The sequence below is a fragment of the Paraburkholderia unamae genome, from assembly GCF_003268775.1.
In the GTDB taxonomy this organism is placed as follows: domain Bacteria; phylum Pseudomonadota; class Gammaproteobacteria; order Burkholderiales; family Burkholderiaceae; genus Paraburkholderia; species Paraburkholderia unamae.
In genome coordinates this window covers 112,871-168,815 of the sequence record NZ_QLSU01000018.1, presented here as the reverse complement: position 1 = coordinate 168,815, position 55,945 = coordinate 112,871, and the positions used below count along the sequence as shown (strand labels likewise).

The window sequence follows — 55,945 nt, the reverse complement described above, 5'->3', positions numbered from 1 at the left end:
CGCGAAGCAGATTGCCTATCTCTCCACGTTCACGCCGCTGTTCCCCGGCGACGTGATCGTGACCGGCACGCCGGGCGGCGTGGGCGCGAAGCGCAATCCGCCGCTCTTCATGAAGCACGGCGACGTGGTGGAAGTGGAGGTGGATCGCATCGGCACGCTGACGAATCCGGTTGCGGACGAAGCGTAAGAAGCGTCAGTCCGGGCGCGCCGCGCGCAGGCAGCGTGCGGCGCAGTCAACCCTGAACCAGGTGAACGGGATGAAGGATATCGTAAACAATTCGGTATGCCAGACAAGGCAGGACAGCCAGGCGCCCGAATATGACGTCGCGATCGTGGGCTTCGGGCCCACCGGCGCGACGCTTGCCAATCTGCTCACGCTGCGCGGCCTGAAGGTGGTGGTGTTCGAGCGCGACAAGGACGTGTTCCAGCTTCCTCGCGCCGTGCATTTCGACGGCGAATGCATGCGCGTGTTCCAGGCGGTGGGCATTGCGCAAACGCTGCTGCCCGACCTCTTCGTCGGGCCGGGCATGAAGTTCGTGAACGCGCGCGGCGAACTGATGATCGACTGGAGCCGCCCCGGCGGCATCGGTCCGCAGGGCTGGTGCGCGAGCTACAAGTTTCACCAGCCGGATCTGGAGCGAGCGTTGCGCGCACAACTATTGGCACGCGGCGGCGCGGACGTGCGCCTGCGCCACGAAGTCTTCGCCATCGACGAACGCGACGACCATGTGCGCATCCGTTACGAAGATACGGGGCGCGGGCGTCTCGCTCACACCACGGCGCGCTATGTGGTGGGCTGCGATGGCGCGCGCTCGATGGTGCGCCGCTTCATCGGCACGGAACTGGCCGACCTGAAGTCGCATGAACGCTGGGTCGTGGTGGACGTGCTGCTGGAGCGCGAGCGGCCCGACCTCGGCGACTATTCCATTCAGTATTGCGACCCGGCGCGACCGACCACCTACACGCGCGGGCCGCACAATCGCCGCCGCTGGGAAATCATGGTGATGCCGGGCGACGACGAGCGCCGCATCGGCACGGCCGAGTGGATCTGGGAGCGCCTCTCGCGCTGGATCACGCCGCAGGATGCGCACCTGGAACGCTCCGCGATCTACACGTTCCATTCGGTGATCGCGCAGGGCTGGCGGCGCGGCCGGCTGCTCATCGCGGGCGACGCCGCGCATCAGACGCCGCCGTTCATGGGGCAGGGCATGGCGGCGGGCATACGCGACGCTTCGAATCTCGCATGGAAGCTCGCCGACGTGATCGACGGCGCGCTGCCCGACACGCTGCTCGACACCTACGAGAGCGAGCGCGAACCGCATGTGCGCACGTTCATCGAAACGGCGGTGCAACTGGGCGGCGTGATCCAGGCGCGCGATAGCGACGCCGTTGCCGCACGCGATCGCGAGATGACCGCGGCGATCCGCGAGTTCCGCACACCGCAACCGCGGCTCGGTCCGGGCTGGCATGCGGGCGTGACGGGTGGCCAGGTGGGACCGCAGCCCGTATTCGAAGACGGCGCGCGCTTCGACGACGCGGTGGGCTATCGCTTCGCGCTGGTCGCCGACGACATGCTGGCGCGCCGCGCACAAGACGCGCTCACGCAGGACGAGCGCGAGCGCGTGGCGATCGTGCCCGCAACGAGCGATGCGCTGCGCGACTGGCTGGCACAAGCGGGCGCGCGCGCCGTGTTGCTGCGGCCCGATCGTTACGTTGGCGGCGTGGCGCACGACGCCGACGATCTGGATGCGTTGCTCGTACGTGCGGGCGTCGCTCGCGCGGGGGAGCGACGCGAGGCCGTGGCGGCCTGAACCTCGATGCAAGAAGCTTGACCGTTGACCCGAATCCCGGCGGGCGCTCGCCAAACAACGAGCGCCCGCCGGGGCATGAAGCAGGCGCAGGACGCAGATCCGCAGGCAAAACACCACGCGCGCCGCACCCAACATCCAAGGAGAGCAAATGGAGACGACACCTTCGCGCCCGGCGGCAATCACCGCCGCGCCCGGCCTGACCCGCGCCCAGTGGCGCATGATCCTGATCGCGAGCTTGGGCGGCTCGCTCGAATTCTATGACTTCGTGATCTACGGGTTTTTCGCCCACTCGATCGCCGCGCGCTTCTTTCCGGCCAGCGACCCGCTCGTGAGCATGCTGCTCACTTTTTCGGTGCTCGCCATCGGCTATATCATCCGCCCGCTCGGCGGCATCGTGCTCAGCAGCCTGGGCGATCGCATGGGGCGGCGACCTGTGTTCGTGGGCTCGATCGTGGTCGTCACGCTCGCCACCATCTGCATCGGCTTGTTGCCCGACTACTCGCAATGGGGCGTGGCCGCACCGCTCCTGCTCATCGGCTTGCGCGTATTGCAGGGCTTTTGCGTGGGCGGCGAGATGCCGGGCGCGATCACCTATGCGGTGGAAGCGGCGCCGCGCCGCGCGGGGCTTGCGGCTGGCGTGATCGTCTGCGCGGTCAATACGGGCGTGATGCTCGCGACCATCGTGAACCTCGTGGTGCAGTCCGCACTGTCGCCGGCCAATGCCGCGAACTACGGCTGGCGCATTGCGTTTCTCGTGGGCGGCGCGTGCGGAATCGTTTCATACCTGCTGCGCCGCAATCTCGACGAGTCGCCCGAGTTCAAGGAGATGCAGGGCGCCGTAGTGAAGCAGCCGTTTCGCGAAACGCTGCGCCATCATCGCGGGGCGGTAGTGGGCGGCGCGCTTTCGGTCGCGGTGATGGCGGGCTTCAACGGCGTGCTTTATGGGCACATGCCCGCGTATCTGATCGAAACGCTGCACTATGCGCCGCGCGACGCCGCGCTCGCGCAGAACGCGTACTTGCTCGTGAGTTCCGTGGGTCTGCTGGCGGCGGCCTGGGCCGGCGACTTCGTGCCGCGCCGCTATCTGCTGCGCCTTTCCTGCGTGCTGCTCGCCGCGCTTGCGTGGCCGTTCTATGCGGCGCTTGCCGCGCACAGCGTGAACGTGGTCGTGCTGTTCGTGCTCGCCGCGCTGGTGTTTTCGCTGGCAAGCGGGACGTGGGCCGCGGTGCTCGCCGATCTGTTTCCCGTGCAGGTGCGCTTTAGCGGCATTGCGCTCGCGTACAACGTTTCGGTGGTGCTGTTCAGCGGCTTCGCGCCGCTCCTGTGCGCGACCTTCGTGCGCATGAGCGGGTCGCCCGCCGCGCCCGCGTGGTATGTGATCGGCTCGGCGCTGGTGGCGCTGCTCGCGAATCTGGGCTTGCATGCGTCGTCGCGCGCAAGGGTGGAGCGCTCCGCCGCTGCGGTGGATTTCACGTAACGCCCGCATCACACGGGGCGCGGCGACCATGTCGATCGATCGCCGCGCTCCATGCAATCCCCACATCCCTCACTTCGCTTGTCGCAACGCCTGTTCGATCACGAGGGCCTCGCGGCGCAACGCCACGGCGAGCGCTTCCTCGCGTTCGAGCACGCGGTCCGATAGCGCGGAGATGGCGAGCGCCGCGCACACCTCCCCATCGCGCGCGCGGATCGGCACGGCAATGCCGCCCATGCGCTGCACGACGGCGTCGATCATGACCGCGTAACCGTTGCGCTGCGCGCGTGCAATCGAGTCGCGCAGGAATTCGCCGGTGAGCATCGGGTAGCGCGTGACGCGCGGCGCGATTTGCGGCAACAGCGCCTCGCGTTCGGCGTCGCGCATCACGGCGAGCACCGCAAGACCGCTGGAGCCGACGCCGAGCGTGCGGCGGCTGCCGATCGCCTGAAAATTGGCGCGCACCGGATAGTCGCCCATTTGCAGGTCGACACACACCATCTCCAGGCCACTGAGCACCGACATCAACGTGGTGTCCTCGAACTCGCCGCTCAGGCGCAGCAGGCTCGGCCGCGAGATATGGCGCCAGTCCACTTCCTCCATCACGCCGTTGGCGATGCGTGAAATCTCCGCGCCCAGCCGGTAATGCTTGGTTTCGGCGTCGCGCGCGACCATGCCTTCGCGCATCAGGATGTCGAGCACCCGCATGGTGGTGGAGCGGTCGAGGCCGCAATAGTCCGCAATGTCGATCAGCCGGATATTGCGGCCGTCGCTCATCGCCTTCAATACGCGGCACGCTTTTTCGATTGCACCTGTCGAACTCGCCGAGGTCGTCTTCATGCTGGTTTAAATTTGCATTAGATGAAAATATATTATGGGTAATGGGCCATTTGGTTAGGTGTTAACCCGCCAATAAGCCGATTAATACTTTGAAAATAACGTGCTCTGTGTAGAATCAATTTCATATTCAGCGTAACGCGTATTTGCATCTGATGCAAATGAAAAACGGATCATTTTCTCTCTGTTAATCGTCATGCCTGTCATTGAGTCCCATCTTTCGCCCTCCGGCGAAAGCTTCATTCGAAACCGCGCGGCGATGAGCGAGCGCCTCGAACGCCTGCGCGCCATCGAGGCAGCCACGCGCGAGGCTTCGGCTCAGGCCGCGCCGCGTTTTGCCAAACGCGGCCAGTTGCTTCCCGTGGAGCGCTTGCAGTTGCTGCTCGATCGCGGCACGCCGTTTCTCGAACTCTGCTCCATTGCGGGCTACGGAATCGGCGCGCCGCGCGCCGACGGGCGTCTGCTTGCGGGTGGCGGCCTGATTGCCGGCATCGGTTGGGTGTCGGGCGCGCGCTGCATGATCAGCGTGAGCGACTCGGGTATCGATGCGGGAGCGTTTCAGCCCAAAGGCCTCGAGAAGCTGCTGCGCATTCAGGAGATCGCGCTCGACAACAAGTTGCCGTTTATTCAACTCGTGGAAAGCGCGGGTGCCAATCTGCTTGCGTATCGCGTGGAAAGCTTCGTGAACGGCGGCCAGAAGTTTCGCAATCTCGCGCGACTGTCCGCCGCCGGCATTCCGGTGATCACCGTCACGCATGGCGCATCGACTGCGGGTGGCGCGTATCAAACCGGGTTGTCCGATTACATCGTGATGGTGCGCGGCAAGTCGCGCGCATTTCTCGCCGGGCCCGCGCTGCTGAAAGCGGCCACCGGCGAAGTCGCCACCGAGGAAGAACTGGGCGGCGCGGACATGCACACGTCCGTCTCGGGACTCGGCGACTATCTCGCCGAAGACGACCGCGACGCGCTGCGCATCGCGCGCGAAATCGTCGACTCGCTGCACTGGCCCGAAGCGCCGCATGCGCCGCGCGATTACCGCGAGCCGCGCTACGGCCACGAGGAACTGCTCGGCGTGATGCCGCACGATCACCGCCTGCCGGTGGACATGCGCGAGGTGATCGCGCGCGTGGTGGACGACTCCGTGTTTCGCGAGTTCGGCGCGCGCTACGGCGCGGCCACGGTGTGCGGTCACGCCACGGTGCAAGGGTGGCCCGTGGGCATCATCACCAACAACGGCCCGATCGAGCCTGCCGGAGCGGCGAAGGCCACGCACTTCATTCAGGCCTGCTGCCAGTCGCGCACGCCACTGCTGTATCTGAACAATACGACCGGCTTCATGGTGGGCCGCGCATTCGAAGAAGCCGGCAGCATCAAGCACGGCTCGAAAATGATCCAGGCGATCACCAACGCGAGCGTTCCGCAAATCACGATCTATTGCGGCGCGTCGTTCGGCGCGGGGCACTATGCGATGTGCGGCAAAGGCTTCCAGCCGCGCTTCAGCTTTTCGTGGCCGAACGCGAAAACGGCCGTGATGGGACCGGAGCAGGCGGCGCAAACCATGGTGACGGTGAGCCGCGCGGCCATGCTGCGCAAGCACGGGGAAGCCGACGAGGCGAAGCTCGATGCGCTCGCGAAAAAGGTCGTGCAGAACTTCGAAAGCCAGATGGACGTGTTCGCGACCAGCGCCCACGTGCTTGACGACGGCGTGATCGATCCGCGCGACACGCGGCGCGTGCTCGCCACGGCGCTGGAGCTTTGCCACGCGGCGGCGGCGCGCACGCTCGCGCCGGTGCAGTTCGGCGTGGCGCGGCCCTGAGGCGCTTTACGTGCCATAGGCGCCGGAAAAAGCGCGTAATTCAGTTTGGATACCTAATGATATGAAGGAAGCATGAAGCGATGAATTGCATGCAGAGACTGCTGGTGGCCAATCGCGGCGAGATCGCCTTGCGCGTGATGCGCACGGCGCACGCGCTGGGCATCGAAACCGTCGCTGTCTACTCCGATGCCGACGCGCTCTCGCCCCACGTGAGCGCGGCCACGCGCGCCGTGCGCATCGGCCCCGCGCCGGCTTCGGCGTCGTACCTCGACATCGACGCCGTGATTCGCGCCGCGCGCCTCGCCGGCGCGGACGCGGTGCACCCGGGCTACGGCTTTCTTTCCGAGAACGCCGCGTTTGCGCAGGCGTGTCTCGATGCGGGGCTGAACTTCGTGGGGCCGTCGCCGCAGGCCATTGCGGCCATGGGCGACAAGGCGCAGGCAAAACGCTTCATGGCGGAAGCGGGCCTGCCGTGCGTGCCGGGCTACGACGGCGAGGCGCAGGACGACGCCTCGCTCGAAGCGGCGGCGGCACGCATCGGCTATCCCGTCATCATCAAGGCGACGGCGGGCGGCGGCGGGCGCGGCATGCGCGTCGTCGACCATGCGCAAGGCTTTGCCCGTGCGCTCGAATCGGCGCGTTCGGAGGCGCGTTCGGCTTTCGGCAGCGACCGCATGCTCGTGGAGCGCGTGGTGCGCGACCCGCGCCACATCGAAATCCAGGTGCTGACCGACCGGCACGGCAATGGCGTGTATCTCGGGGAGCGCGACTGCTCCGTGCAACGCCGTCACCAGAAGCTGATCGAGGAAGCGCCTGCCCCGTTGCTGGGCGCCGGCGTACGTGAGCAAATGGGCCGCGCGGCGGTGGCGGCGGCGCTCGCGCTCGGCTACGAAGGCGTGGGCACCTTCGAGTTCCTGCTCGACGGCGCGGGCGCGTTCTATTTCATGGAAATGAATACGCGCCTCCAGGTGGAGCACCCGGTGACGGAGTGCATTGCGGGCATCGATCTCGTCGAATGGCAATTGCGCGTGGCAATGGGCGAGCCGCTCGGGTTCGCGCAGGAAGATGTCGAACTGGCGGGCCATGCGATCGAAGTGAGGCTTTGCGCCGAGGACGAGCACGCGGGTTTCATGCCGCAAAGCGGCACGATTGCGCGCTGGCGCGCGCCGCAGGGTATTCGGGTCGAGCATGCGGTGGCGAGCGGAGCGGAAATTTCGCCTTACTACGATTCGATGTTCGCCAAGCTGATCGCTTCGGGTCGCAACCGCGAGGACGCGCGCCGCAAGCTCATCAAGGCGTTGCGCGAGACGGTGGTGTTCGGCATCAGGACGAACCGGCAGGCGCTCATACGGTGCCTCGCGCATCCGGCGTTCGTGGCGGGTGGCGTGAGCACGGCTTTCCTGCGTGAGCACGAGTCGGCCTTGCTGCCGCCGCCCGAGGCCGGTGCGGAACTGGCGCGCGCACTCGCGGCGGCACTGCTTTGTCACGGCGAAGCGGGAGCCACGGCGGGCGGCACGGCGCGCGGCGCGATCGTCGATCTCGCGCTCGAAGGCGGCGCGACGCATCGATTGACGGTGTCAGCGGGCACGCAAGGCGAAGCCTGTGTCACGGGCGGCGAGACGCCGCTCGCGCTGCGCTTGCACAGCGTTTCGCCGGAGCGCGTGTGCTTCGGCTTCGACGGGGTGGAGCGCGAGGCGCAATGGCTCAAGGATGGCGAACGCCTGCATCTCCAGTTCGAAGGCGACGCGTGGACCTTCATCGACCGGACCTACGCGCAGGCGCAGGCCAGCGACGAAGCCGAAGACGGACGGCTGCGCGCGCCCTCCAACGGACGCATCGTCGCGCTCTACGTGAGCACGGGAGAGGCGGTGAGCGAAGGGCAGGCGCTGCTCGTGATCGAGGCCATGAAGATGGAACACACGGTCACGGCGCGCGCCCCCGGCACGGTCGCCAATATTCACGCGAGCGCGGGCGACTCGGTCACGACCGGCAAGCTGCTGATCGAAATGGCAAGCGCGGCCTGACGCTTATCTCCCCGGAATTTGAAAAGGATAACTGACCATCATGCGGAACCAGACTGGCGGTGCACTGGCGGGACTGAAGGTGATCGACCTCTCGCGCGTGCTGGCGGGCCCGGCCTGCGCCCAGACGCTTGCCGACCACGGCGCGGATGTCATCAAGGTCGAAGCCCCCGCAGGCGACGACACGCGCCTGTGGGGCCCCCCGTTTCGTGACGGCGCGGCCTCGTACTATATGGGCGTGAACCGCAACAAGCGCGGTATCTGCCTTGACTTGACCCTGCCGCGCGCGCGGGAGATTCTCTTCGAACTGCTCGCCGACGCCGACGTGCTGCTGGAAAACTTCAAGACCGGCACGATGGAGCGCTGGGGCCTCGGTTATCGCGAGGTGCTGGCCGAGCGTTTTCCGCGTCTCATCCATTGCCGCATCAGCGGCTTCGGCGAGACCGGGCCGATGGGCGGCATGCCCGGTTACGACGCTGTGGTGCAGGCGATGTCGGGGCTCATGAGCATCAACGGCGACCCGGCGAGCGGCGCCACGCGCATCGGCGTGCCCATCGTCGATCTCGCCACGGGGCAGGCGAGCGTCAACGGCATCCTGCTCGCGTTGCTGGAGCGCGCGCGCTCGGGCCTCGGGCAGTCCATCGACATCGCGCTCTATGACGTCGCGCTCACACTGCTGCATCCACCCGCCGCCAACTGGTTTCTCTCCGGCAAGCCGCAGCCGCTGCTCGGCAACGGCCATCCGAATATCGTGCCGTACGACAAGTTCGCCACGGCGAGCGTCGACGTATTCGTCGGCGTGGGCAACGACCGCCAGTTCGCCGCGTTCGTTTGCGCGATCGGATTGCCGGAGCTGGCGCGCGACGAGCGCTATCGCACCAATCCCGCGCGTATCGACAATCGCGCGGCGTTGCGCGCGCTGATCGACGCACGTTTGCGCGAGTGCGAGGGCGAGGCGCTGTGTCGCGAGCTGACGCTTGCTGGCGTGCCCGCCGGGCCGGTGCGCGATGTCGGCGCGGCGCTGGAAGACGCCCATACGCAGCACCGCGAGATGCGCGTGGCGATCGACGGTTACGAAGGCGTGGGCATCCCAGCGAAGCTCTCGCGCACGCCGGGCGCGGTGCACAGGCGCCCGCCACGCTTCGCCGAGCACACGCGCGAAGTGCTGCACGAACTGGGCTACACGGATGAGCGCATCGAGGCCCTCGCGCGCGAAGGCGTGGTGCGCGCCGCAGGCGAAGGGGTTTGCGCATGAGCGCCGCGAGCCATTCTCCGCGCTTGCCTTGTTTGCCCTACGCGGGCATTCGCGTGGTCGACATGAGCCAGGGAATCGCCGGGCCGTCGTGCGGTTCGCTGCTCGCGCGCCAGGGCGCGGACGTCATCAAGATCGAGCCGCCCAATGGCGATTGGGGGCGCCTCATGGGGCGAGGCGAAAACGGGCTCACGGCGATCAGCATCGGCACGAATGCGGGCAAGCGGGCGCTCTGCGTCGATGCGAGCGGGCCGCAGGGCCAGGCGTTGCTGCGCCGCCTGATCGACGGCGCCGACGTGCTGCTCGACAGCTTTCGCCCCGGCGTGATGGCAAGTCTCGGGCTCGGCTACGAAGCGCTCGCGGCGCGCAATCCCGGCCTCGTCCACCTCTCGATCACGGGCTATGGATCGAGCGGGCCATACCGCGAGAAGCCGGGTTCGGATTCGGTGCTCCAGGCGTTGAGCGGCATGATGGCGATGAATGCGGGCGAGGACGGCGCGCCGCGCCGCATCGGCATGCTGATGATCGATGCGGCGAGCGGCGTCTATGCGGCACAAAGCGTGGGCGCGGCGCTGGTCGGACGCAGCGTGACGGGCCAGGGCGCGCGCGTGGAGGTGTCCTTGCTGGAGGTCGCCGCCTCGCTCCAGACCATTCCGATCCTCGATCACTACATGGGCCGCGGCGAGCCGCGCGTGCCGGTCACGGTGCCCTCCGGCACGTTCGCCACGCTCGATGGCTTCATCAACGTGGTGACGCTGCGCAACGAGATGTTCTTTCGCCTGGGCAACGCGGTCGGCCACCCGGAGTGGACGACGCGCAAGGCCTGGTCGACCAACGAGAAGCGCCTCAAGCACGCCGTGGCGATCAACGCGGAGATCCGTGCGGCGCTCGCGACGCGCGAGACCGCGTACTGGGTCGAGCGGCTCGCGGCGCACGACGTGCTGTGCGCTGCGGTCAACGGTTACGAGGACTTTGTCGAGGACGAGCAGGTGCGGCATGCGGGCGTGTTCCGCTGGTGGCAGGCGGGTTCGGATTCGGGCGCGCCGCTGCCGGTGGCGGGCGTGCCCGGCGTGCCGGGCGGCGGCGAACTGGGCCGCGTGCCGCGCCATGCCGAGCACAGCCGCGAGGTGTTGCGCGACTGGTGCATTCCAGAGGCCGAAATCGAGGCGCTGCTTGCGCAAGGTGTGGTACAGCAAGCCGAATGCACGACCGCGCAGCATGAGCGCGTGTGAAACCCCGAACGGAGCAGTGAATATGATTCAGGAATCCGAAGTATTGAAAGTGGGGCAGGTCGGCATGGTGCGTGTGCTGACGATGAACCGCCCGCACAAGCACAACGCACTCGACACGGCGCTCACGCACGCGCTGCTGCAAGCGCTCGACGCGGCACGCGACGACGAAGGCTGTCGCGCCATCGTGCTGTGCGGCGCGGGCAAGTCGTTTTGCGCGGGCGCCGACGTGAGCGAGTTCGCGTCGCTCTCGGACGACGACACGACGCGCGCGACACAGCGCGCCGATCTCACCGCGTCGCTGCACCGCGCGTTCCACGACATTCCCAAGCCGATCGTCGCGGCCGTTTGCGGCAATGCGCTGGGCGGCGGAGCGGGGCTCGCGCTGGCATGCGACCTCGTGGTCGCCGCGCACGACATGCGCTTCGGCTATCCCGAACTCAACCACGGCATCGTGGCGGCGATCGTGATGGCCAATCTCGTGCGCCAGGTCGGCATCAAATGCGCATTCCGGCTCGTTTCCACCGGCGAGATTCTCGATGGCGAGGCCGCTGCCGCGCTAGGTATCGCCGTTGAAAGTGCGGCCGCCGCGCAGGTGCTGCCGCACGCGCTCGCGCTGGCCGAGCGTCTCGCGGAGCGCCGGCCGCAGGCCATGGCGGCCACCAAGAGCCTGCTCTACCGGGTTGCGGACCTGCCGTTCGCGCAGGCGCTTCAGGCGGGCCGCGACACGAACATCATGATGCGGCAGTTCCGTGCGCCGCAGACCCCGGCTACGGGAAGGCGGCAAGGCGAATGAGCATCCCTTCAATGAATGTCCGCGACGAACGCGACGATCGCGACAATCGCGACGTCGTGATCTGCGAATGCTTCGCGCGCGATGGCCTGCAACACGAACCCGCCGTCGTGGGCGTCGAGCAAAAGGTGCGCTTGATCGACGCTTTCGCACAGGCGGGCTTCGCGCGGGTCGAGGCCACTTCGTATTCGAATCCGGCCGTGGTGCCGCAGTTCGCGGACGCGAGCGCCGTGCTCGAAGCGCTGCCGCGCCGCGCGGGCGTGCACTACAAGGCGACCTGCGCGAACGTGCGCGCCGTCGAGCGGGCGGTGGCGGACGCCGAAGCGGGCTTCGGGGCGAACGAGATCAGCCTGCTGGTGTCGGCTTCGGAATCGCATTCGCAAAAGAACCTCAGGCGCACGCGCGCGCAGCAGTGGGAGAACATCGCGGAGATGGCGCAGTGCGCGGGCGAGCGCTTTCGCGTGGTCGGGACGATTTCAGTCGCCTTCGGTTGTCCGTTCGAGGGCGACGTGCCGGCCGCCGAGGTCGTGCGCGACGTCGAGCGTTATCTCTCGCACGGCGTGCGCCTCATCTCGCTCGGCGACACCACGGGCATGGCCACGCCCCGCAGCGTGGCCGCGCTGGCGGGACAACTCGCACGTGAATGCCCCGAGGCGGTGCTGATCGGCCACTTCCACGATTCGCGCGGCACGGCGCTCGTGAATTGTCTTGCGGCTTATGAGGCCGGCGTGCGCTGGTTCGATGCTTCGTTCGGCGGCGTGGGCGGCCATCCCGCGAAGGTGCAATACGGGCAGGGCTACACCGGCAACGCCTGCACCGAAGACCTCGTGAGCCTGTTCGAGTCGATGGGCGTGCGCACGGGGCTGGATCTCGACCGCATGATGGACTGCGCACGGGAGTGCGAGACCGTGCTTGGAAGATCGCTGCTCGGGCGTGTCACGCGCTCGGGGCTGCATCCCCGCGCACGCTCGCGCGCCGTGCGGGAAGCGGTGGTGCGCTGAGCAGTGGAACGCGGCCCTCCAGCGCTTTGGGCCGTCATCGCGATCAAACGAAAACGACATGGAGACAACGATGCAAACCGAAATCTACGCCCCGGCCGAGGCGGTCTACGATGGGGCAAACCGGCTCTACGGCAAGGTCACCTGGCGCATCATTCCCCTGCTGTTTCTATGCTACATCGCCGCCTATATGGACCGCATCAACATCGGGTTCGCGCAGGCGGCGATCCGGCAGGATCTGGCGTTCTCGGGCTCGGCCTTCAGCTTCGGCGCAAGTGTGTTCTTCGTGAGCTACCTTCTGTTCGAAGTGCCAAGCAATATCATGCTTGAGCGCATCGGCACGCGGCGCACGCTCGCGCGCATCATGATCCTTTGGGGGCTCATCTCCGCTGCCACGATGTTCGTGCGCACACCAACCCAGTTTTATTTCGTGCGCTTCCTGCTGGGCGCGGCCGAGGCGGGCTTCTTTCCTGGCGTTGTGCTCTACCTCACGTACTGGTTTCCGCCGAAACGGCGCGCCAGGATCGTCGCCCTCTTCATGCTGCCCGTTGCGTTCGCGGGCCTGCTTGGCGGTCCGCTTTCCGGCTTTATCATGCAGTCGCTGGATGGCGTGAACCGCTGGCACGGCTGGCAATGGATGTTCCTGCTCGAAGCGCTGCCTTCGGTGCTGCTCGGCGTGATTGCGCTGAAATTTCTCGACGACCGGCCGCGCGATGCGCACCGCTGGCTCACGCAAACGGAGATCGCGCAGATCGAGGCCGATATCGCGGCGAGCGCCGCGCCCGCGCATGAACAGGGCGTATGGCGCTCGATTCTCGGCGACTGGCGCGTCTATGTGCTGCTGCTCGGCTATTGCGGTCTGAACGCTTCGGTGATCGGCATCGGCATCTGGATGCCGCAAATCTTGCGCGAGGCGTCGCACGACACCTCGCCGCTGTTCCTCGGCCTGATCACCGCCATTCCGTATGGCATGGGCGGGATTGCCATGGTGCTGCTGGGCTCGCTCTCGGACCGCTTTGCGGAGCGCCGCCGGTCGTGCGCGACGCTGCTCGCATTCACGGGACTCGGCTTTGTGTTCGCGGGGCTGACCGTCCACAGCCTCGCGTTGCTGATTGCCGCGTTCTCGGTCGTGATGGTCGGCACGCTCTCGGGCTACCCGATCTTCTGGGCGCTGACGAGCCACTATTTCCGTGCCCGCACCGCAGCGATCGGGCTCGCCTTCGTGAGTTCGATCGGGCAACTCGGCGCGTTCGCGAGCCCGCTCATCATCAACGCTTCGAAGACGGCGACGGGCAGCGTGAGCACCGGTTTCGGCGTGCTCGCCTGCCTGCTGTTCGTGGCGGCGGTCGCGATCCTGCTGTCGTTCCGCCCGCGCGGTTCGGTTTCCTGAGCATCCGGAGGAAAGGATTCATGCATCGTATCAATCTTGCGCCGGATGTGATCGATCGCGCGGTGGCGCGCCGTGGCCGTCTGCACGTCTACGAGACGCTGGACCCCGCGAGAACCGCGCTGCTCGTGGTCGATCTGCAAAACGGCTTCGTGGCGCCGGGCTTTCCGGCGGAATTGCCGTCGGCGCGCGCGATCGTCGGCAACGTCAACCGGCTGGCCCGCGCGCTGCGTCGCGCGGGCGGACACGTCTGCTGGATCCAGCACACCGCGCAGCCCGATGCGCCTTGGGCGCGCTTCGGCGAGTTCGCGGCCGGCTGGGGGCGGCGGCTCGACGAAGTGTTGCGTCCCGGCGAGGCGGGGCACGCGCTGTACCCGGAACTGGAGTGCGCGGCGGGCGATGAATACGTGCGGAAAACACGCTTTTCCGCGTTCATCCAGGGATCGTCCGACTTGCACGAACGGCTCGCGGCGCGCGGTGTCGACACGGTGATCGTGACCGGTACGGTGACGAACGTGTGCTGCGAATCGACCGCGCGCGACGCGATGATGCTCGACTACAAGGTTCATTTCGTGGCCGACGCGAATGCGGCGCGCACGGACGAGGAGCACAACACCACGCTCGCCAACATGCTGCTCTGGTTTGCGGACGTGCGCTCGACGCAGGAACTGATGACGTTGATCGAAGCCGCGCCTGTGTCCCACGTGGTCTCCGGGCGCGGCGCTTGAAGTGCGGATCCGCTCGCGCCTGTCCCGCTTGAAGCGCCAGGAAGCCCTTCAGGCGTGCGGCACGTCGCGTCGTCCACTTCGATATCCGCCGCGCGCTCTCCTTCGAGCACTCGCGGCGTGGCCTCAGAAACGATGGCGAATGCCGGCCTGCGCGCCGAACTGATCCTTGCCGGCGAGCGTGGTCGAGCCCGCGTCCACCGAAAGATTGCTCAGGCGCGTATTGAACGCATAGCTCGTGTTGAGGTACAGGTCCGTGCGCTTCGAGAGCAGATAGTCGAAGTCGACCACGAGCGTCGTGGGCCGCACGTCCAAGCCTGAAACGCGCGAGTGGTACACGGTTGCATCCGCAACGAAGGTGGGCGTGAACTGGTACTCGTCGCCGAGGTAGGCCATGTTCACGTCGTGCGTGACGCCCGCGACCGTCGTTTTCAGGAAGCGGTAGCCGACAAAGGCCGAGTTCTTGCCCTGGTCCCAGCGCAGCGCGGCGAGGTAGCGCTCGGCGCGATCCGCGCTCGACGTCGTTTTGGGCACGAGCGCCGTCGACATCATGCCGATGCCGTAGGCCGTGGAGGTGAGGGGGCCGTGCACCTTGTCATAGGCGAGCGCCGCGCGCCAGCTGCCGCCCTTGTAGACCAGCGACGCGCCGAGGTTCTTCGCATTCGATGCGTCTCCGGCGGCGCCGCCATAAGGCTTGCCCGCGGTGTCATAGCCGAAGCTGTACATCACCTGGCCCGTGAAGCCGCCAATCGTCTTCTTGAATTTCACGGCATTGTCCGCGCGCGCCACGAGGCCGATGTCGTGCGAGTCGGCGGCATACACGCCCACTTCGTTCGGGTCGAACGCGGCCATGGTTTCGTAGATCGGCGTCTGCATGCGGCCGAGCTGGATTTCGTTGCCGTCCCGGCGCAACCCCACATAGGCGCGACGGCCGAACATACGGCCCGACTGCCCTAGTGTGCCGTCATTCACGTTGAAGCCGTTTTCGAGCAGGAAGAACGCCGTGAGGCCACCGCCCAGATCCTCCTCGCCCTTGATGCCCCAGCGGCTGCCGTAAAGATTGCCCGACTGCATGCGCACGAGCGACTGGCTGCTCGCGTTCGCATTGTTCACGTACTCGATGCCGACGTCGATGATGCCGTATAGCGTGACGCTGGACTGGGCATGCGCCGCCATCGGAGCACATGCTGTGACTGCTGCTGCCGCCAAACCCCAAGTTTTTGCTTTCATTGATGTTCCCTGGTTGTGTAGTCTTAGTGGTTAGTAGTACGTAAATAGATACGCAGGGAAAGGCGATCTCCCCACCTGTCTCCTGCGTTAGCGTGTGTGCTTTCTTTGTGTTCCGCCGGATCTCAGCGTTGGGCCCACATCGCCACGCGATGCGTGGCGCGCGCCTTCGCGCAATGCTGCAAGGAAGCCGGGCCGTGCTGCTCGCGCAAGTCCGGGTCGAAATAGTGGGCGGCGGGCGCGGCGAGCGGCGGCACTTCGCGAAGCTGCACGGCGAAGCCGTGCTCGCGCGTGCCGCGCAATTCGGGCACCGCTTGCAGCAGGCGCTGCGTGTAGGGGTGCGACGGCGTGTCGAACACTTCGTCGCGCGAGCCTTCCTCCACCACGTGCCCCCGGTACATCACGATCACGCGGTCGGCGACCTGCTCGACCACGCCGAGATCGTGCGAGATGATGAGGCAGGCAAAACCGTAGCGCGCCTGTAGCGCCGTGAGCATGTCGAGCACCTGCTTTTGCACGGTGACATCGAGCGCCGACACCGGTTCGTCGGCGATGATCACCGCCGGGCGGCTCACGAGCGCGCGCGCGATGGCGACGCGCTGGCGCTGGCCGCCCGAGAGTTCGTGCACGAGCCGCTCGTCATAGCCCGCGAGACCGACGTCGGCGAGGGCGGCTTCGACGCGCGTGCGACGTTGCGCGGCCGTGAGCGTAGCATCGGGCCGCAGGCCTTCGCGCACGATCGCGGCGACCTTCATGCGTGGGTCGAGCGACGAATACGGGTCCTGAAACACCACCTGAATCGCGCGGCGCGCTTCGCGCAAGCGCTTGCTGCCGGCGTTCAGGAACGGCGCGCCATTGAGCAGCACTTCGCCTTGCGCGGTGCCCACGAGTCCGATCACGGCGTTCGTGATGCTCGTTTTGCCGCTGCCCGATTCGCCGACGATAGCGAGCGTTTCGCCCGCTTGCAGCGTGAACGACATCGGATGCACGGCGCGCACGCGCTCGTTGCCGAACCAGCCGCGCTTGCGGCTGTAGTCGACGGCGACTTCGCGGACTTCGAGCACGGGCGCGGCACCCTTGCCGTGCACGGCCTCGCCGTCCTTGCGTCCGTTTTCGCGGCGCGGCAGCGCGTCGAGCAGGTTCAGCGTGTAGTCGTGGTCGGGGCGCGAGAGCACGCGTGCCACGGGCCCCGTTTCCACGGCGTCGCCGCGCCGCATGACGAGCACGTTTTGCGTGTAGGCGGCCACCAGCGCGAGGTTATGGCTGATGAAGATGAGCGACGTGCCTTCTTCGCGCGTGAGCTCGGTCATCACGTCGAGCACTTCCTTTTGCACGACGCAGTCGAGCGCGGTGGTCGGCTCGTCTGCGATCAGCAGTTGCGGGCGCAACAACATCACGGCCGCGAGAATGAGACGCTGGCGCATGCCGCCCGAAAATTCGTGCGGGAAGCGCTGCATGCATCCCTCCGGGTCGCGCACCCGCACGCGTTCCAGCATTGCGACGGCCTGCGCCCAGGCCTTGGCGGGCGCGACGCCACGGCGGCGGATCAACGCTTCGGTAAGCTGCTCGCCCACGCGAAACGCCGGATTGAGCGACACCATCGGTTCCTGGAACACCATGCCGATGCCCGTGCCGCGCACCTCGCGCCATTGCGCGGGCGTCTGGGCCAGCAGTTCGCGCCCGCTGAAAGCGATGTTGCCTTGCATGACGCGCGCCGCGTCGGGCAGCAGGCCGAGCAGCGCCTTGCCGATCAGCGTCTTGCCGCTGCCTGACTCGCCCACCACGGCGAGCGATTCGCCCGCGCGCAGTTCGAAGCCGATATCGCGCACGACGGACTGTACGTTGCCGCTTCGGTCCGGAAAGCCGATCGAAAGATTGCGCACCGAGAGCAGCGGCGCATCATGTTTGCCGTTCGCGCCGTATTCGATACCGCGCGCCGTTTGCTGGATTTCGCTCATGCCTTCACTCCTTTCATGCGCGGATCGAGCACGTCGCGCAGTCCGTCGCCGAACAAGTTGATGCCGAGCAGCGCAAGCGAGATGGCGAGACCCGGGAAGATCGCGAGCCAGATGGCGTGGTCCATCGCCGTGCGGCTGTCCGCGAGCATGCCGCCCCACGTGGGCGCGGGCGGTTGCACGCCGAGGCCGAGAAAGCTCAGCGCGCTTTCGGCGAGAATGGCCGAGCCGAACAGCGTGGTCGAGAACACGAGCAGCGGCGGCACGCAGTTGGGCGCGATATGGCGCAGCACGGTCCACGCGCCGCCATTGCCCATGGCCCGCGAAGCGACCACGAACTCGCGCTGGCGCAGCGCGAGCGTGCTGCCGCGCGCAATGCGCATCACGGCAGGCGTATAGGCGAGGCCGAGCGCGAGGATCACGCCGCCGCGCGATGGCCCGAGCACGGTCATGATGCCGAGCGCGAGCAGCAGGCCCGGAAACGCCATCAGCGCTTCGACGATCATCATGAGCAGGCGGTCGGTCCAACTGCCCGCGTAGCCGGAGATCACGCCGAGCGTGGTTCCGCAAAGGAGCGCGAGCAGCACGGAAAGCGCGCTGATCGTGAGGCTTTGCGTGGCGCCCGCCATGATGCGCGAGAGCACGTCGCGGCCGAATTCATCGGTGCCGAACCAGTGGGCGGAGCCGGGCGCGCTGTAGCGCGCGAGCAGGTCGACGGCGGTCGGGTCGTAGGGCGTGTGCACGGCGCCCGCCACCGCGGTGAGGACCAGCGGCACGATGAGCACCGCGCCGACGATCAGATTGGTGCGTTTGAATGCGTTCATAAGTGAGGGCGAGAGGCAGCGAGGGTCAGTACTTGATGCGCGGATCGAAGAGGGGCTGAATCAGGTCCACGAGCAGATTCACGAACACATAGATGAGCGCGGTGAGCAGCAGACAGCCTTGCACGACCGGATAATCGCGCGCATAGATGCTCTCCACGAGCAGCCGGCCAAGGCCCGGCAACGTGAACACGGTTTCGATCACGGCCGCGCCCGAGAGCAGGTGGCCGAGAATCAGGCCGATTACCGTGAGCGCGGGACCGAACGCGTTGGGCAGGACATGGCGCAGCAGCACGCGCGTTTCGCTCAAGCCCTTGGCGCGCGCATGGGCCACGTATTCGAGGCGCAGCACTTCGATGCTGCTGGCGCGCATCATCCGCGTGACGGCGGCGACTTCGGTCAGCACGATCGCGATGACGGGCAGCACGAGGTAGCGCAGCGATCCCCAGCCGGCTTGCGCCATGCTTTCGTAACCGAAGGTCGGCAGCCAGTGCAGTTGCACACCGAACAGCCAGATCAGCACGATGCCCACCCAGAAGCTCGGCATGGAGACGAGCAGGATCATGGTGAAGACGATCGCGAAGTCGGTTTTGCGGTTCTGCGCCCAGGCCGCCACGAGGCCCGCTGGAATGGCGATGAGGCAGGCGAGCGCGGTGGCCGCGAGCACGATTTGCGCCGTGACGGGAAACGCGTTGCGGATCAGGTCGAGCACCGGCTGGTGGCGCACGATGGAGGTGCCCAGGTCGCCGTGCAGCAGATGCGACACCCAGATCGCAAACTGTTCGAACACCGAACGATCGAGCCCGAGCTGATGGCGCATGCGTGCGAGCAGCGCGGGGTCGTCCACGTCGCCCAGCATGAGCGTGGCGGGGTCGCCCGGAATCGCGCGGATCATGCCGAACACGAGCAGCGCGACGATCAGCACGGTCGGCACCGCGAGAGCGCAGCGCCTGAAAACGTATTGGATCATCGCGCGGCCTCGTTCGTTTGTGCCGCCGTGGCCGGGAGTTTCTTCACGTTGAAGAAGCGCACGCGGTTGAGCGGGAACGACTCGAAGCCTTCGAGCCGCACGCTCACGAGGTGCAGGTCGGGCAGGTCGTACATGGGCAGCATGGGCGTGTCGGCGAGCATCATGTCATGCAGCTTGCCGAGTGCGTCCTTGCGCGCGGCCGGGTCGCTCACGCCCGCGAGCGATTTGAGCAGGCGGCTCGCGTCGCGGTTCTCCCACTGGAGCATGGGCCGCTTCGACTTGTCGCCGAGCACGTCGGCATACATCTGCGCGGGATCGAGCCGCGAGGAATAGATCATCGTCATCATCTGGTAATGGCCGGAGCGGAAGTCGTCGAGCTGGCGCGCCCACTCCACCACGTTGAGCTCGGCGTGGATGCCCGCTTTTTTGAGCAGCGACTGCATGTAGATCGCGAGTCGAAACAGCGCCGGAAACTGCTGGCTCGCTTCGATCGTGATCGTTTCGCCGCGGTAGCCAGCCGCCGCGAGCAGGCGCTTCGTCTCGGCCGGGTCGTAGCGATAGCCGCTTGCTTCCTGATCGTCGTACTCGCTGTCCGAGTCGGGCATGAGCGAGGGGTTGTATTTCGCCCGGCCGTTGCTCGTGGCGGCGACCACGCCGCGCAGGTCCACGGCGTGTGCAATCGCGCGGCGCATCAACGGATTCGACAGCAGCGGGTCGCGCGTTTGCATGAGGACGCCCGTGACCTGCATGCCGGGGCCGTCCACGATGCGCCAGCCCGGATCGGGCGGGGGCAGGTTGCCGTCGTCGGCGGCAATCGCGTCGACCTGGCCCGACTGGAGCGCCGACTTCTGCGCGGCCTTGTCGGGAATGACGACGAAGCGCACGGGTGCCCACGCGACTTTCGCGCCCGCCATGCCATCGGGCTTCTCGGGGCGCGGCTTGTAGTCCTTGAACGGTTCGAGCAGCACGTACTGGCCTTTGCGCCATTCGGAGAACACATAAGGGCCGGTGCCGATGGGGCGCGCCCAGTGGCCTTGCGCATCGACGCTGGCGGGGTGCAGCACCGCGAGCGGGCAGCGCGTGTTGGCCAATTCCTTGAGGAACAGCGCATACGGCTGCTTGAGTTCGAACACGACCGTATGCGGGTCCGGCGTGCGCACGGCGAGCACGTGCGCGCCACGGCTGCCCTCGAACACGCCGCGGCAGACGAAGTTCGAGCGCGGGTCCATGAGGTAGTCGAAGCTCCATTTCACTTCGGCCGACGTGACGGGTGCGCCGTTGTGGAACTTCACACCCTCGCGCAGGCGGAACGTGTACACGGTGCCGTCGGGCGAGATCGTCCAGCTATCGGCCAGCATGGGTGCGACCGACATGTCGCTGCGCAGCGCGACGAGCGATTCCACCACGTGACCGAGTATGTCGTCGGTGCTCGTGTTGCGCGCGACGTTGCCGGGCATCGAGGTGGGCGTGTCGATCGGCTCGGCGTAGCGGATTTCGGGCATGGCGCCCGTGCTTGCCGGAGCCGGAGCCGGAGCCGCAGCGGCGGCAGGGGCGCTTTGCGCGGTGTTCAGGAGCAGCAGCGAGAGCGCGAGGGGGCGAAGGACAAAACGCATCATGACGCCGCCACGCACTGCACGCCCGGACGCACGCGCGCGCCGCTGTTGGTATTGACGCCGCGCTCGAAGCGCAGCGCGCCGTTTTCGAACGTGCAGGCCACGCGGTCGCAGAACGTCGTCTCGTCGAAGCACCAGCGCATTTCGAAGCGCTCCGCTGTTGTCCATACGCCTTGCGCCACGACGCTTAGCGTGTCCGGCTGATATTCGTGGTGCAGCTTGTTGCCCGTCATCGTTGTGGTGCCGCGAATCTGCTGGCCGATACCCGCGACGATCGTGTGTTCGCCGCGCGCATCGACATAGTTGAAAGTGCAACGATCGTGTTCGAACGCGAGTGCGATCGAAACGATGCCGTCGTCGTTCGGCTCGGCGAGCCAGAGGCGGCCGTTCACCGCCTGGGCGAGGGCCGATGTGGGCAGGCCCGCGGGCAGGCCGGGCAGCGAGAGGGCGGTCAGGCGCGTGCAGAGGGCGTCGTCGGCCCGGCCATCATGGACGATGTCGTCCACGGCGGGCAGCAGGTGCTCCCAGATGAGCGGCTTGAGCGCCTTGTCGTCGATGGAAAGCGCGGCGTTGAACACGAGCACGAGGTCGAGCGCAGGAAACACATAGCAGCGCTGGCCAAAAAAGCCGGAAGCGAGAAAGCCGCCGTCTTCGGTCATCCACCACTGGTAGCCGTAGCCGGGGCGGCGCTGGCTCGCATCGGGTTCGGCGCGGCCGTCGCGGCTAAAGCGCATGCCCGCGAGCGAGCCGATCCACGCCACGTCCACCTGGTTGCGCGTGGCGTCGCGCACCCAGGCTTCGGGCAGCACGCGCTGGCCTTGCCAGAGGCCGCCGCGCAGATGCAGCAGGCCGAACTTTGCCATGTCCTCGGGCGAGCACGACAGGCCGTTGCCGCCCGTGTTGTAGCCCTCGGGCGACACGTCCCACGTGACCGAATGCATGCCGAGCGGCGCGAATACGCGCGCGTCGAGCAGTTCGTGCGCGGTCTTGCCGCTCGCCTTGCTCACGATGGCCGAGAGCATGTAGCTGGTGCCGCTGCAATACATGAAGTTGCCGCCGGGCGCGTCTTCCACGGGCACTTCAAGAAAGAGGCGCACCCAGCTTTCGTTGCGCCCGCGCCATTCGCCGCCCGAGATGCCCACGCGATGGCCCGTGCGCATGGTCAGCAGATCGCGCACGGTCATGGCCGCGAGGTTCGCGCTCACGGTGGCCGGCAGATGCTCGGGGAAGTAGTCGATCACGCGGTCGTCGAGGGCGACGAGACCATCGCCCACGGCCACGCCCATGGCGGCGGCGGTCCAGCTTTTCGTGGCGGAGTGCTGCATATGGCGGGTGCCGCGCGTATAGGGTCGCCACGCGCCTTCGGCGATCACGGCGTCGCGGCGCACCATCATGAAGTGGTGCAGTTCCAGCCCGGCTGCCGCCGCCGCGTCGAGGAACCGCTCGACGCGCGCCGCATTCACGCCCGCTTCGGAAGGACGCCGTCGCTCCAGCGCGCCCTTCACGGTGTCTTGATTCATTGCCTGCTCCATTGAACGAACGGGTCTCGCGCCCATCGTGGTCTTCTTTGCTTGCCCGCGTTGTGTGCCGTCGGGTAAGTGGGATGCGGCGAAGTGTGGACTAAAAAAATAAAAAAAACAATAAATCCGGAGATGAAAATGTAAGAAACGAGGGGCTAGAAGGTTTTGTATCCCTTCTGTGAAGCAGGGGTGTCGGCATAAATTGCCGTGTTTATTGGGTTTTGTGTGATCTCGGCATGTCGTGAAGACAATCTTAAGCCCTGTTTTGCCTGTATCGCGAAGTTGTATTTTTTCGTTGTTTAGATCAGAATGCGCTCAGGCAAAACCCGAGGACCCTCTATGCATTCCCCGTCTCAACTCTCCGCTGCACCCGCCACGGGCCGCGACGCCTTCTGGATGCCGTTCACCGCCAACCGTCGCTTCAAGTCCGCGTCGCAGCCACTGTTCGTCGAAGCGGACGGCATGTATTACGTGCGCGACGACGGCAAACGCGTGCTGGACGGCATCGCCGGGCTGTGGTGCGTGAACGCGGGCCACCGGCGCACGGAAATCGTCGACGCCATCGCGCACGCGGCGTACCGCCTCGACTACGCCTCGTCGTTCCAGATGGGCCATCCGCTCGCCTTCGAATACGCCGAGGCGCTGCTCGACACCGCGCCCGCCGGCTTCGGCCAGGTGTTCTTTTCCAACTCCGGCTCGGAGGCCGTGGACACCGCGCTCAAGATCGCGCTCGCCTATCACCGCGCGCGCGGCGAGGGCCAGCGCGTGAGACTCATCGGCCGCGAGCGCAGCTATCACGGCGTGGGCTTCGGCGGCCTGTCGGTCGCGGGCATCGGCGGGCAGCGCAAGGCGTTCGGCAACCTGCTGCCGTTCGTCGATCACCTGCCGAGCACGTACGACCGCTCGCAGATGGCGTTTTCGCGCGGCCAGCCCGCATGGGGCGCGCATCTCGCCGAAGACCTGGTGCGCCGCATCGCGCTGCACGATCCTTCGACCATCGCGGCGGTGATCGTCGAGCCGATCGCGGGTTCGACGGGCGTGCTCGTGCCGCCCGTGGGCTATCTGGAGCGCCTGCGCGAAATCTGCGACGCGCACGGCATCCTGCTGATCTTCGACGAGGTCATCAGCGGTTTCGGGCGCGTGGGCGACACGTTCGCGGCCACGCGCCTGAACGTCACGCCTGACCTCATCACGAGCGCGAAGGGCCTCACCAACGGCGCCGTGCCGATGGGCGCGACCTTCGTGCGCACGCCGGTGTACGAAGCGCTGATGCAAGGCTCGATCGACAGCATCGAGTTCTCGCACGGCTATACCTATTCGGGCCACCCGCTCGCCTGTGCGGCGGGTCTCGCGGCGCTTCAGATCTATCGGCGCGAAAATCTGTTCGAGCGCGCACGCGGGCTCGAAGCGCACTGGGAGAAGGCCGCGCATGAACTGGCTTCGCGCCGGGGCGTGCTCGACATCCGTAATTTCGGACTGCTTGCGGCTATCGATCTCGCGCCGTGGCCCGGCGCGCCGGGCAAGCGCGGCTACGACGCGCACCGGCGCTGCCTCGAAGCGGGCGTGCTGATACGCGCGGCGGGCGACACGATGCTGCTTTCGCCGCCGCTCATCATCACGCCGGAGCAGATCGACACGCTGTTCGCAACGCTCGCCGACGCGCTCGACGCGAATGCCGACGGAGCGAGCGCATGACCCTGGACGCACAACAGCCGCTCATGTTCATCGGCGGCGCATGGACGGCGGGCGAGGGGCAGCCGCTCGTGCTGCGCGACCCGGCCACGGCGCAGCCGTTCGCCGAGTATCGCGGCGCGTCGCCCGCACAGGTTGCGCAGGCCCTCGACCGCGCGGACGCTGCGTTCCCGCGCTGGGCGGCCACGCCCGCGCGCGAGCGGCGCGCGCTGCTGCGCGACGCCGCGGCGCGGCTCGTGGAGCGCATGACGCCGCTCGCGGCGCAGCTCACGCGCGAGCAGGGCAAGCCGCTCGCCGAAGCGGTGGGCGAATGGCAGGCCGCCGTCGATACGCTGATCTGGTACGCGGACGAAGCGGTGCGCGCGTATGGCCGCCTGGTGCCCGCCCGCCAGGACGGCGTGCAGCAGGGCGTGCAGCACGAGCCGATCGGCCCGGTCGCGGCCTTCGCGCCGTGGAACTTTCCTGCGCTCACGCCCATGCGCAAGATCGGCGCGGCGCTCGCGGCGGGCTGCACCTGCATCATCAAGCCCGCCGAGGAAACGCCGCTCAGCACGCTCGCCATCGCGCAGGCGCTGCGCGAAGCGGGATTGCCGGACGGCGTGCTCAACGTCGTGTATGGCGACGCGCCCGCCATCGCGGCGGCGCTGATCGAGAGCCCCGTCATCCGCAAGATTTCGTTTACCGGGTCGACGCCGGTGGGCAAGGCGCTCGCCGCGCGCGCGGGCGCGCATGCGAAGCCGCTCACGCTGGAGCTGGGCGGCCACGCGCCGGTGGTGGTGTTCGACGACGCCGATCTCGACCTCGTGGTGCGCCAGGCCGGTGCGGGCAAGTTCCGCAATGCGGGGCAGATTTGCGTGGCGCCGACGCGCTTTATCGTCCACGAGGCCGTGCACGATGCGTTCGTCGCGAAGCTCGGCGCTTACGCGCAGGCCTTGCAGACCGGCGCGGGCGCACACGCGGGCACGCAGATGGGGCCGCTTGCGAACGCGCGGCGCGTCGCCCATATGGCGGCGCTCGTGGAGGACGCGCGCGCGGGCGGCGCCGTGGTCACGACGGGGCGCACGCATGACGGCCCGGGCTTTTTCTGGCCCGCGACCGTCCTGCACGATCTCGCGCCCGACGCGCGCATCCTGCACGACGAGCCGTTCGGCCCGCTCGCGCCATGCGTGCGCTTCGGCCGCTTCGACGAGGCGATGCGCATCGCCAACGGCGTGCCGTTCGGGCTCGCCGCCTATTGCTTCACGCGCTCGCTCGACACGGCGCACCGCGCGGGCAACACCTTGCGCGCGGGCATGGTGGGCGTGAACACGACGCGCGTTTCCCTGCCCGAGCTGCCGTTCGGCGGCGTGGGCGAAAGCGGTTATGGGCGCGAGGGCGGCGTGGAGGGGCTGGAGCCGTATCGGGTCACGAAGTCGGTGAGTCTTGCGTGGGGCGCGGCATGAGCGGCGCGCCGGGGTCCGGTAGAATCCGCGAGTATCTTCTTTCGACCGGATTGCCCGCATGAGCCGTTCCGCCGCCACGCCCGATGCCGCCGAGCACTTCAGCCCGCTCCAGATCGATCTCGCTCGCCGCCTCACGCAGCAGATCGTGAGCGGCGATCTCGCGCCGGGCCGCCATCTCTCCGAAAACAGTCTCGCGGCGGAGTTCCAGGTCTCGCGCACGCCGGTGCGCAGGGCGTTGCAGTTGCTCGTCGAACACGGGCTCGCGGAATTTCGCGCGCAGGAGGGCACGTTCGTGGCCGCCGCGCCGCCGCGCGTGGCCCCCGATATTGGCGGCAGCATGACGAGCGACGAGCTGTGCCACCGGCTGCTCGACGACTACGCACACGGCCGGCTGCCGAGCGCGTGGAACGAGTCGGAACTGCTGGAGCGCTACGACGCGCCGCGCAGCGTGCTGAACAAGGCGCTTGTGAGCCTCGCTTCCGACGGCCTGATCGAGAAGCGCAAGGGGCACGGCTGGCGTTTCCTGCAACCGGTGAGCGAGCCGGGCACGACGGAGGAGAGCTACCGCTTTCGCATCATTCTCGAATGCGGGGCGATGCGCGAGCCGGGCTTCCGGCCCGACCCGGCGCAGCTTGCGCGCCTGCGCGAGACGCACGAAAGGCTGCTCGCCCAGACCGACGCGCAGCCGCACGCGGCGGAACTCTTCGCCGTGGGCACCGACTTTCACGAAACCATCGCGAGCTTTTCCAACAACCGCTTCGTGCTGCAAGCCATCCAGCAGCAGAACCAGATGCGCCGGCTCTCGGAGCATCTCTCGCACTTCAACGGGCCGTGGCACGTGCCGTCCTGCAACGAGCACCTCGACATCATCGCGGCGCTCGAAGAAGGCGACATCGACTGGGCGATGGCGCTCATGCGACGCCATCTGATGCAGTCGCTCACGCGCAGCGCGGAGATTTGAGCGCCGGGCCCGCGGGTGCCTGACCCCGCGCGGCTTACTTCGGCGAAACGTCGATATCGCCGAAGTATTTACGCGCGAGCGACGTGACCGTGCCATCGGACTCCAGCTTCGCGATAGCCGCGTTCAGGCGCTCGCGCAACGCGGTGTCGCCCTTGCGCAGGCCAAACGCCACGCCGCTGCCAAGAATCTTGTCGTCGCGCGCGGCCTCGCCCACGAAGGCAAAGCCCTTTCCTTCGGGCTGCGAAAGAAAGCCCTTCTGACCGGCGGGCGCGAGCACGAGCGTGCCGTCCAGGCGCCCCGCGCCGAGATCCGCGTAGATCTGGTTCTGGTCCTGGTAGGGCACGACGGTCACGCCCGCGGGCTCCCAGTGCACCTTCGCGTACGTTTCCTGAATCGACGACTGGAGCACGCCCACGCGCTTGCCCTTGAGCGACTCGGGCGTGGCCACGAGCCCGCTGTCGCTGCGCGCGATGAGGCGGCTCGGCACGCGGTAGATCACGGTCGTGAAGTCGATGGCCTCGCGGCGCTTGGCCGTGGCGTTCATGGCCGAATTGATGGCGTCGAACTTGCGGCCCTGGAGCGCGGGGATCAACCCGTCGAACGAGGTTTCGACCCATTTGCAGGTCATGTGAGCCGTGGCGCACACGGCGTTGCCGATGTCGATGTCGAAGCCTTGCAGCGTGCCGTCGGCGGCCTTGGTTTCGAACGGCGGGTACTGCGCCTCCACGCCGAAGCGCAGCAGGTTCGTATCGGCATAGGCCGAGGCCGGGCCGAGCACGCCGGCTACGCATGCCAGCGCGAGGAGCGCGTTGAGTCGCTTCATGGGAAATCTCCGTGCCGTGTGGTTCTGTGATGCCGTGAATGCGGTGGGCTCAGATCGTGCAAAGCCGGCGTGCGCCTTCAAGCAATGTTTCGTCATCCTTCGCAAAGCTCAGGCGGATCAGGCCTTCGTCGGTGCCGTCGGTGTAGAACGCCGAAAGCGGAATGGTCGCCACGCGCGCGTCGCGAATCAGGCGCAGGACGAAGTCGCTGTCGCGCTCGTCGGAGAACGCGCGAAAGCGCGCGAGCAGGAAGAAGCTGCCTTCGCTCGGCAGCAACTCGAAGCGCGAGCCTTCCAGCGCGCGCACGAGCAGGTCGCGCTTGGCCTGATAGAACGCTGAAAGACCCAGATAGCTTTGCGGCTCGGCCAGTGCTTGCGCAAACGCGTACTGCATGGGCGTGTCGGCGGAAAACACCATGAATTGATGGACCTTGCGGATCTCGTCCATCAGCGCGGCCGGTGCGAGGCAGTAGCCCACGCGCCAGCCCGTGACGTGATACGACTTGCCGAACGACGAAACGATCACGCTGCGCTCGGCCAGCTCCCGGTAGCGCGCCATGCTCCGGTGCGGCGCGCCGTCGAACACCACGTGCTCGTAGACCTCGTCGGAGAGGATCACGATGCCGGTGTCGCGCGTGAGCGCCGTGAGGCGCGCAATGTCGCTCTCGCCGAAGATCGTGGCCGTGGGGTTGTGCGGCGTGTTCACGATGATCATGCGCGTGCGCGGCGTGATGGCCGCGCTCACGGCGTCCCAGTCCACGCGGAAGTGCGGTTGCGCGAGCTTGATCGCCACGGGTTTGGCGCCTTGCAGGCGCACGATGGGCGCGTAGCTGTCGAACGAGGGCTCGAAGTAGATCACTTCGTCGCCGGGATGCACGAGCGCGCTGATCGTCGAATACAGGCCTTCGCTCGCGCTCGCAAGCACGGTCACTTCGCTGGCCGGGTCGTAGCGCGCGCCGTGCAGGGTTTCGAACTTCGCGGCGAGCGCCTCGCGCAGCGCGCCGAGGCCGGCCATGGGCGCGTACTGGTTGTGGCCGGCGCGCATGGCGGCGGCCACGCCGTCGATGAGCGCGGCGCTCGGGTCGAAGTTCGGCGCGCCCTGTGAAAGGTTCAACGCCTGATGTTCGGCGGCAAGCTGGCCGATCACGGTGAAAATCGTCGTGCCCACATCGGGCAGCTTGGAGCGGGCGGGGGCGGCGCTCTGCATGGTCGGTCTCCCTGAGGGCGGCGCGTGGGCCGCAGGACTTAAGGACGCGAGACTGCCGAAAGACGGGCTTTCGGGCCTCGGGCCAGGCGGCCCATTACGCCGAAAGAGCGCCGCGCATGCAATCGATTAATTCTCATGGCCGCCATGCGCCACCGTCATGGCGCGTTTTGATGGGGCTCCAGGGCGCTTCAGGGTGCATCCACGCCGCGGTCCTGCTCGATCCACGCGCTGAAGAGTTGCACCTTCTGTTGCTGCGCCACGCACTCGGGATAGACGAAATAGTAGCGCGAGCCCGTGGGCACGGCGAGTTCGAACGGCATGACGAGGCGGCGCGCTTCGACGTCCTCGCGCACGAGCGTGCGGTCGCCGATGGCGACGCCGAAGCCCTGCATGGCCGCCGTGCCTGCAAGGTCCAGTGACGCGAACGTGGGGCCGAGGTTGGCGTCGACCTTCTTCGCGCCCGCGCGCGCGAGCCACAGGCGCCAGTCGGCGTGGTCGCGCGTGGGGTGCAGCAGGGTTTGGTGCGCGAGGTCGTCGGGCTTCCTGAGCGCGCGGCGCGCGAGCACCTCGGGAGTGCACACGGGCGTGAGATATTCGTCGAAGAGCGGCACCGCGTGCACATCCGCGCCCGGCGACGAACCGTAGATGATCGCGGCATCGAACGGCTCCGCCTGGAAGTCCACTTCGTGCCCCCACGTGGTCGTGATCTGGACTTGCAGGTCGGGGTGCTCGTTCTGGAAGCGCATGATGCGCGGGAGCATCCAGCGCATCACGCAGGTCGGCACCTTGAGCGACAGTTCGGTGCGCTGGCGCGTGAGGCGCTGCGAGGCTTCCTCGATGCGCCCGAAGCCGTCGCGCACGGCGGGCAGCAGTTGCTCGCCCTCGGCGGTGAGCGTGAGTCCCTTCGGCGAGCGGCGAAAGAGCGGCAGGCCGTAATACTGTTCGAGCGCGAGGATCTGGCGGCTCACGGCGCCCTGCGTGAGACACAGGTGCTCGGCGGCGCGCGTGAAGCTGCCGTAGCGGGCGACGGTTTCGAAGATGGGCAGGGCGTTGAGCGGAGGCAGGCGTCTCATGGCGGTCGAGGGAGCGGACGGGCGCGCGCGCCGCTCGAGGGGACTTGAGGGCGCGATCGAGTCGCTATGATACGACGAGCCCGGCGTTGCGCCTGCCGTGCGCCAGCGAGGTCAATCGCTCGCGCCGCCCTCGGCCGGATGCATTTGTGCCGCGCGCGCCGCGTCGATCGTTGCCTGCGCACCGAACAGCGCGCGCAATCCCGCCGCCGAGAGGAACATCGCCTGCGCGTCATGACCGGCATCCGGCACCTCGTGCCACTGGTGGCGCAAGTGGGGATGGCGTGCGCGCAAATACGCGTAATAGGCGCGGGCGCGCGCGAGGCGATGCGGCCCTTGCGCGTTCGCCGCGCACGAGCGGTCGAGCGCCGGATGCGCCGCGTCGCAGTCGCGCGAGCCGGCCAGATAGACGACTTCGCGCTCCACATAGCGGCGCTCGAATGCCGTGGCGTCCGGCGAGGCGGCCGCATAGCGCGGCAGCTTGCGCATGCCGTATTTCCAGTCGTCGACGCCGGGGCAGGCCGCGAAATCGGCCGGGCGAAATACGCCATCCGGTTGCGGGCGCAACGAATCGAAATACACATACGACGAGGGATTCGCGATCACGAACCGCACGGCCACGCCGCGTTGCGCGCAGCGCTCGGGCGCACCGCTCAGGATCGCGTGACGATGCGCGACCTGGGCTCCGCCCGAATGCCCCGCGATCACGATTTCGCGCAGCGCCGGGTAGCGTGCACGATCGGCAAGCTGCTCGGCAAGGGCGTCGAGCACGTCGAACGAGCTGAGCGGAGCCGGGCCGCGCGCGTCGAAGCCGCCCATCCACGCGGTCCATTCCCAGTGCAGGCAGTCCGCTCGTGTGGCTTGTGTGTGATGGTGCTCGACATCGGCGCTCGCGAGGAACTGCGGCACCACGACGAGCGTGCCGTCGTCGTGTGCCGAGGAGGCGGCGCGCGCGCGCAGCGTGGAGTGCAGGTAGGCGTCGGCGTCACGCAGGCGGCCATGCAGCACGATGAGGGCGCGCGTTGCGCGCGCGGGCTCGGCGCAGCCGCCGACGAACATCGGCACGCTCCCGCTGCCTTGCGGCGTGGCGACCGGCAGCCAGACGTCGCCGATCGCCCGCACCGGGTATTCGTTGCGTGCGCGCGTTTCGTCGGTTTCGCCGGTTTCGCCTGCTTTGTGCGTCTGACTCGCGATGAACGGCTCGCTCATGCGGACTCCGATTCGGTGGGCCGCGCATCGGGCTCGCGCACGAGACGGCGTCCCGAAGCGCTTGCCGCGACCAGCGCGAGCGAAATCAGACCGCTGACGATCAGATACCAGGCCGGCACGATGCGCGAGCCGGTCACGCCGATCAGCGTCGAGACCGTGAGCGGCGCCATGCCGCCGAACAGCGTGACGGCGACGTTGTACGAGAGCGCGACGCCGGTCGAGCGCGTGGAGGTGGGAAAGAGCTGGGTGAGCATGCCCGGATGCGCGCCCGACATCAGGCTCAGCACGACGGTGGCGATCATTTGCGCGGCGAACACGCGCTCGGGCGTGGGCGCAGCGAGCACCCACGCGAACAGCGGCCAGGCCGCGCAGATCCAGACGATCGTCACCGGAAAGAACAGGCGGTAGGCGCCGAAGCGGTCGGCAAGCTTGCCCGCGAGCGGATAGCCCACGATGCCGATCAGCCCCGAGACCGCCGTGCCGAGCAGCGCGCTCTTGAGCGGCAAATGGAGCTGGCGCTCGACATAGAGCGGCATATACGAGTGCCAGAGATAGTTGGTCGCCGCACCCACGGCGATCACGCCCACGGCGCACAGCGCGGCGTCGCCGCGCTCGCGCAGGAAGGTGCGCAGCGACTGGCGCGGCGCGTGGCCGAGCCGCTTGCGCAGCTGCATGAACTCCGGCGACTCGGCGACCTTGTGGCGGATATAGAAGCCGACCGGCCCGACCAGCGCGCCGAGCAGGAAGGGCACGCGCCAGCCCCAGGCCACGAGCGAAGCGGGCGAGAGCTGCGTGGTGAGCAGGAAACTGCACGCGGAAGACAGCAGCAGTGCGACGGCCTGCGAGGTCATCTGGAAGCTGCCGTAGAACATCTTGCGGCCGGGCGGCGCGTACTCGGTGAGCATGGAAGCGGCGGTGGCGAACTCGCCGCCTACCGAAAGCCCTTGCAGGATGCGCGCGCACAGCACGATGAGCGGCGCGGCGATGCCGATCGTCGCGTAGCCGGGCGTGAGGCCCATGAGCAAGGTGCTCGCGGCCATCAGCACGATGAGCGCCGACAAGGTTCTGCGCCGCCCGTAGCGGTCGGCGAACGCGCCGATCACGACGCCGCCGAGCGGGCGCACGACGAAGCCGATGGCGAAGGTAGCGAGCGTGAGCGTGATCGACAGGAAGCTGCTGTGCACGGGAAAGAACACGTGCGCGATGGTCTTCGCGAAGTAGCCGTAGATGAGGAAGTCGAACCACTCCAGCCCGTTGCCGATGACCGAGGCGAGCACCGCGCGGCGCACCTGGGAGGTGGTGAGGCGCGGGGCGTCGAGCGCCGCCGGGCCTGCTTCAAGGATCGATTGCATATGTCTCCGGGAGTCGTCGTTGGTGTTGTTCTCGAAGACTAAGGAGTCGCGCGGCAAATGTAAAATACATATCGGATGGGGTTGCCATATCCATAACCTATACCGGAGCTTTCGTATGGAGCTGCGTCACCTGCGCTACTTTCTCGCGGTGTGCGAGGAGCGCCAGTTCACCCGCGCTGCCGCGCGCTTGCATATGCAGCAGCCGCCGCTTTCGCAGCAGATCCAGGAACTCGAACAGGAACTCGGCTTCGCGCTTTTCACGCGCCAGCCGCGCGGCGTGGAACTCACCGCGCCCGGCGAGGCCTTCGCTGCTTGCGCGCGCAACCTTCTGCGCACGCTGGAGCAGGGTGTGACGCACGCGCGGCGCGTGGCGCTCGGGCAGGTGGGCACGCTCCATGTGGCGCTCACGAGTTCGGCCGCGTTTCATCCGCTCGCGCCCGCCGTGATCCGCGCGTTTCGTGACGGGCATCCCGACATCGCGATCGAACTCAGCGAGATCAACGCGGCCGAGATCATCGAGATGATGCTGAACGGGAGTGTCGATGTCGCGATCCTGCGCAAGCCGATCGACACGCCCACGGAGCTGCGCTTCGAACTGATCGCGCAGGAGCACATGCTGCTCGTGTTGCCGGTCGGCCACCGGCTGGCGGGCGCGCGTGCAGTGTCGCTCAAGCGTCTCGCGGGCGAACCGTTCATTTTCGTGCGGCGGCCGGGGGCGCCCGGCATGTACGCCGATTTCGTGCGCGCGTGCGAGGCGCAGGGCGTTCAGCTGCGCGTGGTCGACGAGGTGCCGCGCATGGTCACGGCGATCAATCTCGTGGCGGCGGGCGGCGGCGTGACGCTCGTGCCCGCTTCCATGCGGCGCTACCAGCAGGAGAGCGTGCGCTACTGCCGCGTGGCCGGCGACGACGCGTTTCGCGCGCCGCTGCACCTCGTGACGAAGCCCGCCGCGCAGAGCCCGGCGGTGGAACGCTTCCGGCAGACGGTGTTCGCCTTCGCCCAGCGAAGCGGCGCGCGCGGCTGAGCCGGGGTGCCGAGACCACGGCTACGGCCGACTGCCGTGGCGAAAAAATTTGGTTCCCACCCCTTTCGTATTGCCCGGCCTTGCCGTTAACCCGTATGCCTCGAAGCGGGCGCAAGCGCAATCACACGAGCAAGACGAAGGGAACGTGGCAACGAGAATCATCGAAGGGGCGGCAGTCCGGGCCGCCACAGGGGTAGAAGCGGCTCTCGCAGGGCGTGTGCCCGTGCAGGCGGACGCGGCGGGCGCGCATGCCGCGAGCGGGCTTGCGAAGCTGCGCCGGTTGAGAAGGCATAAGACGGAACTCATTTTGCTGGCGGTCGCGACAGGCTGCGTGATGGCTTTCGCCTTGTGGCTCGACGGACAACTCCGCCCGGCGCTCGACACCCGCGAGCGCAACGAGCGCGCCGCCGAGGAACTCCACGAGCGCATCGCGCCCTGCCTGCCGAGCGCGGGGCGCAGCCCCACGTCCTGGTGCGGTGCGGTGACGATTCCCCCGCCGCCGCCCATACCTGTCTCGCCCATTCCGCTCATCGCGGGCGCGCCCGCGGCATTCTGCACGGCCAACGGCAGTCCGTCCTGCTGATCGCTTTTTCGCGCGTCGCCGTGGCGCAGTCGCCGGTGGCGTTGGGGGAAGTTGATGAGGCGCAATCCCAGCGGCACTGCACACGCAACTCGTGATAGCAATGCTTGCACTTCCGGTCCTCGATGCTATCATTGATAGCAGGTATTTGAGGAGCCTGGCGATGGCAAATTTACTGGTCCGCAACGTCGACGAAAGTCTCGTGCAAAGTCTTCGTGAACGTGCTGCCGCGCATGGCCGCAGCGCGGAGGCGGAGCATCGGGACATTCTGGCAAAGGCGTTGCGTACGCCGAAGCGCAAGAGCTTCGTGGAGGTGCTACAGAGCATGCCCGAGGTTGGCGAGGACTCGGATTTCGACCGGATCGACGACGGAGACGCTCCGCGTGTATTTGGTTGATACGAACGTCATCAGCGAGGTCCGCAAACGCGAGCGCGCCAACAAAGGCGTGCGGTCGTTTTTCCGCGAAATCGCGCGCAACGACAGCGAACTCTATCTTTCCGTTGTCACGATTGCGGAGCTCCGGCGCGGCGTCGAGTTGATCCGGCACAGGGGGGACACGGAGCAGGCCGCGATCCTCGAAACCTGGCTGGGCGCGATTCTGCGCGAGTACGGACATTGCGTGCTGCCCGTCGAGGAGGAGGTCAGCCAGGTGTGGGGCCGTCTTCGCGTGCCACATCCTGAGCATGCATTGGACAAGCTCATTGCGGCCACGGCCTTGATCCACGATCTGACCGTCGTCACGCGCAATGTGGACGACTTCTCCGGTACGGGCGTGCGGCTTCTGAATCCTTTCGAGTAGGTGTGGGGCAGCGCGCCACGGCCGTCCATCGTCACACTTGCGCCTCTGCGGCCAACCCCTCGCACGTCCCGAACAACAACGCGCGCACCCAGCGCTGCCCCGGCGTGCGATGCGTGCGCTCGTGCCAGGCGAGCGTCTTGGTGAACCCCGGCACCTCCAGCGGCGGTTCGACGACTGCGAGCCCCTGCACGCCCTGCGCGAGCCGCGACGGCACCACGGCGATCAGGTCGCTCGTGAGCAGGATGTCGGGCAGCACGAGAAAGCTGTTCACCGAAACCGTCACGCGTCGCGCTCGCCCGATGCGCGCCAGCGCTTCGTCCGTCACGCCGCTCAGGCTGCCGCCCGCATACGACACCAGCGCATGATCGAGCGCGCAAAAGCGCTCCAGCGTGAGCCGCCGGGCGGCGGCGGGGTGGTCCGCGCGCATCACGCAAACATAGCGCTCGTCGAACAGGCGCCGCGCGTGCAGGTCGGCGGGCGTCGTCTCCGGAGTGATCAGGGCCATATCCACGTCGCCGCTTTCGAGTTGCGCTTGCAGGCGCTCGTGCTGCACCGGCACGATCACCGCGCGGATGCCGGGCGCCTCCTGGCGCAGCCGCGCGAGAAAGGGCACGACCACGGCGCGCAGCGCGTAGTCGGTCGAGGCGATGGTGAGCGTCAGCTCGGCCTCGCGCGGCTCGAAGGCCGGCGCTTGCAGCATCTGCTCGATGTCGCTCAACACCTGCTTGAGCGGCGCGGCCAGTTGCAGCGCGCGCTCGGTCGGCACGATGCCACGTTGCGAGCGCACGAACAGCGGATCGTCGAAACTCTCACGCAGGCGCGTGAGCATCGCGCTCACGGCGGGCTGCGTGAGCGAGAGGCGCTGCGCCGCGCGCGTGACGTTGCGCTCGTCGAGCAGGGCGTCCAGCGCCCTCAAGAGGTTTAGATCGAGCATCCTGATATCACCAAGGTTTATGGCTGAAATAATAAACCTCGATTGGCGTTATTTCAGCCTGGCGCGCATGATTTCTCGTGTCCACCCAATCCGACCGCATCGAAAGGTAACGAACATGAACGAGATTTTCTGGCCCGAAGACTATCTGCCCGGCACGACCGACAACTTCTGCTCCAACGAAGTCATCGTCGCGGGCCTGAGCACCGCCGATATCTGGCCGCTCCTGAACAAGGCGACGGTGTGGCCGAGCTACTACGACAACGCGTCCGATGTGCGCTTTCACGACGGCAAAGGGCCCGAACTCAGCGCCGGCGCGCGCTTTCAGTTCAAGACCTTCGGCTTTCCCGTCGAATCGGAGGTGACCGAGTATGTGCCGCCCGCTGCCGGACAGCCCGCGCGTGTGGCGTGGCACGGCTGGGCCGAAGGCGACGCCGAAACGCGCCTCGACGTGATTCATGCGTGGCTCATCGAAGACCTTTCCGGCGGCCGCGTGCGCGTGCTCACGCAGGAATCGCAGAAGGGCAAGCCCGCCCGGCAACTCGCGAAAACGCGCCCCAACCCGATGATCAACGGGCACCAGGACTGGCTAGACGGGCTCGTCGACGCCGCGCGCCAGGCCCAGGGAGCACGGCAATGAAGGCCGCCGTGGTGCGTGCGCCGGGCGGGCTCGACCGCATCGAGATTCTCGACATCGCCGAGCCCGGCGCGCCCGGCGCGGGCGAAATCCGCGTCGAGCTGCATGCCACGTCGCTCAATTTTCACGATCTGCTGGTCGCCAACGGCGCGATCCCCACGGCCGACGCTCGCGTGCTGATGTCCGACGGCGCGGGCGTGGTGTCGGCGGTCGGCGCGGGCGTGACCGGGTTCAAGCGCGGCGATCACGTGGTGTCCTGCTTCTTTCCGCAATGGCCGGACGGCCTGCCGTGGCAGGCCGTGGGCAACTTCGCGCAAACGCCCGGTGATGGCGCGGACGGTTACGCGACCTTGCACGCGGTGCGGCCCGCGAGCGCCTTCACGCTTGCGCCGCGCGGCTGGACGCATGCCGAAGCGGCCACCATCACCACCGCGGGCCTGACCGCGTGGCGCGCGCTGGTGGCGGACGGCGGCCTCAAGGCCGGCGACACGGTGCTCACGCTCGGCACGGGCGGCGTGTCGATCGCGGCCGTGCAGATCGCGCGGATGATGGGCGCGTCGGTCATCGTCACGTCGTCATCCGATGAGAAGCTCGCGCGGGCGAAGGCGCTGGGCGCCGATCATGTCGTCAACTACCGGCAGCACGAGCAGTGGGGCGCGCTCGTGCGCGACATCACGGGCGGCAAGGGCGTGGATCACGTGATCGAAGTGGGCGGGCCGGGCACGCTCGCGCAGTCGATCGACGCGGTGCGCGTGGGCGGCCACATCGCGCTGATCGGCGTGCTCACCGGGCGCGAGGGCACCGTGCCGACTTCGGTGCTCATGGCGAAACAGGCGCGCCTGCAAGGCCTGATCGTCGGCAGCCGGCGTCAGCAGCAGGACTATGTCGCCGCGCTCGATCATGCGGGCATTCGTCCCGTGCTCGACCGCACGTTCGCGTTCGACGAGCTTGCAGATGCCTTCCGCCATCAGCAAGCCGGTGCGCACTTCGGCAAGGTTTGCGTGGCGTGGTGAGCCTGGCGGCGCTCGTGGAGCGCCGCTTTTCTCGTTTTGTAATTAATAAGCATTTCGAAATGATAGGCGAGGCTTCGCGCATCCACGCATTTACAACGCCTCACGAGATGATATAAATGAAGCGCGTACGGCAAAACCGATAACGACAAGAGCCGGGTACATCCCCTGCTCAGGAGCCCCCATCATGCCGCTTTCCCGTCGTCGTTTCATGATCCTCGCCGCTTCCGTTGCCTCGTCAGCCGCGCTTTCCTCCGAAGCGCGCGCCGATGCGCCGGTTCTCTCGGAAAGCGATCCCACCGCCGTGGCGCTCGGCTACAAGACCGACGCCAGCAAAGTCGACAAGGCGAAATTCCCGCGCTTCCAGGCGGGTCAAACCTGTGCCAACTGCCAGCTTTTTCAGGGCAAGCCCGGTGCGCCCAACGGTCCGTGCGCGACCTATGGCGGCAAGCTGGTCGACGCCAAGGGCTGGTGCAACGCTTACGTCAAGAAAGCTTGACGCGCGCGTTCAGGGCTTGCGCCCGAACGCTTCGCGCAGTTTCCCTTTTGCCTTCACGAGCGTGTCGCGGCGCGACCTCGGCAGGTTTTTGCCTGCGCGATTGATATAGAAGTTCAGCATCGACATGGCCGACTGAAACGGCGTGCCCTTGCGGCGGCGGCTGCGCAGTGCCGACGCTTTGAGCGACTGCGCAATCGCCTCGGCGCTGTAGCTCCTGAACACGCCCGCTTCGATGTCCATGGCGTCGCTCGTTTGCGTCACGCGTTGCGACCAGCGGGTCGTCGCGCCACGTTTTGCGTGCCGAGCTTTCGTGTGAGCTTTGGCGGCGCTCGCATACGCGTGACGTTGCCGCGCCGGGCGGCCGCCTTTGCGCCGTGTGGAAGGGTGCCCTCTCGTGCTCATGCGCTTCACTCCTGACGATTTCCCTTCGCTGCGCAAACGCGGTGCCGCTGCTGCGCTGTCCGGTGGCCTGATGGACCCGGCACGCCTGATGCGTCTACTCAGGCGTGCACGTACAAGGTTTGAAGAAGGTGCCCCGTGCGAGCGCGCAACCGGCAAGGAGGAAATCGATCATGACATCAACTCCACGCTTCGAGGTGAACGTGTGCGGGGGCGATTTCCAGCACGTCTGTGAATGCTTCCGCGAATGGAAAAAGGAGGTCCTGATCTACCGAAAGGACCAGAAGATGTTCGAGGGCCGCGAGGAGGTGCGCCCGCTTAAGCGGCGCAACTACGACAACACCGAACAGGCACGCAAGGCGCTGCAAAACGCATGCAGCCCGCAGGACGCCTATGCGCTGGCCGCCGAAGTGAGCAATGGCGAACGCGACATGTGGATCGTGATGGCCGCTTACCACGAGTAGGACGAATAGAGGCAGCGACCATCGTGCCATTAAGCCTCATTGGAGGTGGGGTTAAATAATTACAAGCAGCGCGTGCGCAATTGCAATCGGCGCACACGAGGGAGGGATCAGATGAAGAGCACTGCGAAACGAGATGCACCGCGAGGTGCACAGCGAGCCGCACGGCGCTACGCGCTGTGGGTGCTCGGCGCGCTCGTGCTCACGCAGGGCGCTGCGGCGTGCAAGCGCGTGAACGAAGGCGAGCACCCGCAGACCCAGAGCAGCACGAGCGGGCAGATATCGAACGGCGTGGCGTCGGCGTCGCCGCAAACCGCGCAGCCGGGACCGGCCAGCGGGACGCGGCAGTGAGCCGGTAAAAAGAAAGCCTTAGCCCGCTTCGATCACGCGTCGGTGGCCGGATGCGTCATCGTGAGCACCATGCGGAACCTCGCCTCGCCGGATTTCATCTTCAGCCAGGCTTCGTTGGCGCGCTCGAACGGCAGCGTTTCGATCATCGGGCGCGCGCCGCTCAGCACGCTAAAGCGCAGCGTCTTTTCGTTCTCCCAGGGCGAGCCGGTGAGCGAGCCCACTACGCTTTGCTCGCCCACGACGAGCGGCCCGGCGGCCACCGCCAACGGATCTTTTCCCGCGCCCAGCAGCATCATGCGTCCTTGCGGCGCGAGTCCGCGCATGAGCGCGCCGACGCTCGCCGCGTCGCCCGCGGTGGCGACGATGGCCTGTGCGCCACCCATCTGCGTGAGGCGCGCCGCTGCGTCGTCGCGGGCCGTGTCGAGATAGTGATGTGCCCCGAGCGCGAGCGCGTCGGCGGCGATATCGTCGCCCCGGCCAATGGCGACGACTTCGAAGCCCATGCGGCGCGCGTACTGGAGCGCCATATGCCCCAGTCCGCCGATCCCGAACACGGCGACGACATCGCCCGCGTCGGCGCCGCATTTCCTGAGCGCGTTGAATGTGGCGATGCCGGCGCACAGGATCGGCGCGGCCTCTTCGGCGTTCAGTTCGGCGGGGATCGCCACGAGCCCGGTGCTGCGCGCCAGCATCATTTCCGCGTAGCCGCCGTCGCAGGTCGCGCCCACGAATGGCTGCTGGCGGCAGAGTTGAAACTGGCCGCGACGGCACGCGTCGCAAGCGTTGCAGTGGCCGCCCAGGCGTCCTACGCCCACGCGCTGCCCCACGCGCCACAGGGGCGGCGTATCTGCACCCATTGCCGCGATGCGTCCCACAACTTCGTGACCCGGCACGCGCGGCGAGGCCAGTGCGGGGTCCGCCTGTTCGATATCGGCGGCGTCCGCGCCGCATACGCCGCATGCTTCGACCTCGATCAGCACTTCGCCGGGGCCGGGCGCGGGCACGGGACGTTCCACCAGTTCGAGCACGCCGGGGCGCGTGACCTGCATGGCGCGATACGTGGTTTTCATGATGCAGGAGTCCTGACGATATCGATGGCGTGCTCGTGGGGGAAAGGTCGCGCGATCAGGCTTTCGGCAATGCGGCGTGCGCGTCGAGCACGCGCGCCGAATACGTGAGCGCCGCGCCCGCATTGAGCGCGATCGCCACGCCCAATGCTTCGGAGATTTCCTCCACCGTCGCGCCATGCTCGACCGCCTTCTTCACATGCACGGCGATGCAGCCGTCGCAGCGCGTGGTCACGGCCACCGCCAGGGCGATCAGTTCATGCATCTTCGGTTCGAGCTTGCCCGTTTTCGCGGCTGCGCCGTCGATCGTCATCAGGCCGCGCATGACGTCCGGGGTGATCTGCGCGTATTCGCCCACGCGCGCGAGCAGCGCGTCGCGGTAGAGGTTCCAGTCTTGCATCATCGTCGTGTGTCCGGTTGGGTTAGGCGTGCAGCGGCTTCAGGCGGCTTCGTAGATGCGCACATTCGGCGCATCTTCCAGCAGCGGTTTGAGCGCGCCGACGACATCGGCCGTGAACAACGCGCTGGCGAGATAGGACTGCGCATGCGCGGCGCTTTCGAAGCCGTGCAGCACCTGCACGTCCTCGTCACGCACGAGCAGTTCCTTCGACTTCGCGCCTGCGATCGTTGCGAGGAACGGCGCTTTGTATTGGCGATAAACGCCTGCGGCGGCGGCACGGTTGGCGGCGGCGATTTTCAGGGTGATTTGCAGATAGACCATGATCGGGTTCCGGTATGTGGCGGGGTCGAAAAGTGAGGCAGGTTTCAGGCGTGGCGCCCGGCCATCACGCCGCCGTCCACGGGCAGCACAGTGCCGGTGATCCACGAGGCGTGGGGCGAGGCGAGGAACAGCATGGCGTCGGCGACATCGGCGGGCTGGCCGTTGCGCCCCAGCGGGTGGAACGCGTTGAACGACGGCAGCGTCGCCTTGACTTCGTCCTCCGTCATGAAGGTGCGATAGACCGGCGTTTCCACCACGCCCGGCGCAACCGTATTGATACGGATGTTCGACGAAGCGAGTTCGATGGCGAGATTGCGTGTGAGCGCGTGCACGCCGGCATTGGCTGCGGAGTAGGCCGCGGAAGGCGTCGCACCGATGGCCTGGAGCGCCCAGAGCGAGCCCGTCTGCACGATCGCGCCGCCGCCGCGCTGTTGCATGGCCTTCGCGGCCGCTTGCGCCATGAAGAACTTGCCCTTGAGGATCGTGTCGAGAAAGCCGTCGTACTCGGCCTCGGTCACGTCGAGGAAGGCCTTGGGCCGGAAAATGCCGGCGTTGTTGATGAGAATGTCCACGCCGCCGAACGCCTCGGTTGCCAGAGCGACCAGCGCGGTCGCGGTGGCGGGCAGGGCGATGTCGCCCGCGTGAAAGCGCACGTTCGCGGCCGTGGCGTCGATCTCGGCGGCCGCCTCGCGCAGCTTCGCCGCATCGCGCCCGCCGATCACCACGCGCGCGCCCGCCTTCACGAGCCGCGCGGCGACTTCCTTGCCGATGCCGGAACCGCCGCCCGTGATGATGGCGACCCTGGACGAAAAATCAAAAGAAAAACTTTGGCTCATGACGACTCCTCGGAGAGGCTGAAAGGGGACAAAGACCGCGGAAAATGCGTTGGATTTGCGTCATTGATTGATGCCCATTCTGTGCGCATGCCGCCGCGTCCACAAATCAGATATTCTGTCTGCGGTTGATAGAAAATCTTTAGATCATGACGACCCCGGTCTATCTGAACGCCATGCGCGCCTTCGAGGCGAGTGCCCGCCATCAAAGCTTTTCCGCGGCGGCGGCCGAACTGAACGTTACGCCCGCGGCCGTCGGGCAGCTCGTGCGCAGCCTGGAGGACTGGCTCGGCACGCCGCTGTTCGTGCGCGGCACCGGCGGCCGGGCGCGGCTCGTCGCCACCGAAGTGGCCGAGCGCGCGCTGCCCGATATTCGCGCGGGCTTCGACCGTCTGAGCCTCGGGCTCGAACGGCTCAAGGAAGGCGCGGCAAACGGCGTGCTCACGGTCACGGTCAGCCCCGCGTTCGCCGCCAAATGGCTGCTGCCGCGCATCGACGGCTTTCAGGCCGCGTGGCCCGACACCGATGTGCGGCTCGACACGAGCCTGAAGCTGGTGGACTTCGTCGCGCAGGGGGTCGATATCGGCGTGCGTTATGGCGCGGGCGCGTGGCCGGGCCTCACGGCGCTCAAGCTCATGGACGAGGAGGTCTACCCGGTATGCTCGCCCGCCATGCGCCGCGCGGGGAAATGGCGCACGCCGCGCGAGCTGGCCCGCGCGACGCTCATTCACGATCTTTCGGTTGATAGCCACGCGGGCTTCGCGTCGTGGGACGCCTGGTTCGGGAGCGTGGGCGCGCGCGGCGCGGCGGCCAGCCGCGGCATGAAAATCAACAACTCGGCCGCCGTGCTTCAGGCCGCGATAGACGGGCACGGCGTGGCGCTCGCGCGCAGCGTGCTGGCGCGCGACGATCTCGCGGCCGGCCGCCTCGTGCGCCTCTTTCCGGACGTGACGTTCACTTCGGCGCTCGCGTACTACGTGGTGTACCGGCCCGAGTGCGCGAGCCTGCCGCGACTCGCCGCGTTTCGCGACTGGCTCGTGAGCGAGGCGCGCAAGGACGCGCGCAAACGGGGCAACGGGAGCTAGCCCTACAGGCTCGATGCCGGGCATCGACCGGAAAGCCGGCGGAATGCCGATAATCCAGGCAAAATGCCCATCGGGTTGCACATTCTGACTAACACGAATGGCGCGCGCCGGGCATTGCCTGCATAGTCGCGGGTTTCGACAAGCATTACGGCAAGCGTTTCAGCCAGCGTTTTGGCAAAACACGCAGGACATTCGACATGATTACCCTCGACGACGTCGATCGCCAACTCATCGCGCTCCTGCGCGACAACGCGCGCACCTCGGTCGTCGCGCTCGCGAAGCAACTGCGGGTCGCGCGCGCAACGGTGCAGAACCGCATTGCGCGGCTGGAGGAAAACGGCGTGATCGTCGGCTACACGATCAAGGTGAAGCCCGCGGCGGAGAAGCATCGCATCCGCGCGCTGATGTCGATCGCGGTAGAGGGTAATCGCGCCGCCGAAGTGGTGAAGGCGCTGCGCGGCTACCCGAACGTTTCGACCATCTACAGCACGAACGGGCGCTGGGACCTGATCGCGGAACTCCAGGCCGATTCGCTCGAACATTTCGATCGCGTGCTCGGTGCGATCCGCCTGATCGACGGCATCGGCAACAGCGAGACCAGCATCCTTCTCTCCACGCACAAGGCCTGAGCGAGCGTCGCGCCGGGTTGTCAACGTGCCAGCGCAAGCGGGCAAAGTGCCACATTTGCTGTGCGTTTTGCCAGCTTTGCTCTCTTCTGGCTGGCGCGCTTCACCGAAATAATCTCCTTATCACGTGGCGTAACGCCGCGCATCCATCAGGAGACATTTCATGACCCGCTTTCTCGACGTTCCCGCCACCCGCCGTCTGATCGCGCGAATTGGCGTGCGCCGCTTCCTGAGCGAACTCGTCGACGTGCTGGAATCCGACTACCGGCGCTGGGCCGATTTCGACAAATCGCCGCGCGTCGCGTGCCATTCGCGCGAGGGCGTGATCGAACTCATGCCCGTGGCGGACGCGCAGCGATTCGCCTTCAAGTACGTGAACGGCCACCCGGTCAACGCGCTGCGCGGGTTGCACACGGTCATGGCGTTCGGCGCGCTCGGCGACGTCGCCACGGGCTACCCGTTGCTGCTCGCGGAACTTACGCTCACCACGGCGCTGCGCACGGCGGCGACTTCGGTGCTGGCCGCGAAGCATCTGGCGCGCGCGAATGCGCGCACGATGGCGCTGATCGGCAACGGTGCGCAAAGCGAATTCCAGGCCGTGGCGTTCCATGCGCTGCTGGGCATCGAGGAGATTCGCGTGTTCGACATTGACGCGAAGGCGACCGACAAACTCGTGCGCAACCTGGCAGCATTCCCGCGCCTGAATGTCGTGCGCGCGGACTCGACCGCGCAGGCGGTGCGCGGCGCCGACATCGTCACGACGGTCACGGCCGACAAGGCGTACGCCACGATCATCACGCCGGAGATGATCGAGCCGGGCATGCACCTGAACGCGGTGGGCGGCGATTGCCCCGGCAAGACCGAACTGCACGCGGACGTGCTGCGCATGGCGCGCGTGATTGTCGAATACGAGCCGCAGAGCCGCATTGAAGGCGAGATCCAGCAAATGCCCGCCGACTTTCCGGTGACCGAGTTCTGGCGCGTGCTGCAAGGCGAGGCGGCGGGCCGCGAGCATGCGGCGCAGGTCACGGTATTCGATTCGGTGGGCTTCGCGCTGGAGGATTATTCCGCGCTGCGCTATCTGTATGCGCTCGAACTGGAGCACGGCGAGGGCAGCGAGATTGCGCTGATTCCGCCCGCCGAAGACCCCAAGAATCTCTTTGCGTTGATCAGTGAACCGGCGGCCCGCGCGAGTTCCCTCGCTCAGGTGGAACCGGTGGATTCGGTGGCCTGATCGTATCGTCCGGTTTGGTTTCTCATTCGCTACGCCCCATGAATTTCCATTCGATCCAGGCGCCTCGCGCCGTCGTGATGATCCGGCCGCACCGTTTTCATCCCAACCCCGAAACGGCCGCGGACAACGCGTTCCAGTGCACGGCCGGCGCGAGCGGCGAGCGCGCCGGGGCTATCGCCGAGGCGGCGCGCGAGGAGGTGAGCCGCGCCGCGCAAACGCTCGAAGACGCGGGCGTGCGCGTGCATCTCTTCGACGACTTCGGCGAGCACGGCACGCCCGACTCGGTGTTCCCCAACAACTGGTTTTCCACGCACGCGGGCGGGCATGTCGCGCTCTATCCGATGTATAGCGGCAACCGGCGGCGCGAACGGCGCACGGATGTGATCGAGATGCTCAAGTCGGAGTATCGCGTGGAGGATGTGACCGACTTCTCAGGTCTTGAGCATGACGAAGTATTTCTGGAGGGCACGGGCGCGATGGTGCTCGACCATGTGACCCGCGTGGCGTACACGGCGCGCTCGCGCCGCGCCGACCCCGTGGCGCTCGCGCGCTTTTGCCGGCGCTTCGAGTTCGAGCCCGAGTGTTTCGACACGACTGGCGCGGATGGCCGGCCGATCTATCACACCAACGTCATGATGAGCGTTGCGACCGAGTTCGCGCTGGTCGGCCTCGACATGATCAACGACGTTGCGCGTCGCGCCTGGATTCATCAGCGTCTGGAACGCAGCGGGCGCACTGTCATCGGACTGGAGCCGGAGCAGATCGGCGATTTCGCGGGCAACGCCATCGAGCTTTCGGCGCGTGATGGGCGCGTGCTCGCGTTGTCGCAGCGTGCGTTCGATTGCCTGACTGCGCGGCAGCGAAGTGTGATCGAACGCTCGGCGCAATTGCTGCCGCTGAAGGTGCCGACCATCGAGATGGCCGGCGGGTCGGTGCGCTGCATGCTGGCCGGCGTGCATCTGGAGAAGCGGCGCTAGCCGCCTGCGCGCGCTCGCGGCGGGCGAACTCAGCGCCCCGCGAGCATCCGGCCGCCAAGCGCGATCAGCACGACGCCCACCACGGAGTCGAGCGCGGCCTTGCGCCGGATGAGGAACTGGCGCACGGCGGGATGCGAGGCGAGCAGCGCCATCGTGCAATACCACGCGCACGAAATGAGGATCGCGATCACCACGACCGCGATTTCGAGCCAGCGCGGCGAACCGGCGGGCACCATCAGCGCGAAGATACTGCCGTAGAACGCGATCGCCTTTGGATTGGTCATGCTCACGACATAGCCCTTTTTCGCGGCACTCCAGCCCGAGGTTGCGCCATGCGCCGACACCTTCAAAGGCTGGCGCGCCGTGAGCAGCGTTTTCGCGCCGAGCCAGATCAGATAGCCCGCGCCCGCGATGCGCAGCACGGTGCCGATCCAGGCGACGTGCGCGACGATCAGGCTCAGGCCCGCGATGGCGATCCACGCCCAGGTGCCCGAAGCGGCGGCGAGCCCGAGGCCCGTTGCGAGCCCCGCGCGGCGCGAAGCGACTGCCGTGGACGTGACGATGACGAAGTTCGGTCCGGGGCTGGCGACGCTCAGGAACAGAACGCCGGAAAGCGCGAGCAGGACATTGAAATAGTTCACGATGGCAGGTTCCGCGGCAGGGTGGAGGCGTGGTCTCCATCTTACCCGAGCCTGCTCATGGGGATCAGCCGGCCTTGAGCAGACGCCAGAGCGTGGTGCGCCCGATGCCGAGCGCGCGGCTGGCGGCCGCGCGATTGCCGCCGTGCGCCGCGAGCGCGCGCTCGACTTGCGCGCGCGTGACGGGCGTGCTTTCGCGTTGCGTTTGCATTGCGCTCACGGCGGCGCTTGCTTGCGGCGCGACCTCGATCACGTCCTCTGTACGCGCGAACTCCGGAAAAATATCGTAGAACGAATCATTGCCCGGCGCGTTGGGGGAATCGTCACCGAGGAAAATCGCCCCGCGCGCGAGCAGGTTCTCCAGTTCGCGCACATTGCCCGGCCACGCATAGCGCGCGAAATACGGTGCGAACAGCGTGAGCACGCGCTCGATCGCGGCGGCGCGCAGACCGTAACGCTCGGCCATGCGTTCGAGCAGGTGGCGCGCCAGCGCGGCGATGTCCTCGCGGCGCTCGCGCAGCGGCGGCAAAGCGATCGGCAGCAGATTGAGGCGGAAATACAGGTCGGCGCGAAACGCGCCTTCCTGCACCATCGCGCGCAGGTCGCGATGCGTGGCCGCGATCACGCGCACGTCCACGGGCGTGGCGCGGCTTGCGCCGAGCTTGGTCACCTCGCGCTCCTGGAGCACGCGCAACAGGCGGCTTTGCAGCGCGGGCGGCATTTCGCCGATTTCGTCGAGAAAGATCGTTCCGGTGTGCGCGACTTCGACGAGACCCGGCTTGCCGCCGCGCCGCGCGCCCGTGAACGCGCCTTCCTCGTGGCCGAACAATTCACTCTCGATCAAGCCTTCGGGCAGCGCCGCGCAGTTGAAGGCGACGAACGGATTGCCACGCCGCCGGCTCGCGTTGTGAATGCCCTGTGCGACGAGCTCCTTGCCGGTGCCGCTTTCGCCCGTGAGCAGCACGGTCGCGTCGTGCGCCGCGCTCATGGCGGCGAGGCGCCGCAGGCGAGCCATTGCGGGCGCCGCGCCCACCAGGTCGTCCAGTTCGTAGCGCGCCACCAGATGGCGCGGGCGCTGGGTCGTGCGCAACGAGCGGTCGATGCGTTGCGCGACCAGCGCGTCCTGCGCCGTCACCACCGCGCCCGAGCGCGCGCCCTGCTCGACGATGGGCACGCAGCTCACGATGAGCGAACGCCCGCCGATCTGCTCGACGCGCTCGTCAACGGGCGCGTCGCCGCCCGCCACTTCGCGCAGCAGCGGACCCACCGAGTGCGCAAGCTGCGTGCTCACGTCGCGCGCGCGGTCGAGGCCGAGCAGATCGAGCATGGCCGGATTGACCGCTTCGAGCCGGCCCGCTTCGTCGAAGGCCGCCACGCCGTCGCGCAGGTGCGCGACGATCGTGTTCAGGCGCACGCGCTTCGACTCTTTCTGGCGGCTCACGCGCGCGAGCTCCACGGAACGCTCGAACGCCTCGTGCACCGCGCCGAGCGAGTAGAGGAACACGCTTTCGAGCCCGGCCGCCTGGGCCAGGTCGCAGGCCATGCCGGGGCCGATGATCACGTGGCAGCCCACGGCGGCGAGCGCCGTGACGGCGGCGCGCACTTCGTCGACGCTGCGATAGGCGCGCTGCGTGAGACTCAGGTTGAGCCACGCGCCGATATCGGCGAGTTCGTGCGAGACGCTTTCGTGCAGGATCAGGCCGATGGGCGCGCCGGGCCAGGTGGCGTTCGCATGCGTGATGCCGGACAGCACGTCGAAGCCGTTCACCTTCACCATGACGACGGGCACGCTCAGGTTGTCGCGCAGGTAGGCGCCGTTGGACCCGGCGGCGAGCACGACGTCCACCGCGCCCGCTTCGATATGGGGTTGCAGCGCCGTCACGGCGTCGCCGTAGCCCTCGCGTATGTTGAAGAAGCGCGCCTCTTCGGCGTAGCGTGGCGCAACGGCTTCGCAGAGACTGCGCAGGCGGCTGATGCTCACGAGCGCGATGCCCGGGCGGCTGGCGGTTTGGGGCTGGCTGGGCAGGGGCACGGCACTGACCTCGGGAAACAAGGGAGGGTCTGTTCCATGGGTTGTTTCGAAATGCGTTCCATGAAACGTTTCAGGCATTGTGCCACGAAACACTCGCAATCCCAGCGAAACCCCTAAGTCGTTGTTTTATCGGGCTTGGAGCACCTTCCACCTTAACTGGCATGCTTCGTGCAGAAAGGCTATCCATCCCAATCCCCAACTCATGGAGTGACTGCAATGACGAATTCCACTGCTGCGCGCCGCGCTGCGTTCCGCGCCAAGGTCAACGAACGCCGCGGCCTGCTCGTGCCGGGCGCTTTCAACGCGATGAGTGCGCGCGTGATCGAGGACGCCGGTTTCGAAGCGCTTTACCTCACGGGCGCGGGCGTGACGAACATGTCGTTCGGCTTGCCCGACCTCGGCTTCATCGGCCTGTCCGACGTGGCGGAGCACACGGCGCGCGTGCGCGACGCGGTGAACCTGCCGCTCATCGTCGACGCCGACACGGGCTTCGGCAACGCGCTGAACGTGCGTCAGACCGTGCGCACGCTGGAGCGCAGCGGCGCGGACGCGATCCAGTTCGAAGACCAGATCATGCCGAAGAAGTGCGGCCACTTCGCCAACAAGGAAGTGATCGGCACGAGCGAGATGGTGGGCAAGATCCGCGCGGCCGTGGATGCGCGCGAAGACGGCAACCTGCTCATCATGGCGCGCACCGACGCGGCGGCGGTGCACGGTATCGAGGACGCGATCGCGCGCGGCCACGCGTTCATCGAGGCGGGCGCGGATATCCTCTTTATCGAAGCGACTGAAAAGCTCGAAGACATCGAGCGCCTGCCGAAGCTCATCGACGCGCCGCAACTCATCAACATCGTGATCGGCGGCAAGACGCCGGTGCAGTCGCGCGAGGCATTGGCGGGTCTGGGCTACGCGCTGGTGCTGTACGCGAACGCGGCGCTGCAAGGCGCGCTGGTGGGCATGCAGCGCGCGCTCGGCATGCTGAGCGCGAACGGCCGCCTCGACGAAGACGCGAATATCGTCGCGCCGTTCGCGGAACGCCAGCGCCTCGTGAACAAGCCGCTGTTCGATCGCCTCGATCGCGAATACGCGGCCAAGGAGTAAACGCGGGGCGGGTCGCCGGCGCGTGAAGTCTGTTGCGCGCGCCGGCGACCGGAACCTATCCGCAGCCATTGATCGGAACAATAATCAGTGGTACGGAATAATTGAAGAACTCACGCGGCCTGTACAGAGACACACGACCGCTCCGATCCTCACTCAACGTCCACGTGCAAGCTGGTTGTTCACCGAGGTCACACCGTCCACGGCCGCCGCGCTTTGTCCGGCCATCGCGACATCCTCATGCTGGGGAACCCACCCGACCAGCGTGACCGCACCCCCGCGGGAAAACACAAACACGTGAGACAGCCCAACACCGTGGCGCGCCGCATTGACGCGCACATTGTGTTCGATCTGCCCGTCGCTTGCGCTCGAACCGGTGTCGGCGAGAACGGCTGGCGCCAGGGTGCTGGCGATCAATAACGCGAGCGTGGAAGTCATGGTTGTTTTCACAACACCTCCTTACATTGGCAAGTGCGCCGGCAAACTCCGGCAGCACGTCTTCCGGTCCAACACCATGCGGGGCCGCGAAGTCATCGGACAAAATTCCTCGCCATGGGCTCCCATGGCCACGCACCGCAAGGGCGCTTCGAGAATCTTGCCGCGCCGAGCATGAAACGGTCGTGCCGTTACCCGGCGAAAGGTTTGCAGGTGCATCGGGATCGGACGGGACGCCGCGGGTGCGACGTGGCGAAAGAACAGCGGGAGCCGGCGAGTCGTTGCATCTTCACAACATTGAACACGCTCCAAAGACGCTGTCAAGCTTGAAATCGCTTTCATGCTAACGGAATTTTTTGCGCGGTTTTCCGCGTGCACCGTTTTTTCGCTCACGAACCCAAACCGGTTTGCCAGGCAGGTGACCATGACCTCATGGTCATAAGACGGGGTGGTACAGCGTGGCCACATTGCGCGCAACTGTTATCGGTAACGTCGTTTTCCCTGGTCAGGAAGTTCGATGGGCGGCGCAGGGGCCTCCCTATAATCGCTCCGAAATGTGATTCGAGCATTTCAGCCAGGCAGCAAAGGTGCAGCGCACACACGGCCTGGATGGTTTGGAGACGCCAGAGGATATATAGGAAACCTAATGAAAACGAAAGTCATTGCTTTGTCTGTCATGGCAGCGGCGGCTACGGTGGCCCACGCCCAGAGCAGCGTCACGCTGTACGGCCGTATCGACAACGGCGTGCAGTACGAGACCGGTCTTCCGGGCGGCAACAAGTTCTCGGCGCAGAGCGGCGACTGGGGTTGCTCCTGGTTCGGGCTCCTCGGCTCCGAGGATCTCGGCGGCGGCACGAAAGCGGTCTTCCAGCTCGAAGGTCAGCTCAATACCATGACCGGCGCTTCGGCTGGCAACCTGTTCGGCCGTCACGCCACGGTGGGTTTCACCAACGAGCGCTTCGGTCTCTTCAAGATGGGTAATCTCGGCGCCGGCGAACTGGCGCAGGATAGCTGGGGCACGGACCCGCAACTGATGCAGCGTTACGCGATTTCGACACTCGTGCGCGGCCGCAACTGGACGAGCACGAGCAACGGCGCGGAGTACGACTCGCCCGTGCTGTTCGGCGGCCTCGTGCTCAAAGGCCAGTATTCGCTGACGAACAACACGAGCTGGAACTCGGCGCCCGTCAATGCGCAGGGCGTGCCGACCGGTCAGGGCCGCACGAACGCCGTGGAAGGCATTTACACCTGGGGCAGCGGCGATTTCCGCGTGATCTACGACGAAGTGCGCGGCGCCAACGGCTCGTTCAACAACGTCTACTCGGCTTCGCGCTCGATTCTCGCGGGCGGCACCTACGTGTTCGGGCCGGTGAAACTCTACGCGGGCTACCAGCACCTGAGCGCGCCTGATGCCACCAACGCGAGCATGGGCGTGAGCGACGCCTCGCAGCCGGCCGGCGTGAGCGCGCCGACCAGCGTGAACCACGAATGGATCGGCGCCGCATGGCAGGTGAACGACGCCTCGGCGATCACCGCAGCCGTGTTCCACGCCAACGCGAACAATGGCAACGGCAACGCCACGCTGTACACGCTCGGCACGACGTACAACCTGTCGAAGCGCACCTTCCTTTACGCGGAAGCCGGTTACGTGCACAACAGTTCGACGTCGAACATCAACCTGGGCAACGGCCCGTACGGCAACAACAATTTCGACGCGGCAACGGGCACGTCGTCGAACGACAACCCGAGCTACGGTCATAGCCAGACCGGCGTGTTCGCGGGCGTCATGCATATGTTCTGAGTTGTTCCTGTCTGACCTGTCGTTGTAGTGATCTCTGAGTGTTAGGTACTGCTTGATTCTCTTGTATGGAGAGGCCGATGCGACAACTCCTCCACCCGGGTCGCATCGGCTGCTTTTTTCGAGTGCGGGGTTTCGGGCGCGCACCACGGATCACACCTTTCTTTAATTGAAAGCGCTTTCAGGCAATCATTCAGGCGGAACTCATGACCGACGGCCCTAACGAAAATCGCGACGCACCCAAAGAGGACATCAGCTCGCCCAATGTCAAGCTCGAGGAGATCGCGCGCGCAGCCGGGGTTTCTCCGAGCACGGTGTCGCGCATCCTCAATGGTTCGGCGCGCGTTCTGCCCGAAAAGCAGCGCGCCGTGGAAGAGGCGATTGCCCGTTTCAACTATCGGCCGAACGTGCTGGCGCGCAGCCTGGCGAGCGGCCGGACCGCAACGATCGGCGTGCTCACGCAGGCCGTGTCGAGTCCCTTTTACGCGGAGTGGCTGCGCGGCATTGAGGAGTCGCTGTACGAGCCCGGCTTTACACCGATCTTCGTGAGCAGCCGCTGGAATCTCGACGACGAAAAGGCGCGCCTCGAAGAACTGATCGCGCGCCGCGTGGAAGGCGTCATCCTGCTGCATGCGCAGCTCGATGAGCCCTCGCTTGCGGAATACGCGCGGCACGCGCCGATGCTCGTGCTGGGGCGCTCGTTGCACAACGGCCCCGCGCTGGCCGGTTTGCCGATCGACAATCTCAAGGGCGCGCGCGACGCGACGCGGCATCTGATCGAAGAGGGGCATCGCGAGATCGCCTTCATTGCCGGGCCGAGCAGTCACGAGGACGCGATCGAGCGGCTGGACGGCTACCGCATCGCGCTGGAGGAAGCGGGCATTGGCTTTGACGCCGGTCTCGTGGAACAGGGCGACTACCTGGAGACGGGCGGGCTGGCCGCGATGGAGCGTCTGATGGCGCGCCGCCCGACATTCAGCGCGGTGTTCTGCGCAAACGACCAGACCGCGTATGGCGCGCGCCTCGCGATGTTCCGCCGTGGCGTGCGCGTGCCCGAAGACATTTCGCTGGTCGGCTTCGACGATCTGCCCACGTCGTCGTACATGACGCCGCCGCTCACGACGGTACGGCAGCCGACGTTTGAAATCGGCCGCCTCGCGGCGCAGGGCATCGTGCAGATGATCCGCAAGCAATCCATCTCGCTCAGCCCGGTTCCGCTCACGCTCGTGACGCGCGAAACCACGCGGCGCATCGCACCGCCCGCGAGTTCGGGAGCACAGCCGGGGTAACGCAGGGACCGCCGGGGGGCGGATCTTTCAGCACGGATGTGAAAGCGCTTTCACCTGGCGGGAAGCAGTACGAAGTAATCGATGAGCAGTCGAACGTTATTCACGAACGTATCATCAGGAGACAAAACATGAAGTTCCGTTTTTCCGGCGCGGCCGCCGCAGTGCTGCTCAGCCTCGCAACAGTGGGCGCGCAAGCCAACACCACGTTGACGGTTGCGGTTTTCCCGAAGCTCGACCAGGAAATCAAGGATGCGATTCCCGCGTGGAAGAAGCTCCATCCCGATGTCGATATCAAGGTGTCGTCGCTCGCGATCGCCGATCACCATAACGCCATGACCACCGCGCTCGCCACGAGCTCGGACCTGCCCGATGTGATGGCGGTCGAAGTGGGTTTCATTGGGCGCTTCGCGGCGGGCGGCGGTCTCGAAGACCTCTCGAAGCCGCCGTATAACGCCGGTCAGTACAAGAGCGAGTTCATCAATTACACGTTCGCGCAGGCCACCACGCAGGACGGCGCGATTGTCGGCATGCCGGGCGACATCGGTCCCGGTACGCTGTTCTACCGCAAGGACATTCTCGACAAGGCGGGCGTGAGCGAAGCCGACCTCACGAAGTCGTGGGACTCGTATCTCGCGGCCGGCCAGAAGATCAAGAAGGCGACGGGGGCGTACCTGATGGCGTCGTCGCGCGATATCGAGGACATCTATATTCGCGCCGACTTGAAGCCGGGCGACGGCGTGTACTTCGATAAGGCCGGCAACCCCGTCGTGACGTCGCCGCGCTTCGTGAAGGCCTTCGAGCTTGCGAAGAAGGCACGCGATCTCGGCCTCGACGCGAAGATCACCCCGTGGTCGAACGAATGGGCCGAGAGCTTTAAACGCGGCACCGTCGCGACGCAGATGATGGGCGCATGGCTTGGCGGCCACCTCTCGTCGTGGATCGCGCCCGACACCAAGGGCCTGTGGCGCGCGACCAATCTTCCCAATGGCGCCTACGCGTCGTTCGGCGGCACGTTCTGGTCGATTCCCGTCAAAGCGACGCAGAAGCCGATGTCCTGGGAATTCATCAAATTCCTGACGACGCGCCAGGACACGCAGCTTGCTTCGTTCCGCTCGATCGACGCGTTCCCCGCGCTGCTCTCCGCGCAGAACGATGCGTTCTTCGCGCAGCCGGTCGCGTTCCTCGGCAACGAGAAGGCCCGCCTGATCTGGCGCGACGCGGCCACGCACATTCCGGCGATCCAGCGCAGCAAGTATGACCAGGTCGCCGAGGAGGCGGTGCATTCCGCGCTCGACAAGGTGGTGGACAGCAACGAGGACATCCACACGGCGTTGCAGGAAGCCCAGGATCAGATCGCGCATCGGGTCCGCCGGTAAGCGGCCTTCGGGAAACGGCGCGGCAGGCTTCGCGCCGCCGCCGAAGCTGGCTGTCACAGCGTGGCCGCTCATGAAGCGCGGCCACGCCAGAATGGACGGAACTACTGATGAACTATCCACTGCCCACCACCGAACCCGCCGCCCCCGAGGGGCGCATGAGCGACGGCCTGGCGCCGTTCGCCACGCCTCGCGCCCGATCGCGGCTGCGCACGGTGAAGATCGCGCCGTACCTGTTTCTTGCTCCGTTTTTCCTGCTATTCGCCGTGTTTCTCGCGTTTCCGCTGCTCTTTTCGCTGTATCTCTCGTTCCAGAGCTGGGACGCGACGGCGGGACTCGCAAGCATGAAATGGGTGGGCATCTCGAACTTTACGTTCACGCTGACCGATCCCTGGTACTGGAAATCGCTCTACAACACGGCTTCCATGGCGATCTTGTCCGGCGTCCCGCAACATCTCGTCGCGCTGCCGCTCGCGTTCTTTCTGCAAACCGCGTTTCGACGCTGGCGCAATGTCGTCGTGGGGTTGTATTTCCTCCCCTTCATCACGTCGAGCGTGGCAATTGCGCTGATTTTCTCGTCGCTGTATTCGACCGACTTCGGGATGATCAACCTCGCCATCGCCGAAATCGGCAAGATTCCGGGGCTGCACTGGATCGTGCCTTCGAAGCCGGTTGAGTGGCTGTATAACCCGGCGAATGTGAAGCCGGCGGTGTCTCTCGTGGTGTTCTGGCGTTATGTGGGCTGGAACACCGTGCTGTATCTCTCTGCACTACAGACCATTCCAAAGGATATCTACGAAGCGGCGCGCATTGACGGCGCGAATGGCTGGCAGCAGTTCACGCGCATCACGATTCCGCTGCTGAAGCCCATGATCTTCTTCGCGGTGACGCTGTCCATCATCGGCGGTCTGCAACTGTTCGAGGAGCCATTCATTCTGCTGCCGAACGAAGGCATGGGGACGAGCCAGTCCGGCTTGACCACCGCCGTCTACATGTATCGCACGGCGTTTCATGACGGCGACTTCGGCACGGCCAGTTCGATTGCATGGCTGCTGTTCATCACGATTTCCGCGCTGATGTGGCTCAACACGCGAATTTTTCACCGCAGCGGCATGAACGAGGAGGCATCGCGATGAAACCGTCGAACAACAAGGCCCGTTACACCGGCTACGCCATCGTGCTCGCGGGCGCGGTGCTGATGTTCTCGCCGTTCTGGTTCATGTTCGTCTTCGCCACGCACACGAGCTCCGAGATTTTCTCGATGCCGCCGCCGCTCTGGTTCGGCAACGCGTTTCTCGACAATATGGCGTCGCTCATGCGCCATATACCGTTCTGGCGCAATCTGGGCTGGAGCTTCTATACCTCCACGCTCCAGACGGTGCTGACGCTGCTCGTTACCTCGATGGCGGGCTATGCGTTCGCGATGTACGAGTTCCGCTTCAAGAAGGCGTTGTTCGCGGTGGCGCTCACGGCCATGCTGGTGCCGCCGTTCCTCAGCATGATCCCGACCTTCATGACGATGAACCTGCTTGGCTGGATCAACGAGCCCCGCGCGCTGTACGTGCCCGGCGCCGCTGCCGCGCTTGGCGTGTTCCTCATGCGCCAGTACGTGGCTTCGGCCATTCCTCACGACCTGATCGAGGCGGCGCGTATCGACGGTTGCGGCGAGTTCCGCATTTACTGGAGCATCGTGATGCCTTTGCTCGGGCCGGCGCTGGGCACGCTCGGGCTCATCAGCTTCATCCAAAGCTGGAACAACTTTCTCTCGGCGCTCGTCGTGCTGCGTTCGCCTTCGATGTACACGCTGCCCCTCGCGCTGCGCATTCTGCAAAGCCCGACCAATTC

The 55,945-nt window shown here is 66.5% G+C and carries 54 protein-coding genes (2 of these 54 cut by a window edge); 33 read left to right on the top strand and 21 right to left on the bottom strand.

Going from position 1 to position 55,945, the window contains the following annotated elements; all coding sequences use genetic code 11:
- The 3 genes from C7401_RS27195 to C7401_RS27185 all read left to right on the top strand — a co-directional run.
- Positions 1-187, top strand: the 3' portion of a protein-coding gene (locus tag C7401_RS27195; protein ID WP_112174527.1) for a fumarylacetoacetate hydrolase family protein. Its footprint begins 665 nt before the window's first position; only the last 187 of its 852 coding nucleotides appear in the window; its start codon lies beyond the left edge, outside the window; its stop codon occupies positions 185-187.
- Between the two features lie 70 nt (positions 188-257).
- Positions 258-1,811, top strand: a complete 1,554-nt coding sequence (gene mhpA, locus C7401_RS27190) for a bifunctional 3-(3-hydroxy-phenyl)propionate/3-hydroxycinnamic acid hydroxylase MhpA (protein WP_112174526.1) — start codon at positions 258-260, stop codon at positions 1,809-1,811.
- Between the two features lie 148 nt (positions 1,812-1,959).
- Positions 1,960-3,288, top strand: a complete 1,329-nt coding sequence (locus C7401_RS27185; protein ID WP_224041216.1) for an MFS transporter — start codon at positions 1,960-1,962, stop codon at positions 3,286-3,288.
- Positions 3,289-3,357: 69 nt separating this feature from the next.
- Here the strand turns inward: C7401_RS27185 and C7401_RS27180 are convergent, their stop codons facing one another.
- Complete coding sequence (locus tag C7401_RS27180; protein WP_112174525.1) at positions 3,358-4,125, bottom strand: IclR family transcriptional regulator; 768 nt, start codon at positions 4,123-4,125, stop codon at positions 3,358-3,360.
- A 193-nt stretch (positions 4,126-4,318) separates the two neighbouring features.
- Between C7401_RS27180 and C7401_RS27175 the strand changes: the two genes are divergently transcribed.
- From C7401_RS27175 to C7401_RS27140, 8 genes are all read left to right on the top strand, one after another.
- Positions 4,319-5,938: an acyl-CoA carboxylase subunit beta gene (locus C7401_RS27175; RefSeq protein WP_112174524.1), complete on the top strand. Its 1,620-nt coding sequence runs from the start codon at positions 4,319-4,321 to the stop codon at positions 5,936-5,938.
- Between the two features lie 80 nt (positions 5,939-6,018).
- The gene (locus C7401_RS27170; RefSeq protein WP_112174523.1) at positions 6,019-7,962 is read left to right on the top strand and encodes an acetyl/propionyl/methylcrotonyl-CoA carboxylase subunit alpha; all 1,944 of its coding nucleotides are present in this window, start codon (positions 6,019-6,021) and stop codon (positions 7,960-7,962) included.
- A gap of 40 nt (positions 7,963-8,002) precedes the next feature.
- A complete protein-coding gene (locus tag C7401_RS27165) occupies positions 8,003-9,214 on the top strand; it encodes a CaiB/BaiF CoA transferase family protein (RefSeq protein ID WP_112174522.1) in 1,212 nt (403 codons plus the stop codon).
- Positions 9,211-10,443, top strand: a complete 1,233-nt coding sequence (locus C7401_RS27160) for a CaiB/BaiF CoA transferase family protein (protein ID WP_112174521.1) — start codon at positions 9,211-9,213, stop codon at positions 10,441-10,443. Before C7401_RS27165 ends, C7401_RS27160 begins: the two co-directional genes overlap by 4 nt.
- Positions 10,444-10,465: 22 nt before the next feature.
- Positions 10,466-11,236 carry an enoyl-CoA hydratase/isomerase family protein gene (locus C7401_RS27155; RefSeq protein ID WP_112174520.1) on the top strand — a complete coding sequence of 257 codons (771 nt, stop codon included), beginning with the start codon at positions 10,466-10,468 and terminating at the stop codon, positions 11,234-11,236.
- On the top strand, positions 11,233-12,234 hold the full coding sequence (locus tag C7401_RS27150) for a hydroxymethylglutaryl-CoA lyase (protein WP_258397260.1): 1,002 nt from the start codon (positions 11,233-11,235) through the stop codon (positions 12,232-12,234). The genes C7401_RS27155 and C7401_RS27150 overlap by 4 nt, the downstream gene beginning before the upstream one ends.
- A gap of 70 nt (positions 12,235-12,304) precedes the next feature.
- On the top strand, positions 12,305-13,621 hold the full coding sequence (locus C7401_RS27145) for an MFS transporter (RefSeq protein ID WP_181565699.1): 1,317 nt from the start codon (positions 12,305-12,307) through the stop codon (positions 13,619-13,621).
- Between the two features lie 20 nt (positions 13,622-13,641).
- Positions 13,642-14,346, top strand: a complete 705-nt coding sequence (locus tag C7401_RS27140; protein WP_112174517.1) for an isochorismatase family protein — start codon at positions 13,642-13,644, stop codon at positions 14,344-14,346.
- Between the two features lie 123 nt (positions 14,347-14,469).
- Here the strand turns inward: C7401_RS27140 and C7401_RS27135 are convergent, their stop codons facing one another.
- The 6 genes from C7401_RS27135 to C7401_RS27110 form a co-directional block, all read right to left on the bottom strand.
- Positions 14,470-15,573, bottom strand: a complete 1,104-nt coding sequence (locus tag C7401_RS27135; protein WP_112174516.1) for a porin — start codon at positions 15,571-15,573, stop codon at positions 14,470-14,472.
- 122 nt (positions 15,574-15,695) lie between these two features.
- Entirely contained in the window at positions 15,696-17,528 is a 1,833-nt protein-coding gene (locus tag C7401_RS27130; RefSeq protein WP_112174515.1) for a dipeptide ABC transporter ATP-binding protein, read from the bottom strand.
- Entirely contained in the window at positions 17,525-18,349 is an 825-nt protein-coding gene (locus C7401_RS27125) for an ABC transporter permease (RefSeq protein WP_112174514.1), read from the bottom strand. The genes C7401_RS27130 and C7401_RS27125 overlap by 4 nt, the downstream gene beginning before the upstream one ends.
- 25 nt (positions 18,350-18,374) lie before the next feature.
- Positions 18,375-19,316: an ABC transporter permease gene (locus C7401_RS27120; RefSeq protein ID WP_112174513.1), complete on the bottom strand. Its 942-nt coding sequence runs from the start codon at positions 19,314-19,316 to the stop codon at positions 18,375-18,377.
- Positions 19,313-20,932, bottom strand: coding sequence for an ABC transporter substrate-binding protein (locus C7401_RS27115; protein WP_112174512.1), 1,620 nt, complete (start codon positions 20,930-20,932; stop codon positions 19,313-19,315). The genes C7401_RS27120 and C7401_RS27115 overlap by 4 nt, the downstream gene beginning before the upstream one ends.
- The gene (locus C7401_RS27110; RefSeq protein WP_112174511.1) at positions 20,929-22,449 is read right to left on the bottom strand and encodes a serine hydrolase domain-containing protein; all 1,521 of its coding nucleotides are present in this window, start codon (positions 22,447-22,449) and stop codon (positions 20,929-20,931) included. The genes C7401_RS27115 and C7401_RS27110 overlap by 4 nt, the downstream gene beginning before the upstream one ends.
- Before the next feature lie 339 nt (positions 22,450-22,788).
- On the opposite strand from C7401_RS27110, the gene aptA reads away from it, so the two are divergent.
- From aptA to C7401_RS27095, 3 genes are read left to right on the top strand one after another with little or no spacing between them, the layout of a single operon-like run.
- On the top strand, positions 22,789-24,144 hold the full coding sequence (aptA, locus tag C7401_RS27105; protein ID WP_112174510.1) for an omega-aminotransferase AptA: 1,356 nt from the start codon (positions 22,789-22,791) through the stop codon (positions 24,142-24,144).
- Positions 24,141-25,583, top strand: coding sequence for an NAD-dependent succinate-semialdehyde dehydrogenase (locus C7401_RS27100; protein WP_112174509.1), 1,443 nt, complete (start codon positions 24,141-24,143; stop codon positions 25,581-25,583). Before aptA ends, C7401_RS27100 begins: the two co-directional genes overlap by 4 nt.
- A gap of 58 nt (positions 25,584-25,641) precedes the next feature.
- Positions 25,642-26,544 (top strand): GntR family transcriptional regulator, encoded by a 903-nt coding sequence (locus C7401_RS27095; protein WP_112174508.1) that lies wholly within the window; start codon positions 25,642-25,644, stop codon positions 26,542-26,544.
- A 34-nt stretch (positions 26,545-26,578) separates the two neighbouring features.
- On the opposite strand, the gene C7401_RS27090 is transcribed toward C7401_RS27095, so the two are convergent.
- The 5 genes from C7401_RS27090 to C7401_RS27070 all read right to left on the bottom strand — a co-directional run bounded on the left by C7401_RS27090 (position 26,579) and on the right by C7401_RS27070 (position 32,202).
- Positions 26,579-27,367 (bottom strand): ABC transporter substrate-binding protein, encoded by a 789-nt coding sequence (locus tag C7401_RS27090; protein ID WP_112174507.1) that lies wholly within the window; start codon positions 27,365-27,367, stop codon positions 26,579-26,581.
- A gap of 49 nt (positions 27,368-27,416) precedes the next feature.
- The gene (locus tag C7401_RS27085) at positions 27,417-28,571 is read right to left on the bottom strand and encodes a pyridoxal phosphate-dependent aminotransferase (RefSeq protein ID WP_112174506.1); all 1,155 of its coding nucleotides are present in this window, start codon (positions 28,569-28,571) and stop codon (positions 27,417-27,419) included.
- Positions 28,572-28,759: 188 nt separating this feature from the next.
- A complete protein-coding gene (locus C7401_RS27080) occupies positions 28,760-29,644 on the bottom strand; it encodes a LysR substrate-binding domain-containing protein (RefSeq protein WP_112174505.1) in 885 nt (294 codons plus the stop codon).
- 111 nt (positions 29,645-29,755) lie between these two features.
- A complete protein-coding gene (locus C7401_RS27075; RefSeq protein WP_112174504.1) occupies positions 29,756-30,850 on the bottom strand; it encodes a hypothetical protein in 1,095 nt (364 codons plus the stop codon).
- Positions 30,847-32,202 (bottom strand): MFS transporter, encoded by a 1,356-nt coding sequence (locus C7401_RS27070; protein ID WP_112174503.1) that lies wholly within the window; start codon positions 32,200-32,202, stop codon positions 30,847-30,849. The genes C7401_RS27075 and C7401_RS27070 overlap by 4 nt, the downstream gene beginning before the upstream one ends.
- 115 nt (positions 32,203-32,317) lie before the next feature.
- On the opposite strand from C7401_RS27070, the gene C7401_RS27065 reads away from it, so the two are divergent.
- The 4 genes from C7401_RS27065 to C7401_RS27050 all read left to right on the top strand — a co-directional run bounded on the left by C7401_RS27065 (position 32,318) and on the right by C7401_RS27050 (position 34,606).
- Complete coding sequence (locus C7401_RS27065; RefSeq protein ID WP_112174502.1) at positions 32,318-33,226, top strand: LysR family transcriptional regulator; 909 nt, start codon at positions 32,318-32,320, stop codon at positions 33,224-33,226.
- A gap of 145 nt (positions 33,227-33,371) precedes the next feature.
- Positions 33,372-33,809: a hypothetical protein gene (locus tag C7401_RS27060; RefSeq protein ID WP_146758002.1), complete on the top strand. Its 438-nt coding sequence runs from the start codon at positions 33,372-33,374 to the stop codon at positions 33,807-33,809.
- 160 nt (positions 33,810-33,969) lie between these two features.
- On the top strand, positions 33,970-34,203 hold the full coding sequence (locus C7401_RS27055; RefSeq protein WP_112174539.1) for a FitA-like ribbon-helix-helix domain-containing protein: 234 nt from the start codon (positions 33,970-33,972) through the stop codon (positions 34,201-34,203).
- A complete protein-coding gene (locus C7401_RS27050; protein ID WP_112174500.1) occupies positions 34,190-34,606 on the top strand; it encodes a type II toxin-antitoxin system VapC family toxin in 417 nt (138 codons plus the stop codon). The genes C7401_RS27055 and C7401_RS27050 overlap by 14 nt, the downstream gene beginning before the upstream one ends.
- A gap of 31 nt (positions 34,607-34,637) precedes the next feature.
- Here the strand turns inward: C7401_RS27050 and C7401_RS27045 are convergent, their stop codons facing one another.
- Positions 34,638-35,540: a LysR family transcriptional regulator gene (locus tag C7401_RS27045; RefSeq protein ID WP_112174499.1), complete on the bottom strand. Its 903-nt coding sequence runs from the start codon at positions 35,538-35,540 to the stop codon at positions 34,638-34,640.
- Positions 35,541-35,655: 115 nt separating this feature from the next.
- Between C7401_RS27045 and C7401_RS27040 the strand changes: the two genes are divergently transcribed.
- The 3 genes from C7401_RS27040 (at position 35,656) to C7401_RS27030 (ending at position 37,683) form a co-directional block, all read left to right on the top strand.
- Positions 35,656-36,177, top strand: coding sequence for an SRPBCC family protein (locus C7401_RS27040; RefSeq protein ID WP_112174498.1), 522 nt, complete (start codon positions 35,656-35,658; stop codon positions 36,175-36,177).
- Entirely contained in the window at positions 36,174-37,187 is a 1,014-nt protein-coding gene (locus C7401_RS27035; RefSeq protein ID WP_112174497.1) for a zinc-dependent alcohol dehydrogenase family protein, read from the top strand. Before C7401_RS27040 ends, C7401_RS27035 begins: the two co-directional genes overlap by 4 nt.
- A 184-nt stretch (positions 37,188-37,371) precedes the next feature.
- Positions 37,372-37,683: a high-potential iron-sulfur protein gene (locus C7401_RS27030; protein ID WP_112174496.1), complete on the top strand. Its 312-nt coding sequence runs from the start codon at positions 37,372-37,374 to the stop codon at positions 37,681-37,683.
- Between the two features lie 9 nt (positions 37,684-37,692).
- On the opposite strand, the gene C7401_RS27025 is transcribed toward C7401_RS27030, so the two are convergent.
- Positions 37,693-38,085: a DUF3175 domain-containing protein gene (locus C7401_RS27025; protein ID WP_112174495.1), complete on the bottom strand. Its 393-nt coding sequence runs from the start codon at positions 38,083-38,085 to the stop codon at positions 37,693-37,695.
- Between the two features lie 170 nt (positions 38,086-38,255).
- Between C7401_RS27025 and C7401_RS27020 the strand changes: the two genes are divergently transcribed.
- On the top strand, positions 38,256-38,546 hold the full coding sequence (locus C7401_RS27020; RefSeq protein ID WP_112174494.1) for a hypothetical protein: 291 nt from the start codon (positions 38,256-38,258) through the stop codon (positions 38,544-38,546).
- A 111-nt stretch (positions 38,547-38,657) separates the two neighbouring features.
- Positions 38,658-38,894, top strand: a complete 237-nt coding sequence (locus C7401_RS44505) for a hypothetical protein (RefSeq protein WP_146758001.1) — start codon at positions 38,658-38,660, stop codon at positions 38,892-38,894.
- A 32-nt stretch (positions 38,895-38,926) separates the two neighbouring features.
- On the opposite strand, the gene C7401_RS27015 is transcribed toward C7401_RS44505, so the two are convergent.
- From C7401_RS27015 to C7401_RS27000, 4 genes are read right to left on the bottom strand one after another with little or no spacing between them, the layout of a single operon-like run.
- Positions 38,927-39,964 carry an alcohol dehydrogenase gene (locus C7401_RS27015; RefSeq protein ID WP_112174493.1) on the bottom strand — a complete coding sequence of 346 codons (1,038 nt, stop codon included), beginning with the start codon at positions 39,962-39,964 and terminating at the stop codon, positions 38,927-38,929.
- A gap of 55 nt (positions 39,965-40,019) precedes the next feature.
- Positions 40,020-40,364 (bottom strand): carboxymuconolactone decarboxylase family protein, encoded by a 345-nt coding sequence (locus C7401_RS27010; protein WP_112174492.1) that lies wholly within the window; start codon positions 40,362-40,364, stop codon positions 40,020-40,022.
- 36 nt (positions 40,365-40,400) lie between these two features.
- Positions 40,401-40,682, bottom strand: a complete 282-nt coding sequence (locus tag C7401_RS27005) for a hypothetical protein (RefSeq protein WP_112174491.1) — start codon at positions 40,680-40,682, stop codon at positions 40,401-40,403.
- A 44-nt stretch (positions 40,683-40,726) separates the two neighbouring features.
- Positions 40,727-41,518 carry an SDR family NAD(P)-dependent oxidoreductase gene (locus C7401_RS27000; RefSeq protein ID WP_112174490.1) on the bottom strand — a complete coding sequence of 264 codons (792 nt, stop codon included), beginning with the start codon at positions 41,516-41,518 and terminating at the stop codon, positions 40,727-40,729.
- Positions 41,519-41,664: 146 nt separating this feature from the next.
- Here C7401_RS27000 and gcvA point away from each other — a divergent pair, with 146 nt between their 5' ends.
- From gcvA to ctlX, 4 genes are all read left to right on the top strand, one after another.
- Positions 41,665-42,600, top strand: coding sequence for a transcriptional regulator GcvA (gcvA, locus tag C7401_RS26995; RefSeq protein WP_112174489.1), 936 nt, complete (start codon positions 41,665-41,667; stop codon positions 42,598-42,600).
- A 197-nt stretch (positions 42,601-42,797) separates the two neighbouring features.
- Entirely contained in the window at positions 42,798-43,229 is a 432-nt protein-coding gene (locus C7401_RS26990) for an Lrp/AsnC family transcriptional regulator (protein WP_112174488.1), read from the top strand.
- 160 nt (positions 43,230-43,389) lie between these two features.
- On the top strand, positions 43,390-44,460 hold the full coding sequence (gene ocd, locus C7401_RS26985) for an ornithine cyclodeaminase (RefSeq protein ID WP_112174487.1): 1,071 nt from the start codon (positions 43,390-43,392) through the stop codon (positions 44,458-44,460).
- 38 nt (positions 44,461-44,498) lie between these two features.
- Positions 44,499-45,437, top strand: coding sequence for a citrulline utilization hydrolase CtlX (gene ctlX, locus C7401_RS26980; RefSeq protein WP_112174486.1), 939 nt, complete (start codon positions 44,499-44,501; stop codon positions 45,435-45,437).
- A 29-nt stretch (positions 45,438-45,466) separates the two neighbouring features.
- Here the strand turns inward: ctlX and C7401_RS26975 are convergent, their stop codons facing one another.
- Together C7401_RS26975 and prpR are read right to left on the bottom strand one after the other, a co-directional pair.
- Entirely contained in the window at positions 45,467-46,078 is a 612-nt protein-coding gene (locus C7401_RS26975; RefSeq protein WP_373864458.1) for a LysE family translocator, read from the bottom strand.
- A 64-nt stretch (positions 46,079-46,142) separates the two neighbouring features.
- Entirely contained in the window at positions 46,143-48,107 is a 1,965-nt protein-coding gene (prpR, locus tag C7401_RS26970) for a propionate catabolism operon regulatory protein PrpR (RefSeq protein WP_258397256.1), read from the bottom strand.
- A gap of 216 nt (positions 48,108-48,323) precedes the next feature.
- Here prpR and C7401_RS26965 point away from each other — a divergent pair, with 216 nt between their 5' ends.
- The gene (locus C7401_RS26965) at positions 48,324-49,208 is read left to right on the top strand and encodes an isocitrate lyase/PEP mutase family protein (RefSeq protein WP_112174483.1); all 885 of its coding nucleotides are present in this window, start codon (positions 48,324-48,326) and stop codon (positions 49,206-49,208) included.
- 153 nt (positions 49,209-49,361) lie between these two features.
- Here C7401_RS26965 and C7401_RS26960 read toward each other — a convergent pair whose 3' ends face one another.
- Positions 49,362-49,643 carry a BON domain-containing protein gene (locus C7401_RS26960; RefSeq protein WP_258397255.1) on the bottom strand — a complete coding sequence of 94 codons (282 nt, stop codon included), beginning with the start codon at positions 49,641-49,643 and terminating at the stop codon, positions 49,362-49,364.
- Between the two features lie 643 nt (positions 49,644-50,286).
- Between C7401_RS26960 and C7401_RS26955 the strand changes: the two genes are divergently transcribed.
- The 5 genes from C7401_RS26955 to C7401_RS26935 form a co-directional block, all read left to right on the top strand.
- Positions 50,287-51,441, top strand: coding sequence for a porin (locus C7401_RS26955; RefSeq protein WP_112174481.1), 1,155 nt, complete (start codon positions 50,287-50,289; stop codon positions 51,439-51,441).
- A gap of 203 nt (positions 51,442-51,644) precedes the next feature.
- The gene (locus tag C7401_RS26950) at positions 51,645-52,727 is read left to right on the top strand and encodes a LacI family DNA-binding transcriptional regulator (RefSeq protein WP_112174480.1); all 1,083 of its coding nucleotides are present in this window, start codon (positions 51,645-51,647) and stop codon (positions 52,725-52,727) included.
- 128 nt (positions 52,728-52,855) lie between these two features.
- Complete coding sequence (locus C7401_RS26945) at positions 52,856-54,103, top strand: ABC transporter substrate-binding protein (protein ID WP_112174479.1); 1,248 nt, start codon at positions 52,856-52,858, stop codon at positions 54,101-54,103.
- A gap of 107 nt (positions 54,104-54,210) precedes the next feature.
- Positions 54,211-55,236 carry a carbohydrate ABC transporter permease gene (locus C7401_RS26940; RefSeq protein ID WP_112174478.1) on the top strand — a complete coding sequence of 342 codons (1,026 nt, stop codon included), beginning with the start codon at positions 54,211-54,213 and terminating at the stop codon, positions 55,234-55,236.
- Positions 55,233-55,945, top strand: partial view of a carbohydrate ABC transporter permease gene (locus tag C7401_RS26935; RefSeq protein WP_112174477.1) — the 5' portion only. 118 nt of this gene lie beyond the right edge of the window; only the first 713 of its 831 coding nucleotides appear in the window; it begins with the start codon at positions 55,233-55,235; the stop codon falls past the right edge of the window. Before C7401_RS26940 ends, C7401_RS26935 begins: the two co-directional genes overlap by 4 nt.

Bases quoted from the DNA above. Each gene is read 5' to 3' on its own strand.
- mhpA (WP_112174526.1), top strand. From the start codon at position 258: ATGAAGGATATCGTAAACAATTCGGTATGCCAGACAAGGCAGGACAGC.
- C7401_RS27185 (WP_224041216.1), top strand. From the start codon at position 1,960: ATGGAGACGACACCTTCGCGCCCGGCGGCAATCACCGCCGCGCCCGGC.
- C7401_RS27180 (WP_112174525.1), bottom strand. From the start codon at position 4,125: ATGAAGACGACCTCGGCGAGTTCGACAGGTGCAATCGAAAAAGCGTGC.
- C7401_RS27175 (WP_112174524.1), top strand. From the start codon at position 4,319: ATGCCTGTCATTGAGTCCCATCTTTCGCCCTCCGGCGAAAGCTTCATT.
- C7401_RS27170 (WP_112174523.1), top strand. From the start codon at position 6,019: ATGAATTGCATGCAGAGACTGCTGGTGGCCAATCGCGGCGAGATCGCC.
- C7401_RS27165 (WP_112174522.1), top strand. From the start codon at position 8,003: ATGCGGAACCAGACTGGCGGTGCACTGGCGGGACTGAAGGTGATCGAC.
- C7401_RS27160 (WP_112174521.1), top strand. From the start codon at position 9,211: ATGAGCGCCGCGAGCCATTCTCCGCGCTTGCCTTGTTTGCCCTACGCG.
- C7401_RS27155 (WP_112174520.1), top strand. From the start codon at position 10,466: ATGATTCAGGAATCCGAAGTATTGAAAGTGGGGCAGGTCGGCATGGTG.
- C7401_RS27150 (WP_258397260.1), top strand. From the start codon at position 11,233: ATGAGCATCCCTTCAATGAATGTCCGCGACGAACGCGACGATCGCGAC.
- C7401_RS27145 (WP_181565699.1), top strand. From the start codon at position 12,305: ATGCAAACCGAAATCTACGCCCCGGCCGAGGCGGTCTACGATGGGGCA.
- C7401_RS27140 (WP_112174517.1), top strand. From the start codon at position 13,642: ATGCATCGTATCAATCTTGCGCCGGATGTGATCGATCGCGCGGTGGCG.
- C7401_RS27135 (WP_112174516.1), bottom strand. From the start codon at position 15,573: ATGAAAGCAAAAACTTGGGGTTTGGCGGCAGCAGCAGTCACAGCATGT.
- C7401_RS27130 (WP_112174515.1), bottom strand. From the start codon at position 17,528: ATGAGCGAAATCCAGCAAACGGCGCGCGGTATCGAATACGGCGCGAAC.
- C7401_RS27125 (WP_112174514.1), bottom strand. From the start codon at position 18,349: ATGAACGCATTCAAACGCACCAATCTGATCGTCGGCGCGGTGCTCATC.
- C7401_RS27120 (WP_112174513.1), bottom strand. From the start codon at position 19,316: ATGATCCAATACGTTTTCAGGCGCTGCGCTCTCGCGGTGCCGACCGTG.
- C7401_RS27115 (WP_112174512.1), bottom strand. From the start codon at position 20,932: ATGATGCGTTTTGTCCTTCGCCCCCTCGCGCTCTCGCTGCTGCTCCTG.
- C7401_RS27110 (WP_112174511.1), bottom strand. From the start codon at position 22,449: ATGAATCAAGACACCGTGAAGGGCGCGCTGGAGCGACGGCGTCCTTCC.
- aptA (WP_112174510.1), top strand. From the start codon at position 22,789: ATGCATTCCCCGTCTCAACTCTCCGCTGCACCCGCCACGGGCCGCGAC.
- C7401_RS27100 (WP_112174509.1), top strand. From the start codon at position 24,141: ATGACCCTGGACGCACAACAGCCGCTCATGTTCATCGGCGGCGCATGG.
- C7401_RS27095 (WP_112174508.1), top strand. From the start codon at position 25,642: ATGAGCCGTTCCGCCGCCACGCCCGATGCCGCCGAGCACTTCAGCCCG.
- C7401_RS27090 (WP_112174507.1), bottom strand. From the start codon at position 27,367: ATGAAGCGACTCAACGCGCTCCTCGCGCTGGCATGCGTAGCCGGCGTG.
- C7401_RS27085 (WP_112174506.1), bottom strand. From the start codon at position 28,571: ATGCAGAGCGCCGCCCCCGCCCGCTCCAAGCTGCCCGATGTGGGCACG.
- C7401_RS27080 (WP_112174505.1), bottom strand. From the start codon at position 29,644: ATGAGACGCCTGCCTCCGCTCAACGCCCTGCCCATCTTCGAAACCGTC.
- C7401_RS27075 (WP_112174504.1), bottom strand. From the start codon at position 30,850: ATGAGCGAGCCGTTCATCGCGAGTCAGACGCACAAAGCAGGCGAAACC.
- C7401_RS27070 (WP_112174503.1), bottom strand. From the start codon at position 32,202: ATGCAATCGATCCTTGAAGCAGGCCCGGCGGCGCTCGACGCCCCGCGC.
- C7401_RS27065 (WP_112174502.1), top strand. From the start codon at position 32,318: ATGGAGCTGCGTCACCTGCGCTACTTTCTCGCGGTGTGCGAGGAGCGC.
- C7401_RS27055 (WP_112174539.1), top strand. From the start codon at position 33,970: ATGGCAAATTTACTGGTCCGCAACGTCGACGAAAGTCTCGTGCAAAGT.
- C7401_RS27045 (WP_112174499.1), bottom strand. From the start codon at position 35,540: ATGCTCGATCTAAACCTCTTGAGGGCGCTGGACGCCCTGCTCGACGAG.
- C7401_RS27040 (WP_112174498.1), top strand. From the start codon at position 35,656: ATGAACGAGATTTTCTGGCCCGAAGACTATCTGCCCGGCACGACCGAC.
- C7401_RS27035 (WP_112174497.1), top strand. From the start codon at position 36,174: ATGAAGGCCGCCGTGGTGCGTGCGCCGGGCGGGCTCGACCGCATCGAG.
- C7401_RS27030 (WP_112174496.1), top strand. From the start codon at position 37,372: ATGCCGCTTTCCCGTCGTCGTTTCATGATCCTCGCCGCTTCCGTTGCC.
- C7401_RS27025 (WP_112174495.1), bottom strand. From the start codon at position 38,085: ATGAGCACGAGAGGGCACCCTTCCACACGGCGCAAAGGCGGCCGCCCG.
- C7401_RS27020 (WP_112174494.1), top strand. From the start codon at position 38,256: ATGACATCAACTCCACGCTTCGAGGTGAACGTGTGCGGGGGCGATTTC.
- C7401_RS44505 (WP_146758001.1), top strand. From the start codon at position 38,658: ATGAAGAGCACTGCGAAACGAGATGCACCGCGAGGTGCACAGCGAGCC.
- C7401_RS27015 (WP_112174493.1), bottom strand. From the start codon at position 39,964: ATGAAAACCACGTATCGCGCCATGCAGGTCACGCGCCCCGGCGTGCTC.
- C7401_RS27010 (WP_112174492.1), bottom strand. From the start codon at position 40,364: ATGATGCAAGACTGGAACCTCTACCGCGACGCGCTGCTCGCGCGCGTG.
- C7401_RS27005 (WP_112174491.1), bottom strand. From the start codon at position 40,682: ATGGTCTATCTGCAAATCACCCTGAAAATCGCCGCCGCCAACCGTGCC.
- C7401_RS27000 (WP_112174490.1), bottom strand. From the start codon at position 41,518: ATGAGCCAAAGTTTTTCTTTTGATTTTTCGTCCAGGGTCGCCATCATC.
- gcvA (WP_112174489.1), top strand. From the start codon at position 41,665: ATGACGACCCCGGTCTATCTGAACGCCATGCGCGCCTTCGAGGCGAGT.
- C7401_RS26990 (WP_112174488.1), top strand. From the start codon at position 42,798: ATGATTACCCTCGACGACGTCGATCGCCAACTCATCGCGCTCCTGCGC.
- ocd (WP_112174487.1), top strand. From the start codon at position 43,390: ATGACCCGCTTTCTCGACGTTCCCGCCACCCGCCGTCTGATCGCGCGA.
- ctlX (WP_112174486.1), top strand. From the start codon at position 44,499: ATGAATTTCCATTCGATCCAGGCGCCTCGCGCCGTCGTGATGATCCGG.
- C7401_RS26965 (WP_112174483.1), top strand. From the start codon at position 48,324: ATGACGAATTCCACTGCTGCGCGCCGCGCTGCGTTCCGCGCCAAGGTC.
- C7401_RS26960 (WP_258397255.1), bottom strand. From the start codon at position 49,643: ATGACTTCCACGCTCGCGTTATTGATCGCCAGCACCCTGGCGCCAGCC.
- C7401_RS26955 (WP_112174481.1), top strand. From the start codon at position 50,287: ATGAAAACGAAAGTCATTGCTTTGTCTGTCATGGCAGCGGCGGCTACG.
- C7401_RS26950 (WP_112174480.1), top strand. From the start codon at position 51,645: ATGACCGACGGCCCTAACGAAAATCGCGACGCACCCAAAGAGGACATC.
- C7401_RS26945 (WP_112174479.1), top strand. From the start codon at position 52,856: ATGAAGTTCCGTTTTTCCGGCGCGGCCGCCGCAGTGCTGCTCAGCCTC.
- C7401_RS26940 (WP_112174478.1), top strand. From the start codon at position 54,211: ATGAACTATCCACTGCCCACCACCGAACCCGCCGCCCCCGAGGGGCGC.